We start from the raw sequence: 57,109 nt of genomic DNA, 5'->3' as shown, positions 1-57,109 counted from the left end.
GCCGAAATGGCGTTGAAGCAGATCGTTGATGGCTTCAAGCATTTCCGCCATGACGTCTTCCCTCAGCAGGAAGAACTGTTCAAGAAACTCGCCACCGCCCAACATCCCCGGGCCATGTTCATCACCTGCGCCGACTCGCGCATCGTCCCGGAACTCATCACCCAAAGCTCGCCGGGCGACCTGTTCGTCACCCGTAACGTGGGCAACGTCGTCCCGCCGTACGGTCCCATGAATGGCGGCGTTTCTACCGCTATCGAATACGCCGTACTGGCTTTGGGCGTGCAGCACATCATTGTCTGCGGCCACTCCGATTGCGGGGCCATGCGCGCCGTTCTCAACCCCGACACCCTGGAAAAAATGCCGACGGTCAAAGCCTGGCTGCGCCATGCCGAGGTCGCCAAGACTGTTGTGCAGGACAACTGCAACTGCACCGGCGAGCACGAAACCATGCACGTGCTCACCGAAGAAAACGTCATCGCGCAGCTGCAACACTTGCGCACGCACCCCTCCGTGGCGTCCAAGCTGGCCAGCGGTCAGTTGTTCATCCATGGCTGGGTCTACGACATCGAGACCAGCGAAATCCGCGCTTACGATGCCGAGCAGGACTGCTTCCTGGCGCTGGATGGCGACCACCCGGTGCCCATGGCGTCGATCCCCCGCGGTCGATATTGATCGCCGGCTGACCCGCTGCGCCTGAGCGCAGCGGCGTTGGCCCTGACGGTTCCACCCTCATACAAGCTCGTAGCGGCCGCACATAGCGCGTGCCGCCGGGCGTCGTCACGTCTGAATTCCGGAGAGTCGTCATGGCTACTACTGATCTGAAAGCGTTGTTACCACGGGAGCTGCTGGCTTCCGTGGTGGTTTTTCTGGTGGCCCTGCCTTTGTGCATGGGGATCGCCATCGCTTCCGGCATGCCGCCGTCAAAGGGTTTGATCACCGGCATCATTGGCGGCTTGGTAGTGGGGTGGCTGGCCGGTTCGCCACTGCAGGTCAGCGGCCCGGCGGCAGGGCTGGCGGTGCTGGTGTTCGAGCTGGTCCGAGAGCACGGCATCGCCATGCTCGGGCCGATTCTGCTGCTCGCCGGTGCGCTGCAATTGCTGGCTGGACGCTTGAAGCTCGGCTGCTGGTTCCGCGTGACCGCCCCGGCGGTGGTTTACGGCATGCTGGCGGGTATCGGCGTGCTGATTGTGCTTTCCCAGGTCCACGTCATGTTCGACAGCGGACCCAAGCCTTCCGGGCTCGATAATCTCGTGGCGTTCCCGCAGACCGTAATGGGTGCGTTGGGGATGGGCAGCGCCATGCAGGCCGGTCTTCTCGGGCTGGGCACCATCGCGGTGATGTGGCTGTGGGAAAAGCGTCGGCCCCATGCACTTCGGTTCGTACCGGGCGCGTTGCTCGGGGTTGGCATCGCCACGGTAGTGAGTCTGGTGATGAGCTTGCAGGTCAAGCGCGTCGAGGTTCCGGCTAATCTTGCTGAAGCCATCGACTGGCTGCGCCCTGCAGACCTGTTGAACCTGGCCGACCCTGCCATCCTGATCGCGGCGATTGCCGTGGCCTTCATTGCCAGCGCTGAAACCCTGTTGTCGGCAGCGGCGGTAGATCGCATGCACGACGGTCAGCGATCGGACTTCGATAAGGAGCTCAGCGCCCAAGGCGTGGGCAACATGCTCTGCGGGCTGGTCGGCGCGCTGCCGATGACCGGCGTAATCGTGCGCAGTTCGGCCAACGTGCAGGCGGGTGCGAAGACCCGTCTGTCGGCGATGTTCCATGGTCTGTGGCTGCTGGCGTTCGTGCTGTTGCTGTCGAGCGTGTTGCAGAGCATTCCTGTGGCGAGCCTGGCCGGCGTGCTGGTCTACACCGGCGTGAAGCTGGTGAATGTTCAAGCGCTCAAAGGGTTGGGACGCTATGGCCGCATGCCGATGTTCATCTATGGCGCGACCGCCAGCGCGATTGTCCTGACAGACCTGTTGACGGGTGTGTTGATCGGCTTTGGCCTGACCCTGGTGAAGCTGGCGCTGAATGCTTCGCGCTTGAAGATCAATCTTGTCGACCTGCCGGCCGAAGGCGAAATGGAGCTGCGCCTTAATGGTTCTGCCACGTTCCTCAAGGTGCCGGCGCTGACGCAAACGCTGGAAACCGTGCCGCCGGGAACCACGCTGCATGTGCCGTTGGGCAACCTGACGTACATCGACCACTCCTGCCTGGAGCTGCTGGAAGAATGGGGACGCGCCAACGCGGCGCAGGGCTCGCGTTTGCTGTTGGAGCAGCGGCTGCTCAAGCGTCGCGTGGAGGGAAGAATCCGTACGTCGATCGGAGGAGCAGCGTTGCACTGAGGCGGGTAAAGGGAGTGCGGGATCAGTCTTTCCCGCGCTCCAGTTCCAGCCCTACGCCCAACTGACGTGACAGGCTGGGCCAGCGTTTCCACGCCGCATCGGTGTCCGGGCTGGCAAGGCGCTCGCGGTAGGTTTCCACCGACTCCAGGGAGAAGCTGTCGTCGTCGAGCATCTCGTCGATGGCGTGATGCACCACTTCGTCGAGCTGATTGGCGAAGGCCTCGCCGATCAGTTGATGGGCGATGACGCTGGCCACCGTGGTGTTCATCGGTATCAGCGGCTGGCCGAAATGCTTGATGTACAGATCATTCACTTCCTCCACCAGACGGTGGGCCAGATACGCCTCATCCAGCAGCCCGTCCAGACCTTCGTGGCCCGCCATGATGGCGGGAGGCGCGCTGAAGAATTGCTCGGCGATTTTCAGGACCGGCTTGATCTGGCTTTCAATGCCCGCCTGCAATGCGACGTCATGGGCGGCGTCCAGCAGGTCCGGCACCTGACCGATGTAAGCAATGACGAAACGCGTCAGCACGCCTCGCGCGTCTACGTCTGGCAAGTGAATGGACGGGTGAAGATGAGGAAGTTGCGACTCCAACTGGCGCGCTAGCTGGCCGGATTGGTTTTCGTGTTCCTGAGCTCGGGTGATCTGCTCGCGCAATGCGGCGGTGTTCATGAATGCTCCATAGGCAGTGAAACCAGGCAGTCATTATAGGGAAGTCCATACCTTAGCCTGCCCACAAATGACGCTAAGACGTAATTGTCATAACAGCTTCATGGTTATGTGCATAATCGCGCGATCGTGGATCACTCATTGTGCTGAACTCATGACCCGAACTCAAAAAACCGTATTCATCCTTGTGGCCATTCTGGCGCTGGTGCTTGGCCTGACCGTCAACCGTGTGCTGTCCGGATCGGCTCAGGGCGACCAGATCGCGCTTATCGATGCGGGGATTATCCTTCTCCCGCAGAGCCGTACCGTGCCGGATCTCTCGCTCACCGATCAGGACGGCCAGCCCGTTTCCTTGAACCAACTAAAGGGCAAATGGACGGTGCTGTTCTTCGGCTACACCTTCTGCCCGGACATCTGCCCGACTACTCTCGCTCAGCTGCGTCAGATCAAAAGCGAGCTGCCCAGTGAGGCCGTCGACAAACTGCGCATTGTGCTGGTCAGCGTCGATCCCGATCGCGACACCCCGCAACAGCTCAAACAGTATCTGGGTTATTTCGACAAGCAGTTCGTCGGTCTGAGAGCGCCGGTGGATACGCTGCAGAAGCTGGCGAATGCCGTGAGCATCCCCTACATCCCGGCGGATACCAGCAAGCCGGGCTACACGGTCGACCACAGCGGCAACCTCGCCCTCCTCGGCCCCGACGGCACCCAACGCGGCTTTATCCGCGCGCCGCTGAACAGCCAGAAGTTGGTGGCGCAGTTGCCGGGGCTGGTGGAGAGGAAGTGAAGAACGATGATCTCGGCGTTGCGCCGAGATCATTGGTGTGGGGGGATCAGAACGCCGGAACGACCGCGCCTTTGTACTTCTCGACGATGAACGCCTTGGTTTCCGGGCTGTGCAGTGCGGCGACCAGTTTCTGGATGGCCGGGGCATCCTTATTGTCTTCGCGGGTCACGAGGATGTTCGCGTAAGGCGACTCCGATCCTTCGATGATCAACGCATCCTTGGTCGGATCAAGCTTGGCGGTCAGGGCGTAATTGGTGTTGATCAGCGCCAGGTTCACCTGCGTCAGCACGCGTGGCAGAGTAGCGGCTTCCAGTTCGCGGAATTTCAGATTCTTCGGGTTCTGCTGAACATCGCCTGGCTTGGCGGTGATGCTGTTCGGGTCCTTCAGGGTAATCAGGCCGGCCTTGACCAGCAGCAACAGCGCACGGCCCTCGTTGGTGGCGTCATTCGGGATCGCGACATTAGCGCCGTCCGGCAGCTCGGCGAGGCTCTTGAGCTTGTCCGAGTAAGCGCCAAAAGGCTCGATATGAACCTTGGCCACGCTCACCAGATGGGTGCCCTTGCCCTTGTTGAACTCATCCAAATATGGCTGGTGCTGGAAGAAGTTGGCGTCCATGCGTTTCTGATCGACCTGCACGTTCGGCTGAATGTAATCGTTGAACACCTTCACGTTCAGCGTCACACCTTCCTTCGCCAGCATCGGCTTCACGAACTCGAGAATCTCGGCGTGGGGCACGGCGGAGGCTGCCACGGTCAAGGTCTCGTCAGCATGGGCAGACAGCGCCGCCACAGCAGCGAATACAGCCAACAACTTCTTCATGTCTACTACTCCTGAAATGCACGCGCGGTGGCATGCATTGGCCGGTCAGTGACCGGCGAATTCGGTTAACGGTGTGAAAAGTGCGCGACCAGCCTGTCGCCGACGGTTTGCAGGATCTGCACCAGCACCAGCAGTAATACGACCGTCACAAACATCACATCGTTCTGGAAGCGTTGGTAACCGTAGCGAATCGCCAGATCGCCCAAGCCACCGGCCCCGACCGCACCGGCCATGGCGGTGAACGACACCAGCGCAATCGCAGTCACGGTGATTGCGGCAAGAATGCCCGGACGTGCTTCAGGCAACAGCGCCTTGATCACGATCTGCCGGGTCGTTGCGCCCATGGCCTGAGTGGCCTCGATGATGCCGCGATCCACTTCCCGCAGCGCGGTTTCCACCAGGCGGGCGAAGAACGGGGTGGCGCCTGCGATCAATGGCGGCAGCGTGCCGAGAATGCCCAGCGAGGTGCCGGTGATGATTTCCGTCAGCGGCATCATCACGATCAGCAGGATGATGAACGGCAGCGCCCGCAGCATGTTCACGATCAGGCCAACGGTGGTGTAGACCGGCTTGTTCTCAAGCAACTGACGCGGCGAGGTCAGGAACATCAGCACGCCGAGCGGCAAGCCCAGCAGGACGGTGAACGCCAGCGAGACGCCGAGCATGATCAGGGTGTCGCCGGTCGCCAGCCAGATTTCGTACCAGTCGACGTTGGAAAACAGGTTGAGAAAAGTGTCCATCAGCGCAGGACCTCCATGTGAACGTCGGCTGCGGTGAAGCGGGCAAACGCGGCGTCCATGTCACCACCGGTGATGGCCAGCGTCAGTTGCCCGTAAGGCGTGTCTTTGATGCGGTCGATACGGCCGGCCAGAATGCTGTAGTCCACCCCGGTTTCCCGCGCGACCGTACCCAGCAATGGCGCGTAGGTCGCTTCGCCCTGAAACGTCAGGCGCACGATGCGGCCCTGAACGTGGGCGAAATCACTGTTCAGCTGGTTTTCGTCGACCTCTTCGTCTTCCTGCACAAAGCGCCGAGTGGTCGGGTGCTTGGGGTGCAGAAACACATCGGCCACAGCGCCCTGCTCGACGATGACGCCCGCATCCATGACCGCCACCTGATCGCAGACGCGACGGATCACGTCCATTTCGTGGGTGATCAAAACGATGGTCAGCTTCAGTTCGCGATTGATCTCGGCCAGCAGCTGCAACACCGATGCCGTGGTTTGCGGGTCGAGGGCGCTGGTGGCCTCGTCGCACAGCAGAATCTTCGGCTTGGTCGCCAGCGCGCGGGCGATGCCGACCCGCTGCTTCTGACCGCCGGACAATTGCGCCGGATATTTTTTGGCGTGGTCGGACAGACCCACGCGAGCCAGCAATTCGGCCACGCGCTGATCGATCTGCGCGCGGGACATGTCCCCGGCCAGGGTCAGCGGCATGGCGACGTTGTCGGCCACGGTCTTGGACGACAGCAGATTGAAGTGCTGGAAAATCATGCCGACCTGACGGCGGAAGCCGCGCAGACCGTCGGCGTCCAGCGCGGTGACATCGACGTCATCAACCAGGATCTTGCCGCCGCTGGGCGCTTCAAGGCGGTTGATCAGGCGCAGCATGGTGCTCTTGCCGGCGCCGGAGTGGCCGATCAGGCCAAACACCTGGCCATTTTCGATGCGCAGGCTGGTGGGGTGCAGCGCGGGAATTTCCCGATCGGCGACCCGATAGGTTTTGTGGACGTTCTGAAACTCGATCACGGAGCGAACCTTGTGGGGCGCGTTGAAAAATCAGCGTGGAGACTCATGCCTTCATCACGCTGCTGAGCGATGCCATTTCGGCTTCGGCTGGGTAAACCGGGCGCGCATTTTAGCCTGTCGAATCCGGGTTGGGCCCAGCCTTCTTAGCATTTATTTCGCACCGAACCTGCTGAACGGTCATATGGATGGCCGACTGTCAGTCTGATGATGAAAATCGAAGAATCGGAAAAACAAACGGAACGGCTGTTTTCATCATCAGTCACTTACTTAGCGCCTGAATAATGCCTGACTTCGTGTCAGGCATTTCCGCTTACGAGCTCCTGCCGCCGCCACACCCTGGTGCGCAAAAAAGGAGCCGTCCGAACTGAGGAGTTTTGTCTGATGAGTACGAACACCAATCCACCTGTTAGCGCCAACGCCAACAGTGAACTGGCTGGCACTGACACGCTGGACCGTGGCAATACCAACGCCAAGGTCGAAAGTCTTGAAACGTTCCGCTCCGACGCCACCGGCGAGGCTCTGCGCACCAATCAGGGCGTAAAGATCTCCGACAACCAGAACACGCTGAAAGTTGGCTCGCGCGGCCCTTCGCTGCTCGAAGACTTCATCATGCGCGAGAAAATCACGCATTTTGACCATGAACGCATTCCGGAGCGCATCGTCCACGCGCGCGGCACGGCGGCCCACGGTTATTTCCAGACCTATGAGAACCATTCCGCGCTGTCCAAGGCCGAATTCCTGCGCGACCCGGGCAAGAAAACCCCGGTCTTCGTACGTTTTTCCACAGTTCAGGGCCCACGCGGCTCCGGCGATACCGTCCGTGACGTACGCGGTTTCGCAGTCAAGTTCTATACCGGCGAAGGCAACTACGATCTGGTCGGCAACAACATGCCTGTGTTCTTCATCCAGGACGCCATCAAGTTTCCCGATTTCGTCCATGCCGTGAAGCCAGAGCCTCATAACGAAATCCCTACCGGGGGCTCGGCTCACGACACGTTCTGGGACTTCGTTTCCTTGGTGCCGGAATCCGCGCACATGGTGCTGTGGACCATGTCCGACCGTGCGATCCCGAAAAGCCTGCGCTCGATGCAAGGCTTTGGCATTCACACCTTCCGCATGATCAACACCGAGGGCAAGTCCTCGTTCGTCAAATTCCACTGGAAACCCAAGTACGGCACGTGCTCTCTGGTGTGGGACGAAGCACAGAAACTTGCGGGTAAGGACACTGACTTCCATCGCCGCGATCTGTGGGAATCCATCGAGATGGGTGACTATCCGGAATGGGAACTGGGCGTACAGATCGTCGCCGAGGAGGACGAGCACAAGTTCGACTTCGACCTCCTGGACCCGACCAAAATCATCCCGGAAGAGCTGGTGCCGGTAACGCCGCTGGGCAAGATGGTCCTCAACCGTAACCCGGACAACTACTTCGCCGAGACCGAGCAGGTTGCGTTCTGCCCTGGCCACATCGTGCCGGGTATCGACTTTTCCAACGATCCGCTGCTGCAAGGTCGGCTGTTTTCCTACACCGATACGCAGATCAGCCGACTGGGTGGGCCGAACTTCCACGAGATCCCGATCAACCGTCCGGTCTCGCCGAACCACAACAACCAGCGTGATGCGCAACACCGCACCACCATCGACAAGGGTCGTGCTTCCTACGAGCCGAACTCGATCGATAGCGGCTGGCCGAAAGAAACCCCTGCCGGTCCGCAGGATGGCGGATTCGAGACGTATCACGAGCGCGTCTCGGCAGAGAAGGTGCGTGAGCGCAGCCCTTCCTTTGGCGATCACTTCTCCCAGGCCACGCTGTTCTTCAACAGCATGAGCGAGCACGAGAAAGAGCACATCATCGCGGCGTACAGCTTCGAGTTGGGCAAGGTCGAGCGTGAGCACATCCGCGCCCGTCAGGTGAATGAGATTCTCGCGAATATCGACCTCACACTGGCTAAACGTGTGGCTGAAAACCTTGGCTTGCCCGCGCCGACCGCCCTGACTGTCCAGGCGCAAAGCAATGGCAAGTTGACTGTCGTCGAGTCGCCGCTGTTGAGCCAGGCGAACCTGCTGCCTGCCGATATTGCCTCGCGCAAAGTTGCCATCTTGGTCGCCAATGGCGTCGACGACAACGCTGTAGCGACAATGAAGGCTGCGCTGGAAGCCGAAGGCGCGCACGCCAAGGTGCTGGGTCCTACCTCCGCACCGGTTAAAACCGCAAGCGGCGCGACGCTGGCCGTCGATGCTTCGATGGAAGGTTTGCCATCGGTCGCGTTCGACGCTGTGTTCATCCCGGGCGGCGATGCTTCGATCAAAGCGCTGAGCGGCGACGGCGTGGCACTGCATTACGTGCTTGAGGCTTACAAGCACCTCAAAGCCATTGCATATGCAGGTGATGCACAGAAGCTGATCGACCTGCTTCGTCTGGAAGCAGATGCTGGCCTGTTGGCCGTTTCGGACAGCGCCTCGTTCAAGGCGTTCTTCGATGCGATTCAGCAGCACCGCGTTTGGGCTCGTGAGCCGAAAGCGAAGGCAATTCCTGCGTAATCTGCAGGCTAGCCGGTAGCAAAAAAGGCGTTGCCCGCGAGGGCAACGCCTTTTCTTTTGATCAAAAATCGATCAGAGCTGAGCGGGCTTCAACACAATCTTCGCAGGCTCGGTTCGCTCGATTTCACGCTGCATCTGCAGTTCGAAATCCGGGTTGATCTTTGTGACGCGCTTGGTCAGCAAGGTCGCCAGCCAAGGGTAGTCGTCGGTGCGTGGCACTTGCACGATGACGTCGCAGTTGAAGGCTGTCACGTCTTCAGCGATGTCACTCAACTGACGGCGCAGCTGCTTCATGTCCCCAAGCTTCAGCTCGATGGTTGTACTCTCGGCGCTCGGGTCGATCACCTTCGCCTTGCGCTTGGCTTCGGCAGCCCGCAGATCGGCTTCCGCCTTTTCCAGCTCGGCTTTGCGGGCGTGGGCGATGGCACCGTTGACGCCACTAGTTAGCGCCGGAGCCTTTGGCATCAGGGCACGAGCACGGCTGAGCGCGGTGGCGGCAGCGTTCATGTCACCCTTTTGCAGCACGATCTGGCTGCGGCTCAAATAAGCCTCAGCCAACTGACGCTGGTATTGCTCAAGTCGAGGGTCGTCCGGGGATTTGCTTTGCAGCGCGGCGAGTTGATCTTCCGCGGTGGCCAACTCGCTGCTGGCGATGTTTTGCTCCAGCTGCTGATAGGCATCGGGCGGCGCAACAGGCACCGGCTGCTCGACGGGCTTGCTCTGGCAAGCGCTCAACAGAACGGAAAATGCAGCAAGCAGCAGATAACGGGATGCGAACGGCTTCATTCCTGCGATTCTCTATTTGCGCAAAAAACGAGCAAGTCTACACACAAGTGGCTTGCCCCGAAAATAACTGATCACTATCGGTAGGCGGGCAAGGAGTCATTGCACATTGCCGCCATTCGATTATTGCGGAGTATGACTCTACCCGCCACCCAAGGTTCTACCGCTTGGGCAAAAGGAAGCTGAGCAGAAACAGTGCCGCCGCCGAGACCACGATGGACGGGCCTGCCGGGGTGTCTTTGAACCAGGACAACGCCAACCCCGCGCATACCGCGATGACGCCAATGATGCTCGCACCCAGGGCCATTTGCTCCGGCGAACGGGCGTGACGTTGTGCCGCAGCGGCGGGAATGATCAGCAGCGAGGTGATCAGCAACACGCCGACGATCTTCATGGCCACCGCGATGACCACGGCGATCAGCAGCATCAATGTCATGCGCAGCGTTGCCACCGGCAGCCCTTCGACCGTCGCCAGCTCTTCATGCACAGTGATCGCCAGCAGCGGCCGCCACAGCGCGCAGATCAACACCAGCACCAACGCGCTGCCTGCGAGGATCCACGCCAGATCGTTCGGGCTGATGGCCAGCAGGTCGCCGAACAGATAGCCCATCAAGTCGATGCGCACATCACGCATGAAGCTCAACACCACCAGCCCGAGTGACAAGGTGCTTGGCGCTAGAATCCCCAGCAGCGTGTCGGACGCCAGCGGTTGACGTTGCTGCAGGGTTACCAGCAACACTGCGAGCAGCAGGCAGCCCACGGTCACGGCGATCGTCGGGCTGATATCCAGCAGAAAGCCCAGTGCCACGCCGAGCAACGCGGCGTGGGACAGCGTGTCGCCAAAATAAGCCATGCGCCGCCAGACCACGAAAGACCCCAGAGGGCCTGCCACTACCGCTAACGCGAGGCCTGCGAGCAAGGCGTAAAGAAGAAAATCAGCCATGCTTGCAGCTGTCCCCGTGGTCATGAGTGTGGGTATGGGCGTGATCGTGAGCCGGCGCGGGTTGGCAGACTTCGCCATGCAGGTCGTGCGCATGATCGTGATGATGGTGGTAGATCGCGAGGCTCGGGGCGTTCAGGCCGAACAGCTCCACGAAGGCAGGATCGTTGCTGACCTGCTCGGGATGACCGGAGCAGCACACATGGCGATTGAGGCAGACCACCTGATCGGTGGTGCTCATGACCAGATGCAGGTCATGGGAAACCATCAGCACGCCGCATTGATGCCGGTTGCGCAGCTGAGTGATCAGCGCGTACAGCTCGGCCTGTCCGGCGACATCGACGCCCTGCACCGGCTCGTCGAGCACCAGCAGCTCCGGCTTGCGCAACAGCGCTCGCGCCAGTAGCACGCGCTGCATCTCGCCACCGGAAATCCCTTGCAGCGGGCTGTCGATGACCTTTTCGGCGCCGACCTCGACCAGCGCCGCCCGTGCGGTATCGCGATCGACGCCGGGTACCAGACGCAAGAAACGCAAGACCGACAACGGCAGCGTGGCATCAATGTGCAGCTTCTGGGGCATGTAACCGACGCGCAGTTTCGGCTTGCGCCAGATTTCGCCCGAATCAGCCTTGAGCAGCCCGAGCACGGCGCGCACCAGCGTGGTCTTGCCCGCCCCATTGGGGCCGATCAGGGTGACGATTTCACCTGAACTGACGCTCAGCTGGATATGTTCCAGTACGCTCTGGCCGGCGCGTGTCACGCTGACGTCCTTCAGGCGGATCAGTGCATCGCTCATCAGGCGGCCTTGCATCCGGCACATACGCCAACGACTTCGACAGTCTGGGCTTCAACGGCAAAGCCCACCTCGTTGGCGGCGTCGACTATGGCCGAGCTGATGCTGCCGTGCTGCAGCTCAATGGCGGCGTGGCACTCGCGGCAGATCAGGAACTGGCCCTGATGCGCGTGGGTCGGGTGGTTGCAACCGGCAAAGGCATTCAACGACGCGATGCGGTGCACCAAGCCGTTTTCCAGCAGAAAGTCCAGCGCGCGGTACACCGTGGGCGGCGCGGCGCGGCGGCCGTCTTCTTCGCTGAGCACGGCGAGGATGTCATAGGCGCCCAGCGGCTTGTGGCTCTGCCAGACCAGCTCCAGCACGCGACGACGCAGGGCCGTCAGGCGCAGGCCTTTGCCCGCGCACAGCGTGTCGGCTTCAGTGAGCGCACTGTGCACGCAGTGGGAGTGATCGTGGGGGCGACTGGCCAGGGGTGTTTTAGACATGAGCGGCGACGGCCTTTGAGAGAGACGTTATTATGTTACCCGTTCCTGCCCCCATGAGTGGTTATCGTGTCCCGACTTTTTTTACTTTTTGTCGTATTTATTACTGGGTTTTCAACCGTCACTGCCGCCGATGCCAGCGTGCGCGTACTGACCAGCATAAAGCCGCTGCAGCTGATTGCCGCCGCGGTGCAGGACGGAATCGCGGTGCCGGAAGTCCTGCTTCCGCCGGGCGCATCCCCTCATAACTACGCGCTACGGCCGTCCGACGTACGGCGCGTACAGGAAGCCGATTTGCTCTACTGGATTGGCCCGGACATGGAGACGTTCCTGCCACGCGTGTTGTCCGGGCGCAGCAAAGCCTCGGTCCCGGTCGAGTCGTTGCCCGGCATGCACCTGCGTCATTTTACCGCCAACGCCGAGCATCACGATGATGACGAAGACGAGCATGACCACGACCACCGCCCGGGCAGCGTCGATGCGCATTTGTGGCTGTCTTCGGTCAATGCTCGGGTGATTACGGCAAAGATGGCCGCTGACTTGAGCCAGGCCGATCCCGCCAATGCCGCGCGTTATGAGAGCAACGCGAAGGCCTTCGACGCACGCCTTGACGCGCTGGACGCCAAAATCAAACAGCGCGTCGCCGGGATTTCGAGCAAGCAGTATTTCGTGTTCCACGAGGCGTTTGATTATTTCGAAGAGGCGTATGGGTTGAAGCATGCGGGCGTCTTTGCCGTCAGCAGCGAGGTTCAGCCGGGTGCTCAGCACGTCGCCGCCATGCGCGCGCGGTTGACCGAATTCGGCAAGACCTGCGTGTTCAGCGAGCCCCCCCTTCGCCCGCGTCTGGCCGACACGTTGAGTGCGGGTTTGCCGGTCAAGCTGGCCGAGCTGGACGGGTTGGGCGGCTACACACCCGCCACCGCCCAGGGTTACGAGCAATTGCTGAGCAAGCTGGCGGATGATCTGGCAGGGTGTCTGGAAGGTTTGTAAGCTCTGGACCAACGCCTTCGTGAGCAAGCTCACTCCCACATGGACGGTGCTGTGTGGGAGTAAATGGAGTGGCGCTCCAGCCTTGCTTCTCGACTTTTACAACGCAAACGGCAACGGAATATGTGTTTCCTGGCGCTGTTCCAGGCGTTTGCGGAATTCGTCCGGATCATGGATCAGCACGTCCTGCCCGGCGAAGGTTTCGGCGGCGATCAGGCGTGACAGCCAGAAGCGCACGCAACCCACGCGCAGCATCGTCGACCACAGCTCGGCTTCGGCGGCGGTGAACGGCCTCAGCGCGGCATAGGCACCCAGAAAAGCACGGGCGCGCGGCCCATCGATGGTGCCATCCTCAAACGAGCACCAGTCATTCACCGCAATCGCCACGTCGTACAGCATCGGCCCGGAACAAGCATTGTAGAAATCGATCACGCCCGTCAGGTGAGTGCCTTCGAACAGCGTGTTGTCGCGGAACAGGTCGGCGTGCAGGTTGGCCCGCGGCAGCGCCATGATGCTCGCCTTGCGCCGCTGAATTTCCTCTACAGCCTTGGTCAGCAGCGCGCCCTGCGCTTCGTCCAGGTGGGAGATGAAATTACCGCCCTCCTCCAGCATCCAGTCCAGACCACGGTCGGTTTTGCGTTCGATGGTCTGGCTGCGTGTGGCCATGTGCATGTGCGCCATGAATTCGCCGATCTGCACGCAGTGCTGAGTATTGGGCTCAGCCGGGTGCTTGCCGGACAGGCGCGGTTGCAGCAGCGCCGGCTTGCCTTTCAGCTCGCGCAGGGCCTGGCCGTCGGTGGTGCGCAGTGCGTAGGGCACAGGCAGATTGGCGTCGTGGAGGACATCCAGCAATTCAATGAAAAACGGCATCTCCTGAACCGGGCCGCGCTCGACCAGAGTCAGCACGAACTCGCCTTGCTCAAGGCTGATGAAGAAATTGGTGTTTTCACTTCCAGCGGCGATGCCCTGAAAATCACGCAGGGCGCCAAGCCCGTACGGGGCGAGAAAAGCTTCCAGCTCGGGCCGAGCCAGGGGAGTAAAAACGGACATAGAAGACTGCCAGCAAGAGAGTGAATGTAGGGCGTTACCAGCTGAATAGTACCCATTGGGGTATCAGCATGTCCGGTTGATCCGAACGGATGAATTGACCACTTGTGCCGTCGGCCCGCACCAGATAATACGGCTTGCCGTGTTTGGGCGTGATCTTCACGGCGTACACGAATCCGTTCGCACGATACTCCTTGATGAAGCCGTCGCTGTCCTGACGGATGATCACGCCAGGCTCTGCCGATGGCGCTTCGTCATCCGCCGCGACCGCCAGCCACGGACAGGCAATCAACCCGCCGAGCAGTAACAGGCGATTCAGCGCGCGCATGATAACCTTGTCCCTTTGTCGTCAACGGTCCGCGCATTCTAGCGCCGACCCCGCCGAAAAGGTTGATCTTGCACATGAGTCTTGCGCCCCTCGTCCTGGTGGACGGTTCTTCTTATCTTTACCGCGCGTTCCATGCGCTGCCGCCGCTCATGACCTCCAAAGGCCTGCCCACCGGTGCGGTCAAGGGCGTGCTGAACATGCTTAAAAGCCTGCGCAGGCAATATCCCGAAAGCCCGTTTGCCGTGGTTTTCGATGCCAAGGGCGGAACGTTCCGCGACGCGCTGTACGGCGAGTACAAAGCCAACCGCCCCAGCATGCCGGACGACATGCGGGTGCAGATCGACTTCTTGCACAACTGCGTGCGAGGCCTCGGCTACCCACTGTTGTGCGTTGAAGGCGTAGAGGCCGATGACGTGATCGGCACATTGGCGCGCAGCAGCGCGGCCGCGGATCGTCCGGTGGTCATCTCCACCGGTGACAAAGACATGGCCCAGTTGGTCGACGGCCACATCACCCTGGTCAATACCATGACCGGCAGTGTGCTGGACGTCGCCGGCGTAAAAGAAAAGTTCGGCGTCGGCCCGGAACACATCATCGATTACCTCGCCTTGATGGGCGACAAAGTCGACAACATCCCCGGTGTCCCGGGTGTCGGTGAGAAAACCGCAGCGGGCCTGCTGGTGGGCATCAACGGTGGCCTGAAAGAGCTCTACGCGAACCTCGACAAAGTGGCAACGCTGCCGCTTCGGGGTGCCAAATCCCTGCCGGCCAAGCTCGAAGAGCACAAGGAGATGGCCTTCCTGTCCTACGAGCTGGCAACCATCAAGATCGACGTACCGCTGGACATCGAGCTCGACGCTTTGCACTGCGGCGAGCCAGATCGTGAAGCGCTGATGGCGCTGTACACCGAGCTGGAATTCAAGAGCTGGATCACCGATCTGCAGCGTGACGCCCGCCAGGAAGGTGCTGAAGTTATTCCCGCTGCCGAGCCCGCGCCCGTCATCGAGGCCAGGTACGAACTCATTCTTGAGCAGACCCAATTCGACGACTGGCTGAAAAAGCTCGAAGCCGCGCAGCTGTTCGCCTTCGTGGTGCAGAGCAACGGCACTGATGCCCAGCGTGCGCAGATCGTCGGCCTGTCGTTTGCGATCAAGACCCACGAAGCTTGTTATATCCCGCTCACCCATTCCTATATGGGCGTGCAGCAGCAACTGGACCGCGAAGCGGTGCTGAAAGCGGTCAAGCCCATGCTGGAGGACGCGAGCAAAATCAAGGTCGGCCAGCACGCCAAGTTCGCGATTAACCTGCTGGCCAACTGTGCCATCGATGGCGACCAGAGCCAAGGCATCAACGTGCAGGGCATCAAGTTCGACACGATGCTCGAATCCTACGTGCTCGACTCCACTGCGACGCGTCACGACCGTGACAGCCTGGTCGCCAAGTACCTGGACCACACACCGGTGAATTTCCAGGACATCGCGGGCAAAGGTGCGAAACAGCTGAGTTTCGACCAGATCGCGCTGGAGCAGGCTGGTACCTATGCAGCTGAGGAGGCCGACCTGACGTTGCGCCTTCACGAAGTGCTGCAGGACAGACTGGCCAAAACGCCGAGTCTGGCCCCGGTCCTGAACGACATAGAGATGCCGCTCATGCCTGTCTTGGCGCGGATCGAGCGTCAAGGCGCGCTGGTCGATGCCAACCTGCTCGGCAATCAGAGCGTCGAGCTGGGCAACAAGATGACCGAGCTTGAGCGCGAAGCTTTCGCCATCGCCGGTGAGGAGTTCAATCTCGGCTCGCCCAAGCAGCTCGGTGTGATTCTCTACGAAAAGCTCGGCATGCCGATCATCAGCAAGACCGCCACCGGCCAGCCGTCCACGGCTGAAGCGGTGCTCGCGGAACTGGCCGAGCAAGAATATCCGCTGCCGAAAGTGCTGATGCAGTACCGCTCGATGAGCAAACTGAAGAGCACGTACACCGATCGCCTCCCGGAGCAGATAAATCCGCGCACCGGGCGAATCCACACCTCCTACCATCAGGCGGTGGCGGTGACCGGCCGTCTATCCTCCAGTGACCCGAACCTGCAGAACATACCCATCCGCACCGCCGAGGGCCGTCGCATTCGCCAGGCGTTTGTCGCCCCTCAAGGCTACAAGCTGCTGGCGGCGGACTACTCGCAGATCGAGCTGCGGATCATGGCGCATCTGGCCAAGGACGAAGGTTTGCTGCATGCCTTCCGCAACGACCTGGATGTGCATCGGGCGACCGCGGGCGAGGTATTTGGTGTCGAACTGCCGGACGTGACCAACGACATGCGCCGCAGCGCCAAGGCGATCAATTTCGGGCTGATTTACGGCATGAGCGCGTTCGGGCTGGCCAAGCAAATTGGTGTCGATCGCAAGCAGTCCCAGGCGTACGTGGATCGCTATTTCGCGCGCTATCCCGGCGTACTGAATTACATGGAGCGCACCCGTGCACAGGCGGCGGAACAAGGGTACGTCGAGACCATCTTCGGCCGTCGCCTTTACCTGCCGGACATCAACGCAAAGAATCAGGCGCTGCGCAAAGGTGCCGAACGCATGGCGATCAACGCGCCGATGCAAGGTACGGCGGCTGACATCATCAAGCGGGCGATGGTGGCGGTGAACGGCTGGCTGGATGCGTCAGGTCTGGATGCTCGCGTCATCCTGCAGGTTCACGATGAACTGGTGCTGGAGGTGCGTGAAGATCTGGTCGAGCAGATCAGCAAAGACATCCGCGTGCACATGAGCGGCGCGGCCGAGCTGGATGTTCCGCTGCTGGTCGAAGTGGGTGTCGGGAACAACTGGGACGAGGCGCATTAACAACGTTGTCGTTCCGATTCTGCGCAGGATCAGAGCCGCTATCTCATTAAATTTCCGCCGGTTTTGAACTTCGGCGGACAAAACCCGGTCTGAGTTTGCGAATGGCTGACGTAGCCATTCATGCTCCTATGTTGTGTTAAGTGTTGGCAGATATCCGGACCCCTCCCGAGAGGTCTGGACTTGTACCCCGAACTTCCCCTCCCCACATGAAGTCCGGGGTTTTTTTTGCCTGCGATTCAGGCCGCCGGTGCCTTGTCTTCCAGTTCCATCCAGTCGGCCAGCACGGTGTAAGCCTCTTCCAGGCCCATGCGCTTGGGTGCCGAGAACAGCTGGATGGTGATTGCGTCACCCCAACCGCGATGTATTTCCGACTGGACTTTGAGCAGCGTGTTTTTCGCCGCGCCAAAGGTCAGCTTGTCAGCTTTGGTCAGCAGAATATGCATCGGCATACCACTGGCGATCGCCCAGTCGAGCATCAGAAGGTCGAAGTCGGTCATCGGGTGGCGGATGTCCATCATCAGGATCAACCCCTTCAGACTTTCACGGCCGCCGAGGTAGGCTTCGAGGTGGCGCTGCCAGTGCAGCTTCAGCGGAATCGGCACCTTCGCGTAACCGTAGCCGGGCAAGTCGACCAGACGGCGGTCGTCGTCCAGGCTGAAAAAGTTCAGCAGCTGGGTACGGCCGGGGGTTTTCGACGTGCGCGCCAGGCTGGCGTGAGTCAGGGTGTTCAGCGCGCTGGATTTACCGGCGTTGGAGCGGCCGGCGAATGCGACTTCAAAGCCTTCGTCATCCGGGCATTGGTCGACTTTGGCAGCGCTGAGCATGAACTTGGCTTGTTGGCACAGGCCGAGAATAGGGTTCTTGAGTTGCATGGGATATCCGGTGAGGGCGTTGCGACGTGCGCGGCAACGGGGTGTCTTTTTCCGTTCAATGGGCGCGAGTATATAATGCCGCGGGTTTTCATGTGTGCCTTGTCCTGCCCCCGCAAGGGTGTTGCCGACGCGAGAACCCGCCTGGCCTGTGCACTGAAACGTCCAAAAAACGGGCCGCTTCCTCTCAAGACAGCCCATCATGAGGGCCGCACTTTCAGCCGCATCGGATCAACCCATGAACGCATTTCTGTCGAGCCTGCTGTTGACCCTGAGCCTGAATGGCTTCGTGCAGGCCGCTGACTCGCCAGCGGGCGATCCGGTCGCCGGCCAGGCGAAAACAGCGGTTTGCGGCGCTTGCCATGGCCCTGACGGCAATAGCCTGGTCCCCATCTTCCCGAAGCTCGCCAGCCAGGGTGAGCGCTATCTGCTCAACCAACTGCACGACATCAAGGACGGCAAGCGGGTCGTGTTGGAAATGACTGGCGTGCTCAATCCGCTCACCGATCAGGAATTGGCCGACATCGCCGCTTATTACGCCGGCCAGAAAGGCAGCGTCGGCACAGCCGATCCCGATCTCGTCTCGCTTGGTGAAGCGCTGTTTCGCTTTGGCAAGCTCGATCAGGGCATGCCGGCCTGCACCGGCTGCCACTCTCCAGACGGTGCGGGGATTGCAACGGCAGGTTTTCCGCACCTGAGTGGGCAGCACGCCGAATACATCAAGAAACAGCTCACGGCGTTCCGCGAAGGTGATCGCAGCAACGACGGCGACACGCGGGTCATGCGCACCATTGCCGCGAAACTGAGCAACAAGGATATCGAAGCGCTCGCGGCTTACATTCAAGGCCTCCATTGAGCGTCGGGACCGCGATACTGACGGACACGGTTAGTAAAACAAATTGCCGACAGAGCTGCCCGGACGGGCCAAAAAGGGTAGCGAACGGCTGCCCTTTTTTACGGCCGCAGGCGTTACACTTGCGAACTCATATCACCTCGGCCGGTCGAACTGCGGCCACCGAAGTGACCTTCCATGCCCAGGAGTTAAGCATGCGTAATCTGATTCTCAGCGCCGCTCTGATTTTTACCAGCCTGTTCGGTCTGACCGCTCAAGCAGCAGAGCCCATCGAAGCCGGCAAGCAATACGTCGAGCTGAAAAGCGCTGTTCCTGTTTCCGAGCCGGGCAAGATCGAAGTCGTCGAAATGTTCTGGTATGGCTGCCCGCACTGCTACGCCTTCGAGCCGGTCATCAATCCATGGGTCGAGAAACTTCCCGCTGACGTCCACTTCATTCGCGTTCCCGCCATGTTCGGCGGCCCTTGGGACGCTCACGGCCAGCTATTCATTACCCTCGACACCATGGGCGTAGAGAAGAAAGTCCACACCGCCGTGTTCGACGCCATTCAAAAAGGCGGCAAGCGTCTGACTGACCCGAATGACATGGCCGAATTCGTCGCCACCCAGGGCGTCGACAAGACCAAGTTCCTTGAAACCTTCAATTCGTTCGCTGTGAAGGGCAAGATCGCTCAATACAAGGAACTGGCCAAGAAGTACGAGATTACTGGCGTCCCAACCATGATCGTCAACGGCAAGTACCGCTTTGACCTCGGCACTGCTGGTGGTCCTGAGCAAGCGCTGCAAGTGGCTGATCAGCTGATTGCCAAAGAACGCGCAACGCTGACCGCCAAGTAAGCGCTGACCATGGCGCGCTGGGGAACTACTGAACGGGTCGTTGCCCGGCACATGCCGAAGGTCAACGAGCATCATCTTCACGAGACAGGCCTGCCGGCCGACGGTCGGCTTCGCCTGCTCAGCTTCAATATCCAGGTAGGTAACAGCACCGAACGCTACCGGCATTACCTGACCAGGGGTTGGCAGCATCTGCTGCCCCACAATGGCAGAGCCGGGAATCTTCAGAAGATCGGCGATCTGCTGCGCGACTATGATCTGGTCGCCTTGCAGGAAGCCGACGGCGGCAGTATGCGCTCGGGCTATATCAACCAGGTTGAACACCTTGCCCAGCTCGGTTCGTTTCCGTACTGGCATCAGCAACTCAATCGAAACCTCGGACGTCTCGCCCAGCACAGCAATGGCGTGCTCAGCCGCTTGCGCCCGTGGGACATCGAAGACCATCCGCTGCCAGGCCCGGCCGGGCGCGGCGCCATTCTCGTTCGCTTCGGCGAAGGTCCGGACGCGCTGGTTGTGGTGGTCATGCACCTGGCACTGGGTGCACGCACTCGCACGCGACAGCTCGCCTACATTCGCGAGCTGATTGGCGGCTATCGCCATCAGGTGCTGATGGGCGACATGAACACCCACGCCAATGACCTGCTGCAAACGTCTCCACTGCGAGATCTCGGCCTGCTTGCACCGCAGGTTGAGGCGACTTTCCCCAGTTGGCGTCCCCAGCGATGCCTGGACCACATCCTCCTGAGCCCGACCCTGACCCTTGAAAAAGTGCAGGTGCTCGCTCATCCCATTTCCGATCATCTGCCCGTCGCGGTGGAGATTCGCTTGCCGGCCTCATTAATCGGTGACTCGCTGCCGATAACAAGCACATCTCCTCGCGGACCTGTGGAATGACCGACGAAGCGCAGCGCTGGAAAGAGAAGTACCTCAAGAGCATCGAGCAGCAAGACAAACTGGAGCGGCGCTGGAACGCGCGGCTCGACTTGCTGCGTCGAGGCCTTGTGCGCAGCAGTCTGGCGGCCGAAGGTGCCGACAAGGCGGTTGATGCGTGCATGAAGGAAATGCGCGAGATCGTTCGCAAGGACGACATGGACGCAGGCCTTGCCGCTCTGATTCCGCGCCTTGAAAAGGCGGTGCTGGACTCCGAGCAGCGTCGCGAGCAGCGCGTCGAGCAAATGGGCACGGCGTTGACGTCGCTGGTCGCGCAGTTGCAGGCGTTGCCGCTGCCCAAAGACGTCAGCAAGCCGCTCAAGCGATTCGCCAAGAGTCTTGAAGATCGCATTACCCAAGCCCGTGAGCTGCCGTTGTTATTGAGCGAGTTGAGCGGACTTCAGGGGCAGGCGCTATCGCAGATCGAACACCCGGATGAAGCGTCGCGCCCGGGTTTTCTCCAGCGATTGTTCGGCAGTCACCGTGAGGCTGACGGCGAGGGTGATGTGCCGCACTCAGTTAGCGAGCCGGGCGGGATTCAAGGTTCTGATGAAACGCCTCAGCATTCAGCCGCCGTGCCCGAAGCTGCCCCAGAGAACACCGAGCTGGAGGCTGAACTTCGCAACGCCGTCCCGCCGGTTCCCCAGCCTGCCGCCGAAGAGCCCGAGCGCTCCATCTCGACGCCCCACTCGGAAGTTGCAGGCCAGCCGGTAATGCCCGAGCCCGAGTCCGAGCCGGCCCAGCCAGACGAAGAACCCGAGGCGCCGCTCCACACCGGTCACATGCCACAGGCCTCCGCCGGCGAGTCTCCACACGACGAAGCATTCGAGCCTGCGGCTGAAGCGCCCGCTCCGGATCATGAAGAGACTGCTGAAGCAGTTGTTATTGCCGACGACATCGAAATGGTCGCTGAAGACAATGCGCCTGACGAGACCGCTGCAGAAGAAGACAGCCCCTATGCGCTGCCCCCTTCGCCCGAGCCCAGTTACAGCTCCGTTGCCGCCCACATCGAAGAAACCCTGCTAGGGCTTCTCGATGAGCTGACGCTGCCCGAACACCATCGTCCGCAAGCCGAAGCCATGCGCGTCCGGCTTGAGCATGGGCTGAACTGGTACGAACTCCTGCCGATCCTCGACGATCTCGCCGTGCTGATGCTTGCTATCACCGACAGCGGCCAGCACGAATTCGAGGCTTATCTCAAGCAGCTCAACGAGCGCCTTGAGTCGTTTCAGAGCGGCTTGCTGGCTGCCAGCGAAGACCACGCCGATCAGCATTCGGCGTCACGTCAACTGGACCATCAATTGCGTGAACACGTCGACGATCTGCAAACCAGTGTGCAGCAGGCGGCCGATCTGGACAGCCTGAAGCACGTGTTGGAAAGCCGTCTCGAAGGGCTGATTGGCACCATGGATCATCATCAGCAGCAACGCGATCAGCGCGAACAGGAAGTCGCCACCCGCCTGCAAGCCCTCTCCAGCCGCGTGGCAACAATGGAGCAGGAAGCGCTGGGCTTCCGGGTTCATCTGGAAGAACAACGGCAGAAGGCGCTGATCGACACACTGACAGGCCTGCCGAACCGCGCGGCGTGGAACGAGCGGCTGGAGCATGAGATCGATCAGTTGCAGAGGAAGCGTTCAAGCCTGCTGCTCGGCATTCTCGACCTGGATCACTTCAAGCGCATCAATGACGGTTACGGCCATCTGGCGGGCGACAAGGTCTTGAAGATCATCGCCGGTCAGCTGCGAAAGCGGTTACGGGCTTCGGATTTCATTGCGCGTTTCGGCGGAGAAGAGTTCGTGATCCTGCTGCCGACCACGCCGATGGATGAGGGGCTGGCGCTGTTGGAGCGTCTGCGCGAGGGCATCGAACAATGCCCGTTTCACTTCAAGGGCGAGCGGGTGACGGTCACGGTGTCCATGGGCATCACGCTGTTCGCTCCGGGTGAGCGCAGTGATGTGGTGCTCAAACGTGCGGATCAGGCGCTGTACCGCGCCAAGCACGAAGGACGTAACCGTATCGAGCAGGGTTGAACGCTTCGTCTGGTTGGCTGCGTAGGCTTGATGCATTTTTGAATGCGCCGCCGACGTTACGTTACACTGTTGCATTATTTGCCTACACGTCGTGCCGCCATGAAGTCTATTTCCGCCCTGTTTCTGTTGTTGCTGCTGACCGCTTGCAGCAGCGGTCCGAAGATCGACACCAGCCACCCTTCCGTCAATTTCGACAGCCGCGTGCAGTTCGTGGTGGTTCATTACACCTCTGCTTCCCTCGACCGGTCGCTGGCCTTGCTGACCCACGGTGAGGTCAGCGCGCACTACCTGATCGGCGACGGTCCGGCCACCACCTACAAGCTGGTCGACGAATCCCAGCGCGCATGGCACGCCGGTGAAAGCGAATGGGACGGGCGCACCTGGCTCAACTCAAGCAGCATCGGCATCGAGATCGTCAATCCGGGCTATCGCGACACGCCTACGGGTCGGCTTTGGTATCCGTACAGCGAAGCGCAGATTCAGGCGCTGATCGTTCTGCTCAAAGACATCGTTAAACGCAACCACATCGAACCCCGTCACGTCATTGGTCACAGCGACATCGCGCCGTTGCGCAAGCTCGATCCGGGACCGTTGTTCCCGTGGAAGCGGCTGGCCCAGGAAGGCCTGGGCATCTGGCCGGATGAACAGCAGGTGGCACAGCGTCAAACCCAGTTGATGGGCGTCGTGCCAAATATCGTGTGGTTCCAGCAGCAACTGGCGCTGCTGGGTTACCCGACGCCGCAGACCGGTGAGCTGGACATCGCAACACGTCACACACTGGCTGCGTTTCAGATGCACTATCGACCACAAAAATTTGACGGTGAGCCGGATCTGCAAAGTGCAGCTATGCTGCAAGTACTTAACTTCAGGCACTAAATTCCGCTAATTGCCGGTTTTTTTCGGACTATTTCTGCGCTTGTTGCTATACCTCAGTGGTTATGGAAATCCCACCATCTGGATGACTGCCGATGTTCACGGCGACGCCGCGACTGCGCTCTTTACTTTATCGTCCCTGGCTTCTGGCATTAGTGGCCGCGCTGTTAAGCGCGGCCGTCTTGCTGGCGGGCAGCTTTGGGCTGGCGATGCATCAGGCCCGACAGGACGAACGTGCGCAAATGAATGCACAGGGCGAGCGCTTTCTGGTGCGACTGGAGCAATTATTCGGTCAGTTGAGGGCCGGGCTCGATCAACTTGAAGCGCAGCCGTTGCGCGGTTGCAGCCCCGCAATGATCGAGCAGTTACGTCAGGTGAACTCGCGCTACCGTTTTATCTACGAAGTGGCGTACGTCAGCGACAGTCAGTTCTGTTCAAGCTGGACGCGGCAGAGCCTGATTGGCAAGCCCAGGCCGCCGGACATTCGCGGCCCCACTTATGATTACTGGCTGAATACCTCCACCCAGCCTGACGACAACCTGGCTTCACTGATGCTCGGGCGCGGGGAGTTTCGTGTTTCCACTTCCCGCGGCCATTTGACTGACGTCGTTGACCTGCCGGTGGGCGGTAGTCTGGTGGTGGTGCTAGATCGTGGCTCCAAGGCAGTCCCGGTCCTGGGCCCGCCTCAGACATGGCCGCCCACGCCGGACTGGTCGCCGACCTCCACCGAAACGCTGATGTCCACCCAGGACAAACTCGTCTACCGGATGCCGACCCAGAGCCCGGAATATCAACTGGTCCTGATTACCCCGCGCAGTGCCTTGCAACAGAAGATCACCGGTGCGTGGTGGCTGTTGGTCCCGGCCAGCCTGTTGATTTCGTTGTTCATCGGCATTCTCGTCCTGCAACTGGTGCGTCAACGGCAGTCATTGGGCGGTGAGCTGCACGGGGCATTGCGCCGTGGCGAGCTGAAGGTTTTGTATCAGCCGATTTTCGACCTCAACACGCGGCTGTGCGTGGGCGCCGAGGCCTTGGTGCGCTGGCGGCGACCGGACGGCACGTTGACCAGTCCTGACCTCTTTATTCCGCTGGCGGAAAACACCGGGCAGATCCGTCAGATCACCGATTTCGTGCTCCAGCAATTGCTGGAGCAGCTCGGCCAGCTTTTACGCGCCAATCCGCACCTGTACGTGTCAGTCAATCTGGCAGCGTGCGATGTCATGGCCCCACGCATCGGCCGAGTGACGGCGAAGCTGCTGGCGTTACACCGGGTGGCGCCTCGGCAGATTGCGTTTGAAGTGACCGAACGCGGTCTCGTGGACGTGGTAGTCGCGCGCAATCATCTTCAGGCGCTGCGCGATCGGGGTCATCAGGTGTTGATCGATGATTTCGGCACCGGCTATTGCAGCCTCGCCTATCTGCAGACGCTGCCGGTGGACTGTTTGAAAATCGACAAGGCGTTTATTGACGCCCTCGGCCACGATGCCGCCAGCAGTGGCGTGGCGCCGCATATCATTCGGATGGCCCATGCGCTGCAACTGCGGGTGATCGCCGAGGGCATCGAGTTCGAGTCGCAGGCGATGCTGCTGAAAAGCGAAGGGGTAATTTATGGTCAGGGCTGGCTGTTCGCCCGCCCGCTGAGCGCGACCAAATTTACCGAACTGGTGACCGGTGGCAGACGCAGCGCCGGGCGGCGTGCGGATGATGTCGCGTAGCCCACCAGTGCTGTTCTAGAGCGGAAGGGCCATATAGAACTGCGTGCCCTGCCCCGGTCGGGAGTAGACGCCCATTCGCCCGCTATGCAATTGAACGATCTCCTTGCACAGGGCCAGCCCCAGGCCTGCACCGCCTTTCTTGCGGCCGACCTGCACGAATGGCTCGAAGATCCGGGCTTGCTGGCCGTAGGCAATGCCTTCGCCGTTGTCTTCCACGCTGATGATCAACCGCTCGCCATGACGCCGCGCCTGCAAGCGGATCAGGCCGGATTTCGGGGTATGGCGCAGGGCGTTATCAAGCAGGTTGTCGAGCACGCGGTCGAGCTGAGCCTTGTCGGCCTGCACCCGTGGCAGTGGTTCTTGGGTTTCCAGCAGCACCATGACGTCCTGATCGTGGGCGGTATCGGCAAAGCGCTGACGCGCCGCTTCGAGCAACTCGTTGATGTCACAGGGCTCCAGCGTCAGCTTCTGCAGTCCGTTCTGATACCGCGAGAAGTTGAGCAAGTCGTTGATCAACTGCATCAGGCGCTGCATTTCTTCGTTGACGGTGTCGAGCAGGTCCTTCTCACGCGAGTCCGGCGGGAAATGCACGCGTTCCTGGAGTAGACCGAAGGCCATGTGCATGCCGGTGACGGGCGTGCGCAACTCGTGGGAAGCGCGCAGCACGAACTCGCTGCGCACGCGTTCGAATGCCCGCTGCTCGGTGACGTCATGCAGCACCATCACAGCGCCGACAATGTGCCCTTTGGTGTGGCTGACCGGAGTGAGGCTGTAGGTGAGCAGGCGGACTTCGCCGTCGATCTCGATGGAGAGGTCATCAGGTGCCCGTTCCAGCGTACCGCCGCGCAATACCAGATACAGCTGCTCGTCCAGCTCGGGGCGCTCCAATGCTTCGCCAAGCCCTTGGCCCAGGCGACTTTCTTCCCAGCCCAACTGTCGTTGCGCGACCGGGTTCAGGTGTTCAAGCCGCCCTTGGCGATCAATCATCAAGAGACCGTCGTCGATACTGTCCAGCACTGCTTGCAACCGCTGCTGGCCAGCGAGCAGTTCATCGACATTGGTTTTCTGATGCTGGCGCAACGCATCGGCCATCATCCCAAAGCGGTGGGTGAGCAAATTCATTTCGTCCGATGAGGACGTGGGCAACGTTACGTCGAAATCCCCCTGGGCAATCCGGTCCGCCGCTTTGGCCAGCTGTTCGATAGGACCGCCGAAACGCCGGGCGATGCCGTGGGCGGTGACGAAGCCGATAACCAGCACCGCCAGCCCCACCAGCCCCAGCAGTGCTGAAACCCAGAGCGCTCGCGACCTTGAGGCGCTCTCCGCCTGACTGATGTTCTCAAGCGCTTGCCGATGAGCGTCGAGCAGGCCATTGCGCAACGTGTTGAACGCCTCTGTCACGGCCTCATCGTCGCGGATCGCCTCACCATGTTCGCTGGATTGCTCGATGGTTTTGACGAAGCGGGCGTAGTTCACCCGAGCCGTTTCGAACCCGCTCGGAACGCCGGTCTGCTGGTCATGATCAATGCCCTGATCGAGCAGATTCTGAAACGCTTCCTGATTGCCTTTGATCGCCACCTGATCGGGGCTGTCCTTGAGCATCATCACCAGTTGGTCGCCCAGGTTCTGACGCAGCTTCAGGCCAATATCGAGGGTGATGAAGTTATGCCGAATCGACGACTCCTGAGATTTTGCCATCTGCATGACGCTGACGAGCCCCAGCACCAAGCCCAGCAGGGCAACGGTGATAAGGGCGGAAATACTCAGGAAGAGTCGGGTGCGCAACTTCATCGCAAACATCATCGGCGCCCTGTCACAGGTTGTACTGCTTGCGTTTTCGGTACAGCGTGGAGGCGTCGATGCCCAGCGTGCGTGCGGCCTGATCCAGCGTATCGCTGGTCGCCAGTACCGCGCCGATGTGGGCTTTCTCCAGCTCGTCAAGGCTCAGCGCTGCGCCCACACGTGGGGCATTGTTGACCGGTTGTTCGGCCATACCCAGATGCGTGATTTCGACTTTTTCCTGCGGGCAGATAATGCTCGCCCGCTCGATGACGTTACGCAGTTCACGGATGTTGCCGGGCCAGCGGTAGTTGAGCAGCGCACTGCGCGCCTGTTCGCTGAAGCCACGCGCCGGGCGGCTGTACTCCTTGACGAATCGGGCCAGAAAGCGGTCCGCTAGCGTCAGGATGTCTTCGCTCCTTTCCCGTAGAGGCGGCAGGTTCAGGGTGATGACGTTCAGGCGATACAACAGGTCCTCGCGGAACCGTCCTTCGCGGACCATGTCTTCGAGGTTCAGGTTGGTCGCCGCCAAAATGCGCACGTCGGCGCGACGGGTGACCGGGTCACCGACGCGTTCGTATTCCTTGTCCTGGATGAAGCGCAGCAGTTTTGGCTGCAGCGTGAGCGGGAAGTCGCCGATTTCATCAAGGAACAATGTACCGCCGTCCGCTTGATTCACTCGCCCCAGCGTGCTTTCGCTGGCGCCGGTGAAGGCGCCACGGCTATGGCCGAACAATTCGCTTTCCATCAGCTCGGCAGTGAGCGACGGGCAGTTGATGGTCACGCAGGCCTTCTTGGCGCGCTTGCTCCAGCCGTGAATCGCTCGCGCCAATTCACCTTTACCCGTACCGGATTCGCCGAGGATAAGGATGTTCGCGTCGGTGTTGGCAACCTGGCGGGCTGTTTCCAGGATCGCCATCATCGACGGGCTGTGGGAATCCAGGCCGTCTTTTGGTTTGCGTACTTCGCCTTCGAGGGCTTCGAGTCGCGCCGACAATTGGCGGACTTCGAGCTGCTTGGCGGTGGCGAGGCGCAGTTGATCCGGGCTACAGGGCTTGACCAGGTAGTCGGCAGCGCCGGCCTGAATCGCGTCCACTGCGGTGTCGACCGCCGAGTGCGCAGTCACAATTACCACTCGCATCCACGGCGCCTGCACGCGCATTTGCGCCAGAACATCCAGCCCGTTGTCCTCACCCAGACGCAAATCCAGGAAACACACGTCGAATACCTGACGCTGCAACAGCGCCTCTGCCTGCGCTGCGCTGTTGGCGGTGGCTACGCTGTAGCCTTCATCTTCCAGGCAGTAGCGGAAGGTGCGAAGGATGGCGGATTCATCATCCACGAGCAGAATACGGCCCTGATTCTCAGCGGCTGCTTCCATTTTTCCTACGCTCCTCAATGAATAGTCTGTGTTAGTCCCGGAAACATCGGGCAAGTTGCATGGTTCATTCTGATTGATTCTTTGCGCTGCATGGTAGCGATCTTCTGAAAAAGCCGTCGTGTGCTGATCCGTGGCAGCTCACTTGCCTATCCGTCGGCTCGAATCCTCGCGCGCGCAAAATCAGGCCGCGCCGAACATCTGGGCCAAAGACCAGTCTGTCCAGAGGTACCTTTTGCAATTGTCTGGAGATTCCCATGCCCCCGTTGAAGAAGATCGCCCTGGCCATGACCACCGCCAGCCTGCTTGGACTGACCCCCGTCATCGCCCAGGCCGCCGCCGCCGATCTGCCGACCCAACTGGCCGAAGCGCGCCAGGAGGGGTCGATCTGGACCGCCTTTGCCCTGAATCGGCATTTGAGTCCCTTCAAGATCAGCGTGGACGTGGAACAAGGCACTGCCATCCTCAAGGGCAAGGTCGAGAACCAGGTCGACAAGGATCTGGCGTCGCAGATAGCGGGCGACATACAGGGGATCAACAAGGTCGACAACCGGCTTGAGATTGACCCGCAGGTCGCTGCCGATCCGGGCACTAAAGCCACTATGGCCCAGCGTTTCGATGATGCGACGCTGACCGCAACCATTAAATCCAAGCTGCTGTGGAACAGCGTGACCGAGGCATTGAACATCGATGTCAGCGCCGCTCAGGGTGTCGTCACCCTCAAAGGGCAGGCGAAAGACGCAGATGCCAAGCAGCTGGCCGGAAGCCTGGCCACCAATACGGACGGCGTAACGGAGGTGAACAACCTCATCAGCGTCAGTGCGCGCGATACACAGGCCATCAAAGAGCAGAGCGAACTTCAGGCCAATGCCGTTCGCGAGGAATTCAGCGATGCATGGATCACCAGCAAGGTGAAATCCAGCCTTATATATAGCCGCACCCTCGATGGCTTGAACATCAAGGTCGACACCAAGAACGGTGTAGTCACGCTGGACGGTGTGGTGGCTAACTACGCCGAGAAGGAACTGGCGGTCGAGATCGCGCGCAACATTCGCGGGGTTAAAGGCGTCGATGCCGACACCCTGCGCGTTACAGCGCGCAGCGCGGGCTAGAGCGTTACATGGCGGTCGGACAAGGTTTTCAGATCGGTATTCGCACCTGAAATGAATTCGGCCGCTAACGTGATGTCCGCCCATTCGTGCATTCCGCACGATGACAAATGTTCAATCGTGCAGCTTGCGTGTACGACACTTCTGAATTATCTATATAAGCTATTGATTTATAAGGATAAAAACGTTCGCAGAAAGCTGGCACACAGCGTGCAATATTCCTGATAACAAAGGCCTGAACAGACGGCCGACAAGATTGCCAGGAGTCAGCTGAATGAACGCTCAACATCTCGCCAACAAACTCCGTATCTCTCCTCTGCATTTGCAGCAGGTCTTGTTTGCCAGTCTGGCGCTGATGATTACGCTCATTGTTGTGCAGCAGTTCAATCACTGGAATCAGAATCAGGAAGTGACTCAGGTTCACTACTCCCACGCTCACACCGCACCTTTTGCCAAGGCAAGTGCGCTGAAAGCCTCGGACGTCGCCTTGAGCATGCAAGTTGATGATGCGGCCGCTACTCCTGATGAAGCGCCACGTCAGCAAAGCTGGGTTTTCTGATCCTCCGGGTCGAAGACGCGATCTACCCCGAGGGTCATCCCGACGCCTCGACGTAGCAAAAAATCAATAAACAGTAAGGAGATTCACCATGTTGAGCTGGGCAATCACATTTCTGATCATCGCTATCGTTGCAGCCGTCCTTGGTTTTGGTGGTATCGCAGGTACTGCTACCGGCATTGCCAAGATCCTGTTCGTGGTCTTCCTGGTCATGTTCGTGGTGTCGTTCTTCTTTGGCCGTCGCGGCCGAGGCTGAATATGGGCTTGAAGCATCTCCATGCACTGACGCTGGCGCTCCTGGGGAGCGCCAGCGTCACAGCTATGGCGGCCAACGACGGTCAGTCTCGAGCGAACGAGCTATTAAGTTCGAATGCTGAGTACCGCGAGACGTGGTCGAGCGTAGTGAAGAAGGAAGAGCGATTGCCCGATTGGGTGATCAATCTGTCCGGCGCCGCGGAGCAGATGAATGCCGTGACTGAGGACGGTGACAAGTATCTGGTAGGGCCGCTCTGCGAAACCCAGGACACTTGCCGCAACAAGCGACTCATCGTGGCGTTCAGTCTGGACAGGTCCCATGCGTACGCCATGTTGGTCGAAGTGCCAGCGGGACTTCCCGCAGACAAATCCCCGACGCGCCATGCGGATTACCGGTTTTTGGGCAAGCCGGACGAAGGCATGCAAGGCCTTCTGAAAGAACAGCTCAAGAAAGATCCTAACTGGTACTGATTTGAATGATGGGAGACCTGTCCCTGACAGACCTTCCTGATAGGCGCGCAGCCCGAAGACGGTGCGCGTATGACCAAGGGGCCGGGGCGTTGCGATCAAGGGAGTGATTGAAGCGTCCTAGGAGTACAGGGAGTACTCCCCATGTGGGCCGGGTCAGGCAAGCCGCATTGCAAGTCCATCGTCCGATAGAGCTTCAACCTTTATCCGGCAGTGGACTTGCGAGGCGCAAATGATCGCTATTTTCTTCAACGTCTCTGTATCTCATAAGTCCTACATACCCCCTTCTACGTTTCCTACGACCGTATATCGCCAAAAATTCCTCGTGCAAATGGCTTGTCGGCCATCCTTGACCGATCTGTCACTCTGCCATCGCGCCTTGCGTAAATCTGCTACAGGCGACGTTTTAGCCACTTCTCAGCATTCCAGTGTCGAGCGAATTCGCCCTGTTTTGGCGCGCTTCACTGTAAGTGATTGATTTGCATCATGCCGATTCGGCATAGGGTAGTCGTTTACGGCATTAGACGATGCAAGTCACCGTGGGAATAGTTGCGCCTTTTTCGCCTGCTCAGAGCTCGGATGCTCGCCTGCGGCCACTTACGAGACAGTCCTGACGGCGACCGCGGTATCACGCTTGCTACCAAGCGCAATGATGAACGTGTGGTTGGGGGATGTCCCGGCAATGACAACAAGGTAATGACATGAAGAAGGCAAAACTGAGCCTCGCCTGGCAGATCCTCATCGGCCTGGTCCTGGGTATCGCCATTGGCGCCGTCCTCAACCACTTCAGCGCCGAGAAAGCCTGGTGGATCAGCAACATCCTGCAGCCGGCGGGCGACATCTTCATCCGCCTGATCAAAATGATCGTTATCCCGATTGTGATCTCGTCCCTGGTCGTCGGCATCGCAGGCGTCGGCGACGCCAAGAAGCTGGGCCGCATCGGTCTGAAGACCATCCTCTATTTTGAAGTCGTCACCACGATTGCCATCGTCGTAGGTCTGTTGCTGGCCAATGTCTTCCATCCCGGCACCGGCATCGACATGAGCACGCTGGGCACGGTGGACATCTCTCAGTACGAAAAGACGACCTCCGAAGTGCAGCATGACCATGCCTTTGTCGCGACGATCCTCAACCTCATCCCGTCGAACATCTTTGCCGCTGTTGCTCGTGGCGACATGCTGCCGATCATCTTCTTCTCGGTGTTCTTCGGTCTGGGCCTGTCGAGCCTGAACGCGGAAGTGCGTGATCCACTGGTGAAGGTCTTTCAGGGCGTTTCAGAGACCATGTTCAAGGTCACCCACATGATCATGAACTACGCCCCGATTGGCGTGTTCGCCCTGATCGCCGTGACCGTTGCCAACTTCGGCTTTGCCTCATTGCTGCCATTGGCCAAGCTGGTGATTCTGGTGTACGTCGCCATCGCCTTCTTTGCCTTCGTGGTGCTGGGCCTGATTGCGCGGCTGTTTGGTTTTTCAGTCCTCAAGCTGATGCGCATCTTCAAAGATGAATTGGTGCTGGCCTACTCCACCGCCAGTTCCGAAACCGTGCTGCCGCGCGTGATCGAGAAGATGGAAGCGTACGGGGCGCCGAAAGCCATCAGCAGCTTCGTGGTGCCGACCGGCTACTCGTTCAACCTCGACGGTTCGACGCTGTACCAAAGCATCGCAGCGCTGTTCATCGCGCAGCTGTATGGCATTGATCTGTCCATCGGCCAGCAGTTGATGTTGGTGCTGACCCTGATGGTGACGTCCAAGGGCATCGCCGGTGTGCCGGGCGTGTCATTTGTCGTGCTGCTGGCAACCCTGGGCAGCGTGGGCATTCCGCTGGAAGGCCTGGCGTTCATCGCTGGCGTCGACCGCATCATGGACATGGCGCGCACCGCGTTGAACGTGATCGGCAACGCGCTTGCGGTATTGGTGATCTCGCGCTGGGAAGGCATGTACGACGACGCCAAGGGCGAGCGCTACTGGAACTCCCTGCCGCACTGGCGTGGCAAGGACCCTCTGCCGGCGGGTCAATCGACGGTCGAGTAATCACTATAGAGCGTGAATCATCAAACCCTGGCCCGGCCGGGGTTTGTTGTTTCTGCCCCCGCCGTTATCATCGCCGCATCTTGCGAGGGGATTTGTATGCTGAACGGCCTATGGCTTGGGTTTTTCGTGGTCGCGGCAATATCTGCGCTGGCGCAGTGGCTGGTCGGGGGCAATGCCGGCGTTTTTGCCGCCATGGTCGAGAGCATCTTCGCCATGGCCAAGCTGTCGGTGGAAGTCATGGTGCTGTTGTTCGGCACCCTGACCCTGTGGCTGGGCTTTCTCAACATCGCCGAGAAGGCCGGCATCGTCGACTGGCTGGGCAAAGTCCTGGCGCCGCTCTTTCATCGCCTGATGCCCGAAGTGCCGCGCGGCCACCCGGCGCTGGGCCTGATCACCCTCAACTTCGCCGCCAACGCACTGGGCCTGGATAACGCCGCCACACCCATCGGCCTCAAAGCCATGCGATCGCTGCAAGAGCTCAATCCCAGCAAGACCATCGCCAGTAACGCGCAGATCCTCTTTCTGGTGCTCAATGCCTCTTCGCTGACGCTGCTACCAGTGACCATCTTCATGTACCGCGCCCAGCAAGGTGCCGCCGATCCCACCATGGTGTTCCTGCCGATCCTGCTCGCCACCAGCGCCTCGACACTGGTCGGTCTGCTGTCGGTCGCCTTTATGCAGCGCCTCAAGTTGTGGGACCCGGTGGTGCTTGCTTATCTGATTCCCGGCGCGTTGCTGCTGGGCGGGTTCATGGCGGTACTGGCCGGGCTGTCCGCCGCTGCGCTGTCGAGTCTGTCGTCAGTGCTGGGCAACGTGACGCTGTTCGGCATCATCATGCTGTTCCTGGTGATTGGCGTGCTGCGCAAGGTCAAGGTGTACGAAACTTTTGTCGAAGGCGCCAAAGAAGGCTTCGACGTCGCCAAGAACCTGCTGCCCTATCTGGTCGCGATGCTCTGCGCCGTGGGCGTGCTGCGAGCGTCGGGCGCGCTGGATCTGATTCTTGAGGGGATTCGACACGGGATTCAGTGGTTGGGCATGGACACGCGCTTTGTCGACGCGCTGCCGACTGCACTGGTCAAGCCGTTCTCCGGCAGCGCGGCGCGGGCGATGCTGATCGAAACCATGAAGACCCAAGGCGTCGACAGCTTCCCGGCCCTCGTCGCGGCGACGATTCAAGGCAGCACCGAAACCACGTTCTACGTCCTGGCGGTGTACTTCGGCGCCGTGGGCATCCAGCGCGCACGACACGCCGTGGGCTGCGCGCTGCTGGCGGAATTCGCCGGTGTGGTTGCGGCGATTGCTGTCTGCTACTGGTTCTTCGGCGCGGCGGTGTAACGCTTCTCGCCCTGCTCAACGGTCCATTGCAGCACTTGGGCGGCCAGCGTATCGCTGGCCTGACCGAACGCCGAAACCACCGCTGGCACCTGCTTGTCAGCCACCGGCTGATGCACTTCAAAGCGCCGGCTCGCCACAATCCGCTGGCGATCGTCGGCCAGCCGCGCATCAAGGCGGATCACCACTTCAATGGCGGTTCCCCGGTACTCGCTCTGGAACGCCTGCAACTCCCCGCCCAGTTCAAAATCAGCCTGCAGATTACTGTCATCGGTGCTGATCGACTGCACCCGCCCATCGCGATAAAAGGCGTCGGTCAGGCGGTTTCGCAGCAGAACCGGCGCGGGATCACTCCAGCGCGCGCCCTTGTAGCTGCTAATGACATTGCCCTCGGGTATGACGGCGATATGCGGACTGTCCAGCGCCTCGCTGGATTTCGGCCGGACTACCCTCAACGACCACGACACGGGCGACGTCCCTTTGCTGACGGTCGATGCTGTCGGCAAACGGTAGACGTCCGACGGCGCCTGCTCCGGGAGTATCGAACAGGCGCCGAGGGACAACAGGGCTGCCGCCAACAACACGCGAGGGACGGACTGACCGAAAAGCCTCATGGCTCGAACTCCTTATTCTTTTCGTTACCCAGCAAGTAGCCGCTCGGGTTGGCATTCAGGCTGCGGGAAATGGTTTTCAACGAGCTGAGGGTTTCACGCAGCTCGCGAATCGCCGGGCCCAGTTCGCCCAGGCCTTGCAGGCCATCATTCACCGAATTCTGATTGTTCTTGAGCAGCGTATTGATGGTCTGGCTGCTCTGTTCCAGAGACTTCATCGCCTGCTGCGCACTGGCGATGGTTTGCCTGCCATCGCTGGTCAGCAATTGGTTGGCGTTGCGCATCAGCGTAGAGGTTTGCTCCAGGGTCGCGCCGGCCTGCTTGCTCAGCAGTGTCATCTGCTTCAAGGCCTGACGAATGTCGTCGCGCTGATCGGAGATCGCGCCCGTGGTCTGCTCCAGGTGTTGCATCGTGCGCGACAGCGTCTCCACGTTCTCGGAAGAAAACATCGCGTTGGCGTTGTGCAGCAGTGCGGTGCTGCCGCTGAGCAAGTCGTCACTGTCGTTCAGCAGCCGCGAAATAGGCGACGGCGAGGCAATGATGACTGGCAGGTTGCCGCCCTCGCCCTTCAGCGCTTCGCTTTGCGGTGTACCTCCACTGAGCTGGATCAGCGAGGTGCCAGTGATGCCGGCCAGTGCCAGTTTTGCGAAGGTGTCGCGCTTGATCGGGGTTTCGCCGGCAACGCGGATCTGCGCCAGCACGCGGCGCGGGTCCTGGGGGTCGAGGCGCAACTGAACGACGTCGCCGACCTTGATCCCGCTGTACTGCACCGGACTGCCGCGAGACAGACCGGTGACCGCCTCGTTGAAGACAACTTGGTAGTCCTTGAACGCCGAGTCGGCGCTGGATTTTGCCAGCCACAGACCAAACAGCAGCGCGGCAGCGACCACGATGACCGTGAACAGGCCGATCAGAACGTGATGGGCGCGGGTTTCCATCATGAGACCTCGTGTGGGTGGGTGGCCGCCGAATAGGCCGAGCGGCCGCGCGGGCCATGAAAGTATTCGTGAATCCAGGCGTCCCTGGTCGCCGACACCCTGTCGATGGTGTCGGCAACCAGCACGCGCTTCTGCGCCAGCACGGCGACGCGGTCGGTGATTGTATAAAGCGTGTCGAGGTCGTGGGTGACCATGAATACGCTCAGTCCCAAGGCGTCGCGCAGGGTCAGGATCAACTGGTCAAACGCGCCGGCGCCAATCGGATCGAGCCCGGCAGTGGGCTCGTCCAGAAACAGGATGTCCGGATCCAGCGCCAGTGCTCGCGCCAGCGCCGCGCGCTTGATCATGCCGCCGGAGAGCGACGCGGGGTATTTATGCGCCGCCGACAACGGCAGTCCGGCCAACGCCATTTTGATTCCGGCCAGATGCTCGGCCTCGTCGCGGCTCAGCCCGGCGTGTTCGATCAGCGGCAGCGCAACGTTCTCCGTGATGGTCAGCGAGGAGAAGAGCGCGCCCTTCTGAAACAGCACCCCGAAACGCCGTTCCACCTGAGAGCGCGCTTTGTCGGACAGATTCAGCAAATCCTGACCCAGGACGCGGACACTGCCCGAGGCAGGTCTTTGCAGCCCGACAATGCTGCGCAGCAACACCGACTTGCCTGCGCCGGAGCCGCCCACCACCCCGAGGATCTCCCCGCGATACAGGTCCAGATCGAGATTCTCATGCACGACTTGCGGGCCAAAGCGATTGCTCAAGCCGCGGACCTCAATCACCTTCTCGCCGGGTTGTACGCAACGGCGGGTCACCAGCCGATCTCCATGCAGAACATCGCGACCAGGGCATCCAGCACGATGACCACAAAAATGGACTGCACCACGCTCGATGTCGTGTGAGCCCCAACGGACTCAGCGCTGCCCTCGACCTTGAAGCCTTCCAGGCAACCGATCGCGGCAATAAAGAACGCAAAAATGGGCGCCTTAGCGATGCCGACGAGAAAGTGCTGCACGCCGATGTCGGCCTGCATCAACGACAGAAACATCGCCGGCGAGATGCCCAGCGACAGAGCGCAGACCACGCCGCCACCGACGATGCCGCAGATCATCGCGAGAAAGGTCAGCATGGGCAGCGAGATAAGCAACGCGATCACGCGAGGCAATACCAGCAGCTCTGTTGGACTCAGTCCCAAGGTTTGCAGCGCATCCAGCTCTTCGTTGGCTTTCATCGAGCCGATCTGCGCAGTGAAGGCGCTGGCCGTACGACCGGCCAGCAGGATGGCAGTCAGCAGCACGGCGAACTCCCGCAGGAACGAGAAGCCGATCAGGTCAACGGTAAAAATCGTCGCGCCAAAGGCCTTCAGCACCGTGGCACCGAGGAAGGCCACTACGGCGCCAACCATGAACGTCAGCAGCGCCACAATGGGCGCGGCGTCCAGGCCGATTTGCTCGATGTGGGCGATGACGGACGTGGTGCGCCAGCGTTTGGGGCGAAACAGGGTGGACGCGAAGGTCTGCAGGATGAGCCCGATAAAGCCGAGCAGCTGCAGCGTGTCCTTCCAGATCACCTCCACCGCCGCGCCAATTCGCGACAGCAGCTGCATGCCCACGGCCGCTTCAGGCTCTCGGACGGGCTGGCAATAGTCAGCCAGTGCGCTCTGGATGGTCTGCATCAGCGCGCGGCTGGATTCCGGCAGGTTGGGCGCTTGCACCGCCAGCAAACGCAGGCGCTGTACGCCGAGCAGTTCCACGAGCAGCGACGCACCGGCGGTATCGAGGGCGCCGAGTTCGTCCATGTCCACGAGGGTGGCTGGACCGAATCCGGCGCTCAGCGCATCGGTCTGGCGCTTGAGTTCGCGGTAATGGGCAAGCGTCCAGTCTCCGGCAATCCGCAGTTGCACGGGATTGATCGAAGTGTCCAGTAAGACGCGTCCTGGAACCTTGGGCGCGGAGGAAGCCTGGGTGGTCAGTGGGGTCATAGCGACGAGCTTAGTTGGTTTTGGCCGGGGCAGATGGGTTCTCGGCAGGGGCACTGTCTGCGGGTTTTTTCGCCTCGGAATCATCCGGCTTTGCAGCGTCGGAGCCTGGCTTGAGGCCTGCCGGCTTGATCTTGTTGCGAGTGACGGCGGGCTGATCGCGCTCGGTAACGTCAAAGCGCAGCACCCCGATCATCTGCCCGTCCTCCGTGAGCACCCTCACCTGCCACTTGCCGAGCACGTCCGGCGGAAAATTCTGCTTGCGCGTCCAGGCTCGGTAGCCTTCCTCACGACCGCCTTTGATGTCTAGAGCAATACGCTCTATTTCCTCGCCATTGTGGCGCCACACGTGATAAATCCGCTCGTTCAGGCCGCGCGGGGCGTTGATCGACGTGTAGGCGTAAAGCCCGGCGCTGCGCAGTTGGTTGACGCCGATCTCCTGAATGCTCTCGCCGGGGGTGCGATTCTGGTTATCGAAGCGGGTGCTGATCGCCGCCTCTGTCAGCCAGAGGGTCGCCGGCGGCACCCAGAATCGCGCCATCCAGCCCGCGCCGCCGATCGCCAATGTCATGGCCACCACGCCAAGGCCGCGCTGCCAGCTGTTGATCGGATGGCCCGATGCCAGGCTCGGAAACGACAGCAGCATCGCAATACCCAGCGCCAGTTTGTAACTTTCGGCGGTGGTCAGGTGAACGATGATCGGCAGCGCCGTGAGCAGTGCGGCGAACAGCGTCAGGGTGTGCAGGGCCATGAACAGCCAGCGGCGCGGCGCCAGCCATTTGTAGTACAGCGGGTCGATGATGGAAATCAGGCCTGCCGCCCCGAGCAGCCCGGTGAAGGCCAGCTGGCCGCTGTACCACGTGGTAGTGACGAAGAAGAAGGGCAGTACGAAAAACAGGCTTTCCTGATGGATCATCTGAGTGCCGTAGCGCAGCAGCGGCTGCGGGATTTCGCGCTTGAACATCTTCGCGAACAGCGCGACCGCGCTGTTTTCCACCATCAGCCAGATCCAGCTCACCAGCAGAATGACCGCAATCCAGGTCGCCAGCTTGGCCTGGCGATCCACCAGAATGAAACTGCCGATGCCTGAGCAGAACCCGAAAAACGCAATCAGCCCAGGGTAGCGCTTGATGAACTCCAGCACACGCTGGACCAGCGAGTGCTGAATGATTGCGTTGATATCCGGCATCGGTGGGCGTCACTCTTCGTTTATGAAGCTAGGTCTATGAAGTTGGAGATCGTCTGCGTCTGACGAGCCCGCTGAATCCAATACGCTGACTATAGGCGTTACAACGGACGTTTCTTGTAAACCCGCCATCGCCAGACAATCAGCACCGCCACCAGCCCTGTCAGCAAGAATCCGACCCCATATAGCTCGTCGTAACTGAGCAGTGGCTCCTCAACCCGAAGATACCCGGGTTGCGCCAGCAGTTGACGCATCGCCTGATTGGCCAGATCCAGGCTCACGCCCCGGGTCCGCTTGGCCGGGTCCTGGAAGCGGCCATCGTCGTAATCATTCAACGCACCCCAGTAATAGTCGGCCAGCGCGCTATTGCCTTGAACGGCCCAGGCTTGCTTGGCGATGGAGGCCTGCTGCAGCCGTGCAAAGGTGGCCGGGTCCATGCCTTCCTTGCGCAGCCGCTGGAGCATCGCGCGCACGGCGGCCGTGGCCGAATCGACGTCTTCACGGTTCAGATCTGCATTGAGGCTGAGAAAGCCGGTGTCCCCGAACGCTTCGCGATCGGCCCATGGCCCGTAGGAATACCCCTTGTCCAGACGCAGTTCGCTGTACAGCGTCCAGTCCAGATACGCTTTCACCAGATCCCAGGTTTCATCATGCTGCTCGCCCATGTCCGGCTCAGGGAACAGCAAATGCAGCTTGGCGCCATCGCCCAACGCGCCGCGGATCAGCGTGCGCTCGGGATCGGCCTTTTCGGTCATCGAGCGAAGCGGCGGATGTTCCGTCGGATCGACCGCATTAAGTTGGCCAAAGGTGCGTTCCAGGTAGGCCGGCAGCAACTTGTCGAGTTCGCCCACGATGATCAGCGTCATGTTGTTGGAGGCGTACCAGTTGTTATAGATATTCTCGACTTGCTCCAGCGTGAGGTGATCGACCTCGGCCCGCTCCGGGCATTTGAGGCCAAGCTCCACGGCGAGCGGGCTGCTGGCGCCGTGGCCCAGGTCGCGCTTGTCCAGCCAGCGTTGCAAATGCGAGTAATGGCCACCGTCTTCACGGGCGACGATGCGCTTGGCAGTGTCCAGATTGGCCTGATTTATTTGCGTGTGAGTCAGCAGATTGAGCAGCAGATCGAGCACCTTGCGCTGATTTTGCGCCGGCGCCTCGATGACGAAAGTGGTATCGGTGTTGCTGGTGAACGCGTTCCACTCTCCACCCAAGGCCTGCATCTGTTGCTCAAGGCCGCCCTCCCCGCTGTTGTCGATCCCGCTGAATAGCAGGTGCTCCAGCAGGTGCGGCAGCTCTTTGTCTTCGCATTTGAAGTCATCAAAGCCAATACCCACGACCAGGCGAATAGCGACATGACCTTTGTCCGCAGGCTTGAGCAACAGCTGCAAACCGTTGGGCAGCACGTAGCCCTCTACCTGCAACCGGTCGAGGGCCATGGAAGAAAGGGATGTCAGAACCAGACAAACGAACAGCAGGCAACGCATAAAAACGGGCTTCCTTGCGGGCCGGTATGTGTAACAGACTTCGCAGCGGCGCCTGCGTTCACCACGATTATTCCGGGTTGCCCTCGCTGGACAAGGCGCCTGTGTCATTGGTTTCAAGGACCACGTAAGCGCTGCTGCAGAACAGCGAGTTCAAGCGTTTCATGTCGGAAATCAGCTCAAGGTGCAGGGAGCTGGTCTCGATACTCTGCACAATCTTGCGTTGCAGTCTGCTGACATGGGCATGGGCCAGGCGCCGCTCCTGTGCGCGAAAACGACGTTTCTCGCGCAACAACTGGCGCGCGCTTTCCGGGTCACCGCTGAGGAAGACCGATAGGCCTAGACGCAGATTCGCCATCAGTTGCTCGTGCAGCCCGGACAGTTCTTCCAGGCCAACGTCGGAAAACGACCGCCTCTGCGAGGTTTTCTGCTGCTGAACCTTGCGTAGCATGCGCTCGATCAGCCCGCTGGCCAGTTCCAGATTGATCGCCAGTTCGATGATCTCGGCCCAGCGGCGATTGTCCTGATCGCTGAGGTCGTCGCGGGGCATCTGCGCCAGGTATAACTTGATGGCGTTGTAGAGTACCTCGACATCATCGTTGAGCCGACGCACTTCCTGAGTGACCGCCGTCTGGTTGCCCCGAAGCACCTCTTGCATGGCATTGAGCATGCTGTCGATCAGATCACCCATGCGCAGGGTTTCGCGCACGGCATTGGCCAGCGCCAGGCTCGGCGTGGCCAGTGCGGTCAGGTCCAGATGCCGAGGCTTGGTCTGGCCGTTGATCTCGGCCTGCTGAGGCAGAATCGACGCGCACAGACGTCCCATCGGCCCCACCGTCGGCAGCATGATCAGGCAGCGCAGGGAGTTGTAGATGACATGAAAGCTGATGACCAGGCTCGACGGACTGACATTTAGCGTGTCCATCCACGCCACCAGCGGGGTCAGGACCGGGGTGATCAGCAACAGCCCGATCAGTTTGTACAGCAGGCTGCCCAGGGCCACTTGCCGCCCGGCGACGTTTTGCATGCTGGTGCTGAGGAACGCCAGCAGACCGCTGCCGATGTTGGCGCCGATCACCAGACCGATCGCCACCGGCAGGCTTATGATTTCCGCGCCTGCGAGGGTCGCCGTCAGCAGCACCGCCGCAAGGCTTGAGTAGGAGATCAGCGCGAACATGGCGCCGACCAGTGCGTCGAGCAGAAGATCGCCCGTCAGTGACGCAAACAGCACCTTCACCCCGGCCGCCTGGGTGATGGGCGCAGCGGCAGTAACAATCAGCTGCAAGGCGAGAATGATCAGGCCCAGGCCAATGCCGACACGACCCAACTGGCCCACACGGGTTTGTTTGCGCGACAGAAAGAAGATCACGCCCAGAAAGATCAGCAGTGGCGACAGCCACGACAGGTCGAACGTCAGGATTCGCGACATCACCGCAGTACCGACGTCGGCACCGAGCATGATGGCCAGCGCGGGCGTCAGGCCCATCAAGCCCTGGCCAACGAAGGACGTCACCAGCATCGCCGTGGCATTACTGCTTTGCACCATAGCGGTGACGAGGATCCCCGCAACGAATGCCAGCGGGCGTTTGGACATGTTCTGGCCAATGACACGGCGCAGCTGCGAGCCGTAGACACGCAGAATGCCGGTCCGAACGATGTGTGTGCCCCAGATCAACAGCGCGACGGCGGAAAGCAAATCGAGCAGGGTCAGCATACGGAGAGCCCCCTGTAGGTTGCCCATCGGGCAAAGTTAAAGGTCCAGCGTGTAGCGAGCGTAAGCGCTTGAGGTGCATCGAACAGCGCGCTCAACTAAAGCTTTAGTCGGCCTGTGGCCTTAATGCCAGCATGGCACAGCGGATTATTTCTTGAAACAAATCTGTCATAAATCAGGTATTTGAAGGTCGCTCGTTGATTCGCACCGATAAAAAACGGGGCACTCGAAGGGCCCCGTTTTTCATCACGTCTGCGCAGCGGACGTTACTGGCCCGGCACGTCCTTGTGCAGTTTCACCGGGTCCTGCATCTTGCGCTTCTTCGCCATCGACGTGCGCATTTTGATGTTGATCGCCTCAACCGCCAGCGAGAACGCCATGGCGAAGTAGACGTAGCCCTTCGGCACATGCACATCGAACGACTCGGCAATCAGCACGGTGCCGACGACGATCAGGAACGACAGCGCCAGCATCTTCAGCGACGGGTGCTTCTCGATGAAGTCGCTGATGACGCCCGCGCACAGCATCATGATCAGCACCGCCACGATGATCGCCGCGACCATCACCGGTACGTGGGAAACCATACCCACGGCAGTAATGACCGAATCCAGCGAGAATACGATGTCGATGATTGCAATCTGAAGGATGGTGTACAGAAACATGCCGCCCTTGCCTTTCGGCTCGTCCAGCGATTCTTCCTCGCCCTCCATGCCGTGGTAGATCTCTTGCGAGCTCTTCCACAACAGAAACAGACCACCGAAGAACAGAATCAGGTCGCGTCCGGAAATGCCCTGGCCGAGGACCACGAACAGGTCGTCGGTGAGGCGCATGACCCAGGTGATCGACAGCAGCAGCAGAATCCGCGTCACCATTGCCAGCGCCAGCCCGAAGATGCGGGTGCGTGGCTGCATCGCCTTGGGCATGCGGCTGACCAGGATCGAGATCATGATGATGTTGTCGATACCCAGCACGATTTCCAGGGCGGTCAGCGTGAAGAAAGCAACCCAGATCTCAGGGTTGGTCAGCCATTCCATTACGTATTCCTTTGAGCGTTCGTTTTCCCTCCGGCACAGTTACGCCAGAGGGAGCGTTGAGTTGCGTTATAGGCTGCTGTAGAGCGGGAAAATTCCCATCAGCAGCGCAGCGATCAGAATGCACACACACACCAGCACGGCCCATTTGAGGGTAAAGCGCTGGTGATCTCCAAACTCGATGCCCGCCAGTGCCACCAGCAGATACGTCGACGGCACCAACGGACTCAACAGGTGGACGGGCTGGCCGACGATCGAGGCACGTGCCATTTCCACCGGGCTGATGCCGTAATGCGAAGCGGCTTCGGCCAGCACTGGCAGCACACCATAGTAGAACGCGTCGTTGGACATGAAGAAAGTGAACGGCATGCTGACAACTGCAGTGATCACGGCCAGATAAGGGCCCATCGCTTCAGGAATCACGGCCAGCAGGCTCTTCGACATCGCGTCGACCATTCCGGTGCCGGACAGGATACCGGTAAAAATCCCCGCAGCAAAAATCAGTCCGACCACTGCCAGCACGCTGCCGGCGTGGGCCGCTACACGGTCTTTCTGTGCTTGCAGGCACGGATAGTTGACGATCATGGCGATACTGAATGCAATCATGAACAGCACCGGCAGCGGCAGCAGGCCCATGATCAGCGTTACCATCAGCACCAGCGTCAGTGCGGCGTTGAACCAGATCAGCTTGGGGCGGCGGGCTTCAGGAAACTGCGAAACGCTGATGTCGCTGTGATCGCCTTCGTCACCGGGCAGTTGCAGTTCGCCCAGGCGCGCACGCTCGCGTTTGCCGTAGAAGTAGGCGATCACCAGAATCGCCACAACGCCTGCCAGCATCGCGGGAATCATTGGCACGAAGATGTCGGATGGATCGACATGCAGGGCGCTCGCCGCACGCGCGGTCGGGCCGCCCCATGGGGTCATGTTCATCACGCCGCCGGCCAGAATGATCAAGCCGGCCATGATGCGCGGGCTCATGCCCAGACGGCTGTACAGCGGCAGCATGGCGGCCACGCAGATCATGTACGTCGTGGCGCCGTCACCGTCCAGCGAGACAACCAGCGCCAGCACAGCCGTACCGACCGACACTTTGACCGGGTCGCCTTTCACCAGCTTGAGGATCTTGCGCACGGCCGGGTCGAACAGCCCGGAGTCGATCATCAGTGCGAAATAAAGGATGGCGAACATTAGCATCACGCCGGTTGGCGCTAGCTTGGTGATGCCCGCAAGCATCATTGGGCCGATTTCCGAGGCGAAGCCACCGAATAAGGCAAAAACGATAGGGACAATGATCAAGGCAATCAGCGCGGACAGGCGCTTGCTCATGATCAGGTACATGAAGGCGACGACCATGGCGAAGCCGAGGAAGGTCAACATAGCAATACTCCAGCGTTACGCGGCGGGGAACGGACGAGACGAATCGATCAGCTCAAAACGAGCGGCGCGTGGAGTCGGGGATTACGAAGGGGGTACTGCAGGGCACATGCAAGCATCGGAAATCACCTAATTGTTGTTGTAGATGGGCCGGAGAACGTCAAGCGCGTTCGTCCTGGCCGACCGGTCTGTCGCCGGCGGTGAGGTGATGCTAAACGGGGAAGCTTTCAGCCAGCTTTCGTTGCACTTCTCAAGTTAACGAGCGGGAGGTTGAGTTATCGACCTAAGGATGCGGTCAGACCCATACATAACCGGGAGAGTGCTCATGAGTGAATTGCAGACCGGCGGATGCCATTGCGGCAATCTGCGTTACCAGCTCGATGGCCCCGTGGATGACGTTGCCCACTGCCACTGTTCGATTTGTCGGCGCACGTCAGGTGGAATCGTCGTGACGTGGACCAGCGTCCCCGTCGAGGCTTTTAAATGGCTGGCCGGAAGTCCGACTACCTATGATTCAGGCCCGACGTGCGTGCGGTATTTCTGCAATAACTGTGGGGCGCAGGTCGCGCTTTTCAGCCGGAACAGCCCGGAGACCATGGATGTGACCATTGCCACCCTTGATCATCCGGAGCTGACGCCTGCCAATCGACACATCTGGACCGACAGCCGCCTGCCCTGGCTGCACCTCGACGAGCATCTGCCAGGTGAGCCTGGGGAAACTGCCTGAGTCATTTAGGGGCGCACAGCAGCGCAGCGATCAAGGTAGCTCCAACCCGCCTGCTGCCTTGTGCAGCGCCCGCAGGTGCTCACCGACCTGCTTGAGGTTGTCTTCGGTCGCAGCGATCCCGGCGGCGCGGTCGGGATCGAGCAGCGCCCTCACCTCTTTGTCCAGATCGCCGCTGAGCCGCTGAAGCTGTTTCTGCCGCTGGCTGCTCTCGTCCTCCAAGCGCTTCCACTCGCCTTCCTGCGGCAGACCGTAGCCGCCGCTGCCGAGCAATTCTGCGGGTCGACTCAGGAATCCGCTGTTGGCGAGAATGTCCTGCAGCGTGCCGGTCGCCCTGGAGACGCCGTTGTCCTTCTGCTCCACAGCACTGAGGTAGCGCTGCTTGACCTCATCCTGCGCGAGCAATAACTGACGACGGAGCCCGGCCTGTTCCAGCAGCAACATCGCAGCGCTGGTGCGCAAATCAGCATTTGCGAAGTAAGGGCGTCGCTCTTGGGGCGTCAGTGCCAGCCAATCCTCAACCGTGGTCTGCTTGACGCTGGTGGTCTTGCGCAGCACATCGAACATCGCCTGATAACGGTCACGGTACGAGTCGAAGCGGTAGCCCATGCGCAGCGCTTTCTTCGGATCGTCCAGCACGCTGGTGTCCGCCAGTCCTCTGCCCTTGAGGACTTCCAGCAGCCCGTTGGGCATGATGCTGTCCAGCCCGACAAGCCGCGGATCGTTAGTGCCACTGCGCAGCAGCTTAAGGTTTTCCACCGCGCAGTTGTTGGACAGGAACCAGTAATCCCCGTCATAGGCCCAGTGCATCTCGGCAGCGTGCTGAACCAGACCGTTGATCTCCTCTCGGGACAGTTTCAGCGGGACAGAGGCCAGGCCGCGCAGTTCGGTCTTGGTGTACTCATCGATCACCTGACCCAGCGGCAGGACAAACAGGCGCGAGGGATACTTGCCGGTCAAGCCACTCCAGCTGGACAGCTGCAGGTCGTTGACGAAGGCGCGATACGACAGCACCAGGTGCTGATCCAGATCCAGCCGACAGTCCGGGCCACGCGGCCGACCAGGCTTGCATATCACCAGCCGAAGCATGCTATGGCCCCACCGGCTCGCCAGATTCTGGTTGGCCTCGGCCAGCAGGTAATCGACTTCGTACACACGTTCGGGGTCGAGCTTGCCCAGTGGCTCTCGGGCAAAGTCGTTCCCGGCGTTGAGGTAAGGATAGGACGTCGGGCACTGATCTTTCGTCGCGGGCGCCCAGTCGAACCGAGCCTTGAAATAGTCGTACAGTGCCGGACGGCGACAGGCATAGGCCGGATCGAGGAGGAAGTACTCCATGTTCACCGCAACGAATTCCAGCGGGCTGCTGATTTCGTAGATGTCCGGACTGCGCGCAACCTGGCCGTTACGCTCTTCCCTGTCACCGCGGCGGCCGACGTACTGTGGCCATCCCGCTAGATCCAGAAGGCGGGGATCATCACTTAACGTGAAGCGTCGGTCGGTCTGCCCCCGGCAGCTGTCACGCAGGCCAACCTTTCCCACACTCTTGCCCTGCCGGGTACATGCAACGATCAGCTTGCGGTCTTCAGGGGACCAGAGCTGCGCGTGATCATAAATATGAGTCAGCTCATGCAGAACCGTGGCGAGCATTTCTTCGCGCACGGTGCCGTGAGGACGATTGGTTTGGGTTGTTGCGGCGCTGCCATCGGTCAGGCCGGCGAGCAAGTGCTGATTCAGGTCCAGCCGGTAAGGGCCGTCTGCACGGCCGTAGGCATTGGACGGCATGTCATCGGTCCAATGCACTTCGACCCTGCGATCGAGCTTGCTGACGAAAAGTGGCGGCAGGTGCGCCATCGCTTCGTCGAGCAATGTCTGGCTGGCCTTCTGTTGCGCAGGACTGAGCCCGCCGGTATGCAACGACAGCCTGAGATCGGCGAAGGCGCCCGTGCAAATCAGCGACAGCGCCGACGTCAGCAGCCAGACAGCGAGGCGTTTCACAGTGCGAGGATGGCCTCGGCGAGGTCCTGGTCACTGGCGTTGCGGGCCTCGGGCAGGCGGTCGCGCAGCGTCATGAAAGCGGCGTCGAGCAGTGCGCCATGGATATCGCCGTTGCTCGCGACATAGCTGGCAGCGTCGTCGCGCGCTTCGAGTACGAGTTTCCAGTTGCGTACGGATGAGGTGGTGTCGGAGGTGAAATCGATGCTGCGGCCTAGGGCGCGAACGACGATGTTACTGGTGGCCTTCAGGGTTTGTGCCTGTGTCATATCAGTCAGCAAGAGCAGGCCGAGGGCGGCAGCGATCAACGGGGTACGCATGGAACGTCTCCAAAATACGGAAGTTACAAAAAAGTGACTATTGGACGAGGATTGCCTGCGCCAGTTCAAGGTCGCTTGCATGAAGTTTCGGGCGGGATTGACGCAGGTATGCCAGCGCCGATTCCAGTCGTGCTCCTCTCAGTTGGCCGTCACTGGCAACAAACACGGCAGCATCATCCTGGGCGGCAATTATCAACTTGCTATCGAAAGGCCCGGTCGTCACCTGGCTGGTGGCGTATCCGGTTTTGACCAGGCTTTGTGTGGTCACGTCGAACGCCAGAACCTGAGTGGAAATACTCAAGGTGGCGATGACGGCAAGCACTAGGCGAGACAACGAATGCATGGCTATTCAGGGCTGTTCAGGTTCTGCGAAACGAGTCGCAAGGCTAGCGCAACACCCGGGTCAGAGCTAGTGCAAAGACCCGGGCGTAAGCGGGAGAAACCTGTCGCGATACTGAATCAGATGGCAAGAATCGCCTGCGCGAGTTGCGCGTCCGACGCTTGCAGGCTTGGCGCAACCTCGCGGATGTGTTGCAACGCGCCTTGGAGCTTCACGCCACGGATCTCGCCTTCGCTGGCAACGAAGCTTGCTGCGTCGTCGCGGGCGGCCAGGACGATCTTGTCGTCATGGAAGGAGGATGAAATCTTAGACGTGGCATTGGACGATGCATCAAGCGCACGGACGATGGTGTCGGTAGTGACCACGAAACTGGAAGCCTGGGCTCCAGTGGCAGCAACGAGCAGGAAAGCGGCACTGAACAGGCGAACGCGAGACATACAGGCACTCCAAAATAACGGGATTCGAAAACCACTGACGCTTAAATCGGAAGCTCAGCCTTAGCTGTCTCGCGAGTGCGTGGTCAAGGTGGCGCAAGATTAGCTTATAAGCGAGCCCGCTAACCATCCTCGCCTTACGCAAGCAGCCGACGTGCTGACCATTACTGCTGAAATTGTCCGGAAACATTGGTCTGTATGGGTATTGCGTGAAATAAATCAAAACTGTACTGGTTTTGCTTGCCAAACTACACGCTGGCCTGAAACGACAAAGCCCGCCAGCAGTAACCTGCTGACGGGCTTCGTTTGAACAATTCGGGTTGCTGGCGAGAGGCGCTTTGCCTGGGACCAGCAGACGCTACATTAGCGCCAGAACGGCTTGCTCAGCTCTTCGTAACGCTGGGATTCGCTGATACCGGCGTCAGCCAGCAAACGTGCATCCAGACGAGCCAGTTGATGGCGGCTGGACAGACGACGCTGCCAGAGCATCAGGTTGGCGAACATGCGCAGCGGCAACGAGGCTTGTGCGGTTTTTGCGGTGTCTTCGTAGAACAGTTCGGAACTGACGGTGCGTTCCATGATGCTTCTTCCTTCCGCTTGTGGCGGGATTAGAGAGTGACTTGATTGGTGACAATATTCCTCTCATTGCCCTCCTCTCTCTAGACACAGTTCATTTGTATTGTGCTGCTCCAGTTAACTGTTAAACACCACTGTTTTGTTCAGAAGTGGGGCAACTGTACGGGTCTGCACCATAAGTGTGCTTTTTGGATGATTGCGCCAGTCATTTCCCGTTTGGCCTACCCGAAATAACCCGTACAGCAGTACAGTTTTTGCAGGATTTGCGTTCAGTCTGCGAGCTGTGACGACGAAAGGTTGCCTCCACTGACAAACTGTATTTTCAAATCGCCAACATGTGTCCCGTTTCTTCCAGGTTTAGGTGCCAGCTGAGTGCATCCCGCAATACATGTGGGGTGTGACCACCAATTGCACAGGCGCGGCGGAAGTAGTCATTCAGCGCCTCGCGGTAAGCTGGGTGCACGCAGTTGTCGATGATGACCCGGGCGCGTTCGCGGGGTGCCAGGCCTCGCAGGTCTGCCAGTCCGATCTCGGTGACCAGAATGTCCACGTCGTGTTCAGTATGGTCTACATGGCTGACCATAGGCACGACGCTTGAGATCGCCCCGGATTTGGCAATGGATTTGGTCACGAAAATAGCAAGATGGGCATTACGCGCGAAATCCCCCGAGCCGCCTATCCCGTTCATCATCCGTGTCCCACCCACATGGGTGGAGTTGACGTTTCCGTACAGGTCGAACTCCAGAGCGGTGTTGATCCCGATGATGCCCAGGCGGCGGACGACCTCTGGATGGTTCGAAATTTCCTGAGGGCGTAGTAACAGTCTGGATCTGTACTGCTCCAGATTGTCGTAGACCGCAGCGTGCTTGCGCTCGGACAGCGTCATGGAGCAGCCCGAGGCAAAATCCAGCTTGCCCGCTTCGAACAGGTCGAACGTCGAGTCCTGCAGTACTTCCGAATACATGGTCATGCCGTGAAAGGGCGAATCGATCAGCCCTGTCATGACGGCATTGGCGATCGTGCCTACCCCGGCCTGCAACGGCATCAGCTGATTGGTCAGGCGGTTCAGCCGCACTTCGTTCTTGAAGAACTCAACCAAATGGCCCGCGATAGCCTGAGTGTCGGTGTCTGCCGGCAATACCGACGACGGCGAGTCGGGTTGATTGCTGATCACGATGCCGACGATCTTGGCCGGATCTATCTTCACGGCCTGACTGCCGATTCGGGTATCGGTCTTAAGCACCGGGATCGGCAGCCGCGTCGGCCGGTAAGTGGGTATATAGATGTCATGCAGCCCTTCGAGCTCAAGGGGCTGGGCGAGGTTGATCTCGATGATCACGTGCTGGGCAAGAATGGCGAAGCTCGCCGAGTTACCGACTGACGTGCTGAGCACCAGGTGCCCTTCTTCGGTGATCGCCACGCATTCAATCACGGCGATATCCACGGCCTTGATCTGGCGATTGCGCAGTTGCTCGACGGTGTCCGACAGATGCTGGTCAATGAACATCACGGTGCCGTCGTTGATGGCCTTGCGCAGGGTGCTGTCTACCTGGAAAGGCATGCGGCGGGACAGCACGCCCGCTTCGGTCAGTTGCTTGTCCAGATCGTTGCCCAGGCTTGCGCCCGTCATCAGGCTGATCTTCAGCGGAACTGTTTTGGCGCGTTCAGCCAGCGCCTGGGGTACGGCTTTGGCTTCGCCTGCGCGGGTGAAGCCGCTCATGCCAACGGTCATGCCGTCCTTGATCAAGGAAGCGGCGTCGGCCGCGCTCATTATCTTGCTCATCAGCGAGGGCAGACGGATTCGTTCACGGTGCATGTTGTTTAATCTCATGACAAAGATGCGTGAGCGAAGTCTAGAGATTTGAAGTGTGTTCGTCCCGCTACCAAGGTCGCACTAAAGGCTCTAATTAGCGCTTCTGCGCGAGAAACACTTTTACCCGGGGTGTAAAAAACCCTCGGCCATCACCTGCGCCGAGGGTTGTTTTATCGCGGGTTGCAACCGTTATTCGATCGCTTTGACCATGTCCTCGATGACCTTTTTGGCGTCACCAAAGACCATCATGGTTTTGTCCAGATAGAACAGCTCGTTATCCAGGCCTGCATAGCCGCTGGCCATGGAGCGCTTATTGACGATGATGGTCTTGGCCTTGTACGCCTCGAGGATCGGCATGCCGGCAATCGGTGATTTGGGATCGTTCTTGGCCGCCGGATTGACCACATCATTGGCGCCCAGCACCAGAACGACGTCGGCCTGACCGAACTCGGAGTTGATGTCCTCCATCTCGAACACCTGGTCGTAAGGCACCTCGGCCTCCGCCAGCAGGACGTTCATGTGCCCCGGCATCCGGCCGGCCACCGGGTGGATCGCGTACTTCACCGTGACGCCCGCGTGGGTCAGCTTTTCGGTCAGCTCTTTCAGCGCGTGCTGCGCTCGAGCGACCGCCAGCCCGTAACCCGGCACGATGATTACAGTGTCGGCGTTGGTCAGCAGGAAGGTCGCATCGTCAGCTGATCCGGATTTGACCGGCCGGGCTTCCTTGGTGCCGCTCGCAGCACCGGCATCTGCTGCGCCACCGAAACCGCCACCGATCACGTTGAAGAACGAGCGGTTCATCGCCTTGCACATGATGTACGACAGAATCGCGCCGGAAGAGCCGACCAGGGAACCGGCGATGATCAGCATCGAGTTGTTCAGCGAGAAGCCAATGCCCGCCGCTGCCCAGCCTGAGTAACTGTTGAGCATCGACACCACAACTGGCATGTCTGCGCCACCAATCGGGATAATCAGCAGCACGCCAATCACGAATGCGAGGATCAGCATAATGCTGAACGCGAACAGGCTACCCGTCAGCATGAACGTGACGCCGAACAGCAACGTCGCAAGGCCCAAAATCAGATTGAGTTTGTGCTGACCGGCAAATTGCACCGGTGCGCCCTGGAACAGGCGGAATTTGTATTTGCCAGACAGCTTGCCGAAAGCGATGACGGAGCCGGAGAAGGTGATCGCACCAATAGCTGCGCCAAGGAACAACTCCAGACGATTGCCCGCCGGAATCGGATCACCCAAGTGGTGAACAATGCCCAGCGACTGTGGCTCGACCACGGCAGCAATGGCGATGAATACGGCGGCGAGACCGATCATGCTGTGCATGAAGGCGACCAGTTCCGGCATCTTGGTCATTTCGACGCGCTTTGCCATGATCGAACCGGCAGTGCCGCCGACCAGCAGACCGATCAGGATATAGCCAATCCCTGCGCTGGCACCGCCCGTGGACAACGCGGCCAGTTTGAAGACCAGTCCGATCGTAGTTAAAACAGCCAGACCCATGCCGAGCATGCCGAACAGGTTGCCTCGACGCGACGTGGTCGGGTGAGACAAGCCCTTCAGCGCCTGGATGAAGCAGATCGCCGAGACGAGGTACAGCAATGTGACGAGGTTCATGCTCATTACTTGGCCACCTCGTCTTTAACCTTGGGCGCTTTCTTTTTGAACATCTCCAGCATGCGCCGGGTGACCAGAAAACCGCCGAAGACGTTAACGGCGGCCAGCGCGACAGCCAGCGTGCCCATGATTTTGCCCAGTGGCGTTACTGTCAGCGCTGCAGCGAGCATCGCGCCGACGATAACGATGGCCGAGATGGCGTTTGTAACTGCCATCAGGGGCGTGTGCAGCGCAGGCGTCACGTTCCAGACCACGTGGTAGCCGACGTAAATGGCGAGCACGAAGATGATCAGGTTATAGATGCCGGGTGAGATGAACTCTTCCATTATTTTATCCTCAGCCGTTCTTGCGGATGACTTGGCCATCGCGGCACATAAGGCACGCGGCAACGATGTCGTCTTCGAGGTTGATCTGGAACTGCCCTTCCTGGTTGAAAAGCAGCTTCATGAAGTCCAGCAGGTTGCGGGCATAAAGAGCCGATGCATCCGCCGCAACCATGGCCGGGAGATTCGTGTGGCCGACGATGGTCACGCCGTGCTCGACGACTACCTGGTCGGCTACCGTAAGCGGGCAGTTGCCGCCCTGCGCGGCAGCCAGATCAATCACCACCGAACCGGGCTTCATTTGCGCGACTGTTTCCGCGCTCAACAGCACCGGTGCCTTGCGACCAGGGATCAGCGCCGTGGTAATCACGATGTCCGCCTGCCTGGCGCGCTCATGCACGGCCACCGCCTGACGCTGCATCCAGCTGGCTGGCATCGGGCGGGCGTAACCGCCGACGCCCACGGCAGCCTCGCGCTCCTCGTCAGTTTCGTATGGCACGTCAACGAACTTGGCCCCTAGCGACTCGATCTGTTCCTTGACGGCCGGACGCACGTCCGAGGCCTCAATGACCGCACCCAGGCGTTTGGCCGTGGCGATGGCCTGCAGCCCCGCAACGCCCGCGCCGAGAATCAGCACTCGCGCAGCCTTCACCGTACCGGCCGCAGTCATCAGCATCGGCATAAAGCGCGGGTAGTGATGCGCCGCCAACAACACAGCTTTATAGCCGGCGATGTTGGCTTGGGAAGACAGCACGTCAAGGCTTTGCGCGCGCGAGGTGCGTGGCGCAGCTTCGAGGGCAAAGGCGGCAATTCCGCGTTCGGCCAGCTTGGCGATCATGTCGTTATTGAACGGGTTAAGCATCCCGACTACCACGGTGCCGCTTTTGATCAACGGCAACTCGGCGTCGCCGGGAGCGGAGACCTTGAGGATGAGTTCAGCGCCGAACGCATCAGCGGCGCTGCCGATCAGTGCACCTGCTGCCTCGTAAGCACTGTCCGTCACGCTCGCTGCAATGCCCGCGCCGTTCTGAACGGTCACTGTGTGGCCTTGGGCGATGAGCTTTTTGATGGTCTCGGGAGTGGCGGCGACCCGGGTTTCACCAAGCTGGGTTTCGAGGGGGACTCCAATGTGCACGTCAAATCTCCTGCGTGATCTTATTGTCTTAAATGAGGCCAGCGCGCTAAGGCCCGAGGGCTGGAATTGCGATCACTACACCCGTTAAAGCAGCCGGGCGCGGCATTTTGCAGGGGATGTCAGAGGCCTTCAAGGGTTTCTGTAAGCGAACGAAAAATGTACTACAAGTCACCCTGTGACCGATTGACGCACTGAATCACACAAGTGTCTGATGTAACTGATCTTTTATGAATTATTAGTCCGCAGGGGTCTTCCGACGACGAAATTATAAAACGCCCTGAAAACAGGCTGGAGGGCTCTATTTGTATGACTATTGGAGCGTTAAAGCCAGAGCTGAAACGTGTGTCGTCAATGCGACAATTCAGGATATCTGTAGGTTTTGAAATAGGCGCACTACATTAAGTCTTCAAGACGCAGATGGGTGTTTAAGGCAGCGAGTAAGTGTCGGCCTGCTGAATCAGCCAGTCCCGAAACGCTTTCAGGGACGCCGATTCCGTTTTGCGCTCTGGAATCATCAAGTAATACGCCTTTGAGCTAGAAAGCTGATGGGGGTTGGCAATCACCAGGCGCTTTTCGGCTAGTTCATGCTGAATTAGAAATGGTGGTATGAGCGCCACACCCATGTCATGCATGGCTGCCTGCGCGAGCATGGAGAATAGCTCGTAACGAGGACCTGTCATGTCGCGGGCCACGCCCATGTCCCGCGAGTTGAACCATTGCCGCCATGCATAGGGCCGGGTGGTTTGCTGAAGCAGCGGCATCTCGGCCAACTCTTGAGCGCTAATGCTGTGCCGTGCCCCAAGCAGTGCCGGACTGCAGACCGGCATCGGGTTCTCGCCCATCAGTCTGTGAGATTCGGTACCGGACCAATCAGCATCGCCAAAATAAATCGCTGCGTCGAATTCGGTATCCGCGAACAAAAAGGGCCGCGTACGGTTCGTCAGGTTGACAGTGACGTCAGGGTGTTTCTTCTGAAAATCCTTTAAACGCGGAAGTAGCCATTGCGTGCCGAAGGTAGGCACTACCGCGAGTTCGATCACATTCACGCCCTGGTGACCCATCACTGACAGCGTGTCACGTTCAACGGCGTCGAGTTGCGTTGCAATGCGCCGACTGTAGGAAAGGCCCGCCTCTGTTAGCTTCACACCCCGTCGTGAGCGTCGGAACAGGCCGACATTCAAGAACTCTTCCAGGCTGGCGATCTGTCGGCAGACCGCGCTCTGGGTCAGCGAAAGCTCTTCGGCGGCTTTTGTGAAGCTCTCGTGCCGCGCAGCGGCCTCGAAGCTTACCAACGCGGTGGTGCTTGGGATTTTACGGCGCATGTACCTTTGCCTCACTCAGAAGAACGGACAGGCTGCTGATCAGTGTGCTTCGGAGTGAGAAATTAGCACAAGACGATGCGAAATCGTCGTTTGCTCCCTTGATGGTTCCAGGCCTAGGCTCGCTCCATTACTTTTCCGGCGAGTCCGGAAGCGCATCTTGGTGAGGAGAGAATCATGAGCGGCAAGGCAAGTTTCAGTTGGATCGACCCCCTGTTGCTGGACCAGCAGCTCACCGAAGAAGAGCGCATGGTTCGCGACAGCGCCGAGCAGTTCGCCAGGGACAAGCTAGCACCGCGTGTACTTGAAGCCTTCCGGCATGAAAAGACAGATCCAGCGATCTTCCGCGAGATGGGTGAGATAGGTCTCCTCGGTGCCACGATCCCGGAGCAGTACGGCGGTAGCGGTCTGAACTACGTGTGTTACGGCCTGATCGCTCGCGAGGTCGAGCGCGTCGATTCAGGTTACCGCTCCATGATGAGCGTGCAGTCCTCCCTGGTCATGGTGCCAATCAATGAATTCGGCACTGAAGCGCAAAAACAGAAGTACCTGCCCAAACTCGCATCCGGTGAGTGGATTGGCTGCTTCGGCCTCACCGAACCCAATCATGGTTCGGATCCGGGCGCGATGATCACTCGTGCGCGGAGCGTCGAAGGCGGTTACCGCCTGACCGGTAGCAAAATGTGGATCACCAACAGCCCCATCGCCGACGTATTCGTTGTCTGGGGCAAAGATGACGCTGGCGATATCCGCGGCTTTGTACTGGAAAAAGGCTGGCAAGGCCTGACGGCTCCGGCGATCCACGGCAAGGTTGGCCTCCGCGCTTCGATTACCGGCGAGATCGTCATGGACAACGTGTTTGTGCCGGAAGAGAACATTTTCCCGGACGTCCGTGGTCTCAAAGGACCTTTCACGTGCCTGAACTCCGCCCGCTATGGCATCTCCTGGGGCGCCTTGGGGGCTGCCGAGTTTTGCTGGCACACCGCGCGTCAATACACGCTGGACCGTCAGCAGTTTGGTCGTCCGCTTGCAGCTAATCAGCTGATTCAGAAAAAGCTCGCTGACATGCAGACCGAGATCACGCTGGCGCTTCAAGGCTGCCTGCGTCTGGGCCGCATGAAAGACGAGGGCACCGCAGCGGTCGAAATCACCTCCATCATGAAGCGCAACTCTTGCGGCAAGTCCTTGGACATTGCGCGTATGGCGCGTGACATGTTGGGTGGTAATGGCATTTCTGATGAGTTCGGCATCGCCAGGCATCTGGTCAACCTGGAAGTGGTCAATACCTACGAAGGCACCCACGACGTCCATGCGCTCATCCTGGGTCGTGCCCAGACCGGCATCCAGGCCTTCTATTAAGGAGCCTGCAATGGGCGCGTTATCGCATTTACGTGTGCTGGACTTGTCTCGGGTGCTCGCTGGCCCTTGGGCAGGGCAGATTCTGGCTGACCTGGGTGCAGAGGTAATCAAGATCGAGCGCCCGGGCAATGGCGACGATACGCGCGCCTGGGGGCCGCCCTTTCTGAAGGATTCGCGTGGAGAAAATACGTCTGAAGCTGCGTACTACCTGTCAGCCAACCGTAACAAGCAGTCCGTCACTATAGACTTCACTCAACCTGAAGGTCAGAAGTTGGTTCGGGAGCTGGCGGCGAAGTCCGATATTGTCATCGAGAACTTCAAGGTTGGCGGGTTGAAGGCTTACGGCCTGGATTACGAATCACTGCAGTTAGAAAACCCAAGGCTCATCTATTGCTCTATTACTGGGTTCGGTCAGACGGGGCCGTATGCCAAGCGCGCCGGTTACGACTTCATGATTCAGGGGCTCGGTGGGTTGATGAGCCTTACTGGCCTTGCGGAGGGCGAAGATGGTGCGGGACCGGTCAAGGTTGGCGTGGCGCTGACGGATATTCTTACAGGGCTGTATTCGACGTCGGCGATTCTCGCTGCTCTGGCGCATCGTGACCAGGGAGGGCCCGGTCAGCACATCGACATGGCGTTGCTGGATGTGCAGGTCGCCTGCCTGGCGAATCAGGCGATGAACTACCTGACCACGGGCGTATCGCCAAGGCGACTGGGTAATGCGCATCCTAAT

At 59.9% G+C, this 57,109-nt stretch carries 52 protein-coding genes and 2 pseudogenes (1 of these 54 cut by a window edge); 21 read left to right on the top strand and 33 right to left on the bottom strand.

Annotated features, from left to right (window positions below):
* Positions 1-6 precede the first annotated feature (6 nt).
* Together FX982_RS07190 and FX982_RS07185 are read left to right on the top strand one after the other, a co-directional pair.
* Positions 7-672, top strand: coding sequence for a carbonic anhydrase (locus FX982_RS07190; RefSeq protein WP_420793012.1), 666 nt, complete (start codon positions 7-9; stop codon positions 670-672).
* A gap of 131 nt (positions 673-803) precedes the next feature.
* Positions 804-2,333, top strand: coding sequence for a SulP family inorganic anion transporter (locus tag FX982_RS07185; protein WP_172610149.1), 1,530 nt, complete (start codon positions 804-806; stop codon positions 2,331-2,333).
* A gap of 22 nt (positions 2,334-2,355) precedes the next feature.
* Here the strand turns inward: FX982_RS07185 and FX982_RS07180 are convergent, their stop codons facing one another.
* Entirely contained in the window at positions 2,356-3,006 is a 651-nt protein-coding gene (locus FX982_RS07180) for a hypothetical protein (RefSeq protein ID WP_172610148.1), read from the bottom strand.
* A 151-nt stretch (positions 3,007-3,157) separates the two neighbouring features.
* On the opposite strand from FX982_RS07180, the gene FX982_RS07175 reads away from it, so the two are divergent.
* Complete coding sequence (locus FX982_RS07175; protein WP_172610147.1) at positions 3,158-3,790, top strand: SCO family protein; 633 nt, start codon at positions 3,158-3,160, stop codon at positions 3,788-3,790.
* Between the two features lie 46 nt (positions 3,791-3,836).
* On the opposite strand, the gene FX982_RS07170 is transcribed toward FX982_RS07175, so the two are convergent.
* From FX982_RS07170 to FX982_RS07160, 3 genes are all read right to left on the bottom strand, one after another.
* On the bottom strand, positions 3,837-4,610 hold the full coding sequence (locus FX982_RS07170; RefSeq protein WP_172610146.1) for a MetQ/NlpA family ABC transporter substrate-binding protein: 774 nt from the start codon (positions 4,608-4,610) through the stop codon (positions 3,837-3,839).
* Positions 4,611-4,675: 65 nt separating this feature from the next.
* Positions 4,676-5,350 (bottom strand): methionine ABC transporter permease, encoded by a 675-nt coding sequence (locus FX982_RS07165; protein WP_065987960.1) that lies wholly within the window; start codon positions 5,348-5,350, stop codon positions 4,676-4,678.
* The gene (locus FX982_RS07160) at positions 5,350-6,357 is read right to left on the bottom strand and encodes a methionine ABC transporter ATP-binding protein (protein WP_074886255.1); all 1,008 of its coding nucleotides are present in this window, start codon (positions 6,355-6,357) and stop codon (positions 5,350-5,352) included. Before FX982_RS07160 ends, FX982_RS07165 begins: the two co-directional genes overlap by 1 nt.
* A gap of 381 nt (positions 6,358-6,738) precedes the next feature.
* Between FX982_RS07160 and katE the strand changes: the two genes are divergently transcribed.
* Complete coding sequence (gene katE, locus FX982_RS07155) at positions 6,739-8,898, top strand: catalase HPII (RefSeq protein ID WP_172610145.1); 2,160 nt, start codon at positions 6,739-6,741, stop codon at positions 8,896-8,898.
* Positions 8,899-8,970: 72 nt separating this feature from the next.
* Here the strand turns inward: katE and FX982_RS07150 are convergent, their stop codons facing one another.
* The 4 genes from FX982_RS07150 to FX982_RS07135 form a co-directional block, all read right to left on the bottom strand.
* The gene (locus FX982_RS07150) at positions 8,971-9,684 is read right to left on the bottom strand and encodes a PA5502 family lipoprotein (RefSeq protein ID WP_172610144.1); all 714 of its coding nucleotides are present in this window, start codon (positions 9,682-9,684) and stop codon (positions 8,971-8,973) included.
* 157 nt (positions 9,685-9,841) lie between these two features.
* Entirely contained in the window at positions 9,842-10,624 is a 783-nt protein-coding gene (gene znuB / locus FX982_RS07145; protein WP_172610143.1) for a zinc ABC transporter permease subunit ZnuB, read from the bottom strand.
* On the bottom strand, positions 10,617-11,417 hold the full coding sequence (gene znuC / locus FX982_RS07140) for a zinc ABC transporter ATP-binding protein ZnuC (protein WP_172610142.1): 801 nt from the start codon (positions 11,415-11,417) through the stop codon (positions 10,617-10,619). Before znuC ends, znuB begins: the two co-directional genes overlap by 8 nt.
* Positions 11,417-11,899 (bottom strand): Fur family transcriptional regulator, encoded by a 483-nt coding sequence (locus FX982_RS07135; protein ID WP_172610141.1) that lies wholly within the window; start codon positions 11,897-11,899, stop codon positions 11,417-11,419. The genes znuC and FX982_RS07135 overlap by 1 nt, the downstream gene beginning before the upstream one ends.
* Before the next feature lie 57 nt (positions 11,900-11,956).
* Here FX982_RS07135 and FX982_RS07130 point away from each other — a divergent pair, with 57 nt between their 5' ends.
* The gene (locus FX982_RS07130) at positions 11,957-12,886 is read left to right on the top strand and encodes a zinc ABC transporter substrate-binding protein (RefSeq protein ID WP_172610140.1); all 930 of its coding nucleotides are present in this window, start codon (positions 11,957-11,959) and stop codon (positions 12,884-12,886) included.
* Positions 12,887-12,982: 96 nt separating this feature from the next.
* Here the strand turns inward: FX982_RS07130 and FX982_RS07125 are convergent, their stop codons facing one another.
* Both FX982_RS07125 and FX982_RS07120 read right to left on the bottom strand, forming a co-directional pair.
* The gene (locus tag FX982_RS07125) at positions 12,983-13,933 is read right to left on the bottom strand and encodes a homoserine kinase (protein WP_172610139.1); all 951 of its coding nucleotides are present in this window, start codon (positions 13,931-13,933) and stop codon (positions 12,983-12,985) included.
* A 34-nt stretch (positions 13,934-13,967) separates the two neighbouring features.
* Positions 13,968-14,258 (bottom strand): DUF2782 domain-containing protein, encoded by a 291-nt coding sequence (locus FX982_RS07120; RefSeq protein WP_172610138.1) that lies wholly within the window; start codon positions 14,256-14,258, stop codon positions 13,968-13,970.
* A gap of 74 nt (positions 14,259-14,332) precedes the next feature.
* Here FX982_RS07120 and polA point away from each other — a divergent pair, with 74 nt between their 5' ends.
* A complete protein-coding gene (gene polA / locus FX982_RS07115; protein WP_172610137.1) occupies positions 14,333-17,098 on the top strand; it encodes a DNA polymerase I in 2,766 nt (921 codons plus the stop codon).
* A 236-nt stretch (positions 17,099-17,334) separates the two neighbouring features.
* Here polA and yihA read toward each other — a convergent pair whose 3' ends face one another.
* Complete coding sequence (gene yihA / locus FX982_RS07110; protein WP_065987940.1) at positions 17,335-17,970, bottom strand: ribosome biogenesis GTP-binding protein YihA/YsxC; 636 nt, start codon at positions 17,968-17,970, stop codon at positions 17,335-17,337.
* Between the two features lie 235 nt (positions 17,971-18,205).
* Between yihA and FX982_RS07105 the strand changes: the two genes are divergently transcribed.
* The 6 genes from FX982_RS07105 (at position 18,206) to FX982_RS07080 (ending at position 25,201) form a co-directional block, all read left to right on the top strand.
* Complete coding sequence (locus FX982_RS07105) at positions 18,206-18,823, top strand: c-type cytochrome (protein WP_172610136.1); 618 nt, start codon at positions 18,206-18,208, stop codon at positions 18,821-18,823.
* Positions 18,824-19,014: 191 nt separating this feature from the next.
* Positions 19,015-19,656, top strand: coding sequence for a thiol:disulfide interchange protein DsbA/DsbL (locus FX982_RS07100; RefSeq protein WP_108121293.1), 642 nt, complete (start codon positions 19,015-19,017; stop codon positions 19,654-19,656).
* A 51-nt stretch (positions 19,657-19,707) separates the two neighbouring features.
* Complete coding sequence (locus FX982_RS07095; RefSeq protein WP_254074913.1) at positions 19,708-20,547, top strand: endonuclease/exonuclease/phosphatase family protein; 840 nt, start codon at positions 19,708-19,710, stop codon at positions 20,545-20,547.
* Positions 20,544-22,613: a GGDEF domain-containing protein gene (locus FX982_RS07090; RefSeq protein ID WP_172610134.1), complete on the top strand. Its 2,070-nt coding sequence runs from the start codon at positions 20,544-20,546 to the stop codon at positions 22,611-22,613. Before FX982_RS07095 ends, FX982_RS07090 begins: the two co-directional genes overlap by 4 nt.
* A gap of 99 nt (positions 22,614-22,712) precedes the next feature.
* A complete protein-coding gene (locus FX982_RS07085; RefSeq protein WP_172610133.1) occupies positions 22,713-23,489 on the top strand; it encodes an N-acetylmuramoyl-L-alanine amidase in 777 nt (258 codons plus the stop codon).
* A gap of 92 nt (positions 23,490-23,581) precedes the next feature.
* Positions 23,582-25,201 (top strand): EAL domain-containing protein, encoded by a 1,620-nt coding sequence (locus FX982_RS07080; protein WP_172610132.1) that lies wholly within the window; start codon positions 23,582-23,584, stop codon positions 25,199-25,201.
* Between the two features lie 15 nt (positions 25,202-25,216).
* Here FX982_RS07080 and FX982_RS24725 read toward each other — a convergent pair.
* The 3 genes and pseudogenes from FX982_RS24725 to algB form a co-directional block, all read right to left on the bottom strand.
* Positions 25,217-25,477, bottom strand: a pseudogene (locus tag FX982_RS24725) (sensor histidine kinase); the annotation flags it as partial.
* A 125-nt stretch (positions 25,478-25,602) separates the two neighbouring features.
* Positions 25,603-27,004, bottom strand: a pseudogene (locus FX982_RS07075) (KinB sensor domain-containing domain); the annotation flags it as partial.
* Positions 27,005-27,014: 10 nt separating this feature from the next.
* Positions 27,015-28,361 carry a sigma-54-dependent response regulator transcription factor AlgB gene (gene algB, locus FX982_RS07070; protein ID WP_037017110.1) on the bottom strand — a complete coding sequence of 449 codons (1,347 nt, stop codon included), beginning with the start codon at positions 28,359-28,361 and terminating at the stop codon, positions 27,015-27,017.
* 254 nt (positions 28,362-28,615) lie between these two features.
* Here algB and FX982_RS07065 point away from each other — a divergent pair, with 254 nt between their 5' ends.
* The 6 genes from FX982_RS07065 to FX982_RS07040 all read left to right on the top strand — a co-directional run bounded on the left by FX982_RS07065 (position 28,616) and on the right by FX982_RS07040 (position 34,114).
* Positions 28,616-29,470 (top strand): BON domain-containing protein, encoded by an 855-nt coding sequence (locus FX982_RS07065; protein WP_172610130.1) that lies wholly within the window; start codon positions 28,616-28,618, stop codon positions 29,468-29,470.
* A 271-nt stretch (positions 29,471-29,741) separates the two neighbouring features.
* Complete coding sequence (locus tag FX982_RS07060; protein ID WP_122623681.1) at positions 29,742-30,026, top strand: hypothetical protein; 285 nt, start codon at positions 29,742-29,744, stop codon at positions 30,024-30,026.
* A gap of 88 nt (positions 30,027-30,114) precedes the next feature.
* Positions 30,115-30,279, top strand: coding sequence for a DUF1328 domain-containing protein (locus FX982_RS07055; protein WP_002555679.1), 165 nt, complete (start codon positions 30,115-30,117; stop codon positions 30,277-30,279).
* Between the two features lie 2 nt (positions 30,280-30,281).
* Complete coding sequence (locus FX982_RS07050; protein WP_122623682.1) at positions 30,282-30,749, top strand: inhibitor of vertebrate lysozyme family protein; 468 nt, start codon at positions 30,282-30,284, stop codon at positions 30,747-30,749.
* Between the two features lie 698 nt (positions 30,750-31,447).
* A complete protein-coding gene (gltP, locus tag FX982_RS07045) occupies positions 31,448-32,779 on the top strand; it encodes a glutamate/aspartate:proton symporter GltP (RefSeq protein WP_122534326.1) in 1,332 nt (443 codons plus the stop codon).
* Positions 32,780-32,875: 96 nt separating this feature from the next.
* Positions 32,876-34,114: a nucleoside recognition domain-containing protein gene (locus FX982_RS07040; RefSeq protein WP_172610129.1), complete on the top strand. Its 1,239-nt coding sequence runs from the start codon at positions 32,876-32,878 to the stop codon at positions 34,112-34,114.
* Here the strand turns inward: FX982_RS07040 and FX982_RS07035 are convergent.
* From FX982_RS07035 to FX982_RS06995, 9 genes are all read right to left on the bottom strand, one after another.
* Positions 34,087-34,725 (bottom strand): ABC-type transport auxiliary lipoprotein family protein, encoded by a 639-nt coding sequence (locus tag FX982_RS07035; RefSeq protein ID WP_172610128.1) that lies wholly within the window; start codon positions 34,723-34,725, stop codon positions 34,087-34,089. The genes FX982_RS07040 and FX982_RS07035 overlap by 28 nt on opposite strands.
* The gene (locus tag FX982_RS07030; protein WP_172612997.1) at positions 34,722-35,660 is read right to left on the bottom strand and encodes an MlaD family protein; all 939 of its coding nucleotides are present in this window, start codon (positions 35,658-35,660) and stop codon (positions 34,722-34,724) included. The genes FX982_RS07035 and FX982_RS07030 overlap by 4 nt, the downstream gene beginning before the upstream one ends.
* Entirely contained in the window at positions 35,660-36,466 is an 807-nt protein-coding gene (locus FX982_RS07025) for an ABC transporter ATP-binding protein (RefSeq protein ID WP_172610127.1), read from the bottom strand. Before FX982_RS07025 ends, FX982_RS07030 begins: the two co-directional genes overlap by 1 nt.
* Entirely contained in the window at positions 36,463-37,632 is a 1,170-nt protein-coding gene (locus FX982_RS07020; protein WP_172610126.1) for an ABC transporter permease, read from the bottom strand. Before FX982_RS07020 ends, FX982_RS07025 begins: the two co-directional genes overlap by 4 nt.
* Before the next feature lie 10 nt (positions 37,633-37,642).
* Positions 37,643-38,818, bottom strand: coding sequence for a DUF5924 family protein (locus FX982_RS07015; RefSeq protein ID WP_172610125.1), 1,176 nt, complete (start codon positions 38,816-38,818; stop codon positions 37,643-37,645).
* Between the two features lie 98 nt (positions 38,819-38,916).
* The gene (locus tag FX982_RS07010) at positions 38,917-40,299 is read right to left on the bottom strand and encodes a M16 family metallopeptidase (RefSeq protein ID WP_172610124.1); all 1,383 of its coding nucleotides are present in this window, start codon (positions 40,297-40,299) and stop codon (positions 38,917-38,919) included.
* 67 nt (positions 40,300-40,366) lie between these two features.
* The gene (locus FX982_RS07005) at positions 40,367-42,010 is read right to left on the bottom strand and encodes a Na/Pi cotransporter family protein (RefSeq protein WP_172610123.1); all 1,644 of its coding nucleotides are present in this window, start codon (positions 42,008-42,010) and stop codon (positions 40,367-40,369) included.
* A gap of 263 nt (positions 42,011-42,273) precedes the next feature.
* Entirely contained in the window at positions 42,274-43,041 is a 768-nt protein-coding gene (locus tag FX982_RS07000) for a TerC family protein (RefSeq protein ID WP_122534335.1), read from the bottom strand.
* A gap of 66 nt (positions 43,042-43,107) precedes the next feature.
* Positions 43,108-44,415 (bottom strand): CitMHS family transporter, encoded by a 1,308-nt coding sequence (locus FX982_RS06995; protein ID WP_172610122.1) that lies wholly within the window; start codon positions 44,413-44,415, stop codon positions 43,108-43,110.
* Positions 44,416-44,737: 322 nt separating this feature from the next.
* Between FX982_RS06995 and FX982_RS06990 the strand changes: the two genes are divergently transcribed.
* The gene (locus FX982_RS06990) at positions 44,738-45,139 is read left to right on the top strand and encodes a GFA family protein (RefSeq protein ID WP_172610121.1); all 402 of its coding nucleotides are present in this window, start codon (positions 44,738-44,740) and stop codon (positions 45,137-45,139) included.
* Positions 45,140-45,169: 30 nt separating this feature from the next.
* Here FX982_RS06990 and FX982_RS06985 read toward each other — a convergent pair whose 3' ends face one another.
* From FX982_RS06985 to FX982_RS06940, 10 genes are all read right to left on the bottom strand, one after another.
* Positions 45,170-47,131 carry a DUF7844 domain-containing protein gene (locus FX982_RS06985; protein WP_172610120.1) on the bottom strand — a complete coding sequence of 654 codons (1,962 nt, stop codon included), beginning with the start codon at positions 47,129-47,131 and terminating at the stop codon, positions 45,170-45,172.
* Positions 47,128-47,448, bottom strand: a complete 321-nt coding sequence (locus FX982_RS06980) for a DUF2388 domain-containing protein (RefSeq protein ID WP_172610119.1) — start codon at positions 47,446-47,448, stop codon at positions 47,128-47,130. The genes FX982_RS06985 and FX982_RS06980 overlap by 4 nt, the downstream gene beginning before the upstream one ends.
* Positions 47,449-47,485: 37 nt before the next feature.
* On the bottom strand, positions 47,486-47,791 hold the full coding sequence (locus FX982_RS06975) for a DUF2388 domain-containing protein (RefSeq protein WP_172610118.1): 306 nt from the start codon (positions 47,789-47,791) through the stop codon (positions 47,486-47,488).
* 116 nt (positions 47,792-47,907) lie between these two features.
* Complete coding sequence (locus tag FX982_RS06970; RefSeq protein WP_172610117.1) at positions 47,908-48,225, bottom strand: DUF2388 domain-containing protein; 318 nt, start codon at positions 48,223-48,225, stop codon at positions 47,908-47,910.
* Positions 48,226-48,585: 360 nt separating this feature from the next.
* Positions 48,586-48,801: a DUF1127 domain-containing protein gene (locus FX982_RS06965; RefSeq protein WP_093466716.1), complete on the bottom strand. Its 216-nt coding sequence runs from the start codon at positions 48,799-48,801 to the stop codon at positions 48,586-48,588.
* Positions 48,802-49,120: 319 nt separating this feature from the next.
* Complete coding sequence (locus tag FX982_RS06960; RefSeq protein ID WP_172610116.1) at positions 49,121-50,614, bottom strand: acetyl-CoA hydrolase/transferase family protein; 1,494 nt, start codon at positions 50,612-50,614, stop codon at positions 49,121-49,123.
* Between the two features lie 186 nt (positions 50,615-50,800).
* Complete coding sequence (locus tag FX982_RS06955; protein ID WP_172610115.1) at positions 50,801-52,246, bottom strand: NAD(P)(+) transhydrogenase (Re/Si-specific) subunit beta; 1,446 nt, start codon at positions 52,244-52,246, stop codon at positions 50,801-50,803.
* A complete protein-coding gene (locus tag FX982_RS06950) occupies positions 52,246-52,566 on the bottom strand; it encodes an NAD(P) transhydrogenase subunit alpha (protein WP_108121310.1) in 321 nt (106 codons plus the stop codon). The genes FX982_RS06955 and FX982_RS06950 overlap by 1 nt, the downstream gene beginning before the upstream one ends.
* A 10-nt stretch (positions 52,567-52,576) precedes the next feature.
* Positions 52,577-53,698, bottom strand: coding sequence for a Re/Si-specific NAD(P)(+) transhydrogenase subunit alpha (locus tag FX982_RS06945; RefSeq protein WP_172610114.1), 1,122 nt, complete (start codon positions 53,696-53,698; stop codon positions 52,577-52,579).
* Positions 53,699-54,123: 425 nt separating this feature from the next.
* Positions 54,124-55,020, bottom strand: coding sequence for a LysR family transcriptional regulator (locus tag FX982_RS06940; protein WP_172610113.1), 897 nt, complete (start codon positions 55,018-55,020; stop codon positions 54,124-54,126).
* A gap of 174 nt (positions 55,021-55,194) precedes the next feature.
* Here FX982_RS06940 and FX982_RS06935 point away from each other — a divergent pair, with 174 nt between their 5' ends.
* On the top strand, positions 55,195-56,376 hold the full coding sequence (locus FX982_RS06935) for an acyl-CoA dehydrogenase (protein ID WP_122534346.1): 1,182 nt from the start codon (positions 55,195-55,197) through the stop codon (positions 56,374-56,376).
* Positions 56,377-56,386: 10 nt separating this feature from the next.
* Positions 56,387-57,109 carry the 5' portion of a CaiB/BaiF CoA transferase family protein gene (locus FX982_RS06930; protein ID WP_172610112.1) on the top strand. The gene runs 498 nt beyond the window's last position, so only the first 723 of its 1,221 coding nucleotides appear in the window; its start codon is at positions 56,387-56,389; the stop codon falls past the right edge of the window.

It is taken from the genome of Pseudomonas graminis, assembly GCF_013201545.1.
Classification (GTDB): Bacteria; Pseudomonadota; Gammaproteobacteria; order Pseudomonadales; family Pseudomonadaceae; genus Aquipseudomonas.
Note: the sequence above shows the minus strand (reverse complement) of the source record. Positions and strands in the feature narration are given on the sequence as shown.

Bases quoted from the DNA above. Each gene is read 5' to 3' on its own strand.
- FX982_RS06960 (WP_172610116.1), bottom strand. From the start codon at position 50,614: ATGCACCGTGAACGAATCCGTCTGCCCTCGCTGATGAGCAAGATAATG.
- znuB (WP_172610143.1), bottom strand. From the start codon at position 10,624: ATGGCTGATTTTCTTCTTTACGCCTTGCTCGCAGGCCTCGCGTTAGCG.
- FX982_RS07185 (WP_172610149.1), top strand. From the start codon at position 804: ATGGCTACTACTGATCTGAAAGCGTTGTTACCACGGGAGCTGCTGGCT.
- katE (WP_172610145.1), top strand. From the start codon at position 6,739: ATGAGTACGAACACCAATCCACCTGTTAGCGCCAACGCCAACAGTGAA.
- FX982_RS07165 (WP_065987960.1), bottom strand. From the start codon at position 5,350: ATGGACACTTTTCTCAACCTGTTTTCCAACGTCGACTGGTACGAAATC.
- FX982_RS06940 (WP_172610113.1), bottom strand. From the start codon at position 55,020: ATGCGCCGTAAAATCCCAAGCACCACCGCGTTGGTAAGCTTCGAGGCC.
- FX982_RS07005 (WP_172610123.1), bottom strand. From the start codon at position 42,010: ATGCTGACCCTGCTCGATTTGCTTTCCGCCGTCGCGCTGTTGATCTGG.
- FX982_RS06965 (WP_093466716.1), bottom strand. From the start codon at position 48,801: ATGGAACGCACCGTCAGTTCCGAACTGTTCTACGAAGACACCGCAAAA.
- FX982_RS07065 (WP_172610130.1), top strand. From the start codon at position 28,616: ATGCCCCCGTTGAAGAAGATCGCCCTGGCCATGACCACCGCCAGCCTG.
- FX982_RS07120 (WP_172610138.1), bottom strand. From the start codon at position 14,258: ATGCGCGCGCTGAATCGCCTGTTACTGCTCGGCGGGTTGATTGCCTGT.
- FX982_RS06975 (WP_172610118.1), bottom strand. From the start codon at position 47,791: ATGCATTCGTTGTCTCGCCTAGTGCTTGCCGTCATCGCCACCTTGAGT.
- FX982_RS07050 (WP_122623682.1), top strand. From the start codon at position 30,282: ATGGGCTTGAAGCATCTCCATGCACTGACGCTGGCGCTCCTGGGGAGC.
- FX982_RS07080 (WP_172610132.1), top strand. From the start codon at position 23,582: ATGTTCACGGCGACGCCGCGACTGCGCTCTTTACTTTATCGTCCCTGG.
- yihA (WP_065987940.1), bottom strand. From the start codon at position 17,970: ATGCAACTCAAGAACCCTATTCTCGGCCTGTGCCAACAAGCCAAGTTC.
- FX982_RS07180 (WP_172610148.1), bottom strand. From the start codon at position 3,006: ATGAACACCGCCGCATTGCGCGAGCAGATCACCCGAGCTCAGGAACAC.
- FX982_RS07030 (WP_172612997.1), bottom strand. From the start codon at position 35,660: ATGGAAACCCGCGCCCATCACGTTCTGATCGGCCTGTTCACGGTCATC.
- FX982_RS07175 (WP_172610147.1), top strand. From the start codon at position 3,158: ATGACCCGAACTCAAAAAACCGTATTCATCCTTGTGGCCATTCTGGCG.
- FX982_RS07015 (WP_172610125.1), bottom strand. From the start codon at position 38,818: ATGCCGGATATCAACGCAATCATTCAGCACTCGCTGGTCCAGCGTGTG.
- FX982_RS07095 (WP_254074913.1), top strand. From the start codon at position 19,708: ATGCCGAAGGTCAACGAGCATCATCTTCACGAGACAGGCCTGCCGGCC.
- algB (WP_037017110.1), bottom strand. From the start codon at position 28,361: ATGGAAGCAGCCGCTGAGAATCAGGGCCGTATTCTGCTCGTGGATGAT.
- FX982_RS07035 (WP_172610128.1), bottom strand. From the start codon at position 34,725: ATGAGGCTTTTCGGTCAGTCCGTCCCTCGCGTGTTGTTGGCGGCAGCC.
- FX982_RS07060 (WP_122623681.1), top strand. From the start codon at position 29,742: ATGAACGCTCAACATCTCGCCAACAAACTCCGTATCTCTCCTCTGCAT.
- FX982_RS07170 (WP_172610146.1), bottom strand. From the start codon at position 4,610: ATGAAGAAGTTGTTGGCTGTATTCGCTGCTGTGGCGGCGCTGTCTGCC.
- FX982_RS06950 (WP_108121310.1), bottom strand. From the start codon at position 52,566: ATGGAAGAGTTCATCTCACCCGGCATCTATAACCTGATCATCTTCGTG.
- FX982_RS07150 (WP_172610144.1), bottom strand. From the start codon at position 9,684: ATGAAGCCGTTCGCATCCCGTTATCTGCTGCTTGCTGCATTTTCCGTT.
- FX982_RS07090 (WP_172610134.1), top strand. From the start codon at position 20,544: ATGACCGACGAAGCGCAGCGCTGGAAAGAGAAGTACCTCAAGAGCATC.
- FX982_RS07000 (WP_122534335.1), bottom strand. From the start codon at position 43,041: ATGGAATGGCTGACCAACCCTGAGATCTGGGTTGCTTTCTTCACGCTG.
- FX982_RS06980 (WP_172610119.1), bottom strand. From the start codon at position 47,448: ATGCGTACCCCGTTGATCGCTGCCGCCCTCGGCCTGCTCTTGCTGACT.
- FX982_RS07040 (WP_172610129.1), top strand. From the start codon at position 32,876: ATGCTGAACGGCCTATGGCTTGGGTTTTTCGTGGTCGCGGCAATATCT.
- FX982_RS06935 (WP_122534346.1), top strand. From the start codon at position 55,195: ATGAGCGGCAAGGCAAGTTTCAGTTGGATCGACCCCCTGTTGCTGGAC.
- FX982_RS07055 (WP_002555679.1), top strand. From the start codon at position 30,115: ATGTTGAGCTGGGCAATCACATTTCTGATCATCGCTATCGTTGCAGCC.
- FX982_RS06955 (WP_172610115.1), bottom strand. From the start codon at position 52,246: ATGAGCATGAACCTCGTCACATTGCTGTACCTCGTCTCGGCGATCTGC.
- znuC (WP_172610142.1), bottom strand. From the start codon at position 11,417: ATGAGCGATGCACTGATCCGCCTGAAGGACGTCAGCGTGACACGCGCC.
- FX982_RS07135 (WP_172610141.1), bottom strand. From the start codon at position 11,899: ATGTCTAAAACACCCCTGGCCAGTCGCCCCCACGATCACTCCCACTGC.
- FX982_RS06990 (WP_172610121.1), top strand. From the start codon at position 44,738: ATGAGTGAATTGCAGACCGGCGGATGCCATTGCGGCAATCTGCGTTAC.
- FX982_RS07020 (WP_172610126.1), bottom strand. From the start codon at position 37,632: ATGACCCCACTGACCACCCAGGCTTCCTCCGCGCCCAAGGTTCCAGGA.
- FX982_RS06995 (WP_172610122.1), bottom strand. From the start codon at position 44,415: ATGTTGACCTTCCTCGGCTTCGCCATGGTCGTCGCCTTCATGTACCTG.
- gltP (WP_122534326.1), top strand. From the start codon at position 31,448: ATGAAGAAGGCAAAACTGAGCCTCGCCTGGCAGATCCTCATCGGCCTG.
- FX982_RS07190 (WP_420793012.1), top strand. From the start codon at position 7: ATGGCGTTGAAGCAGATCGTTGATGGCTTCAAGCATTTCCGCCATGAC.
- FX982_RS07105 (WP_172610136.1), top strand. From the start codon at position 18,206: ATGAACGCATTTCTGTCGAGCCTGCTGTTGACCCTGAGCCTGAATGGC.
- FX982_RS07100 (WP_108121293.1), top strand. From the start codon at position 19,015: ATGCGTAATCTGATTCTCAGCGCCGCTCTGATTTTTACCAGCCTGTTC.
- FX982_RS07085 (WP_172610133.1), top strand. From the start codon at position 22,713: ATGAAGTCTATTTCCGCCCTGTTTCTGTTGTTGCTGCTGACCGCTTGC.
- polA (WP_172610137.1), top strand. From the start codon at position 14,333: ATGAGTCTTGCGCCCCTCGTCCTGGTGGACGGTTCTTCTTATCTTTAC.
- FX982_RS07010 (WP_172610124.1), bottom strand. From the start codon at position 40,299: ATGCGTTGCCTGCTGTTCGTTTGTCTGGTTCTGACATCCCTTTCTTCC.
- FX982_RS07125 (WP_172610139.1), bottom strand. From the start codon at position 13,933: ATGTCCGTTTTTACTCCCCTGGCTCGGCCCGAGCTGGAAGCTTTTCTC.
- FX982_RS06970 (WP_172610117.1), bottom strand. From the start codon at position 48,225: ATGTCTCGCGTTCGCCTGTTCAGTGCCGCTTTCCTGCTCGTTGCTGCC.